Raw genomic sequence first — 45536 nt, 5'->3', positions numbered from 1 at the left:
GGGGGGGTGTCCGGGCCCCGCGCCCCCCCCCGCCGTGCCACCCGGGGGGGGCGCCGGGTTCCCCCCCGGGGGGGGGGGGGGGCGCCGCCCCCCCCCCCCCGGCCCCCCCCGGGGGGGGGGGGGCCCCCGCCGCCGGCTGTGGGACGTCCCCGGTCAGGACGCCGTGTCCGCCGACTTGTTGACGTCGATCGCCCGCTCCAGCAGCGCCGGGTCGGCCAGCGTCCCCGGGTGGGCGCGCATGTACGCCACCGCCTTGAAGGCGTCGGCGACGGTCTCGTCCGTCAGAGAGGCCTGCATCAGCTGCCCCATCGCCCACTGCTGCTGCGACGCCTCCTCGTCCTGCGCCGGCTCCGCGTCGCCCGCGCCGCTTCCGGCGGAGGGTCCCCACAGGGCGTCCGTGGCCACCTTCAGCAGGTCGAAGTACCAGGCCGCCGGGAGGCCCAGGTCGGGTTCACCGGTCAGGTAGGCGGAGAGACAGGACGCGTGCAGCGCGGCCGACGACATGCCCTGGCCGAACGTGGCGTTGAGCGAGGCCACCGCGTCGCCGACGCTGACCAGACGGGCCGGGTAGTGCGCCAGCCCCACGAAGTCACGGCGCCGGTTGTCCGCCTGCCGGAAGTTCAGGACCTCGCGGGTGACGGCTCCGCCGACGGCCTTGCCGAAGGCGGGCGGCAGTTCGTCGCACAGCGACCGGAACTCCTCCAGCGTCCTGGGCGGCTGATGCCCGCCGTGGACGACCAGGCCGACCATCCACTGGTTGTCCTCGATCGGGATGAGCAGGCCCGCGGTCAGGCCGCGCGGTCCCGGCTGTGCCGGGAACATGGTGCCGGTGAACGCCGGTGGCGCCGCGTCAGGTCCGGTGGCGCGCTCGAACATGGCGGTCGCGTAGTGGATGCCCGTCGGCACCCGGTGCAGGGGCGGCCTGCTGTAACCCGCCTGCTCGACCCAGTCCGGAAGCCTGCTGGCACGTCCCATCGCGTCGACCACGAAGTCGACACGCACGGCTTCTTCCTCGACGCCGTCCACCACGAAGCGCACCGCACTGACGGCACCGTTGTCGTACTCCAGCGCCGTCGCCTGCGCGGTGACCTTCCGCACGTTGGGCAGAGCGAGCACGCGGTTGCGGACGGCGAACTCCAGCAACGGCCGGCTGCAGTTGAGGGTGTGCACGTCGCGGCTGGGCAGCTGCTCAATGCCGTCGATGTACATGACCGACCGGTCCGGCGCGAGGGAGACGGCGCCCAGACCCTTCAGCTCTCCGGTGATGCCGGGCAGCCAGCGCTCCAGCTGGTCGACCCCGCCCGGAAGTATGCCGTGCACCTGGCGGTCCTGCGGCACTCCGTCGCGGGGCAGCCCCTGCGGGTCGGTGCGGTCACGCTCGATGATCACCACGCGGCGGGAGTGGTCCGCGAGCACCCTCGCGGCCAGCAGTCCGGCGATACTGCCACCCAGCACACATGCGGTGTCGAACAGGACGGGTGTGTGCTCGGGGGGCCGCACCTGGACAAGTCTGTCGAAGACGTCGACAGGCGACTCGGTCACAGATTCTCCTCGGGTATGTGGTGACCACGTCACCACCAGATGGTCCGCTGCTGCGTGAGCGGTTCCGGCCGCCGGCCGGCACGGAGAGGCACGGGGCGGCACACACCCATATTACTTGTCACGTAAAGCAAATTCCAGATACGTATCACTGTGTCATCGGTCGAGCAGGCCGGCCTCCCAGGCCCAGGCGGCGATCTCCACACGATTGCGGGTGGCGAGTTTGGACTGCACGTTGGCGAGATGCGTCTTGACCGTACCTACCGAGATGAACAACGCGGCGGCGATCTCCGCGTTGGTCAGCCCTCGGGCCACCAGACGGACGAGTTCCAGCTCGCGGGCCGACAGCACGCTCCGCGCCGACTCGGAACCGTTCCTGCGAGGCTTCAGGTCCTTGAGCAGCCGCACCGTGACGGAGGGGCTGACCAGCGCCTCACCCGAGGCGGCCGCCCGGATCGCCTCGACCAGCAGGGCGGGTCCGGAGTCCTTGACGAGGAATCCGCAGGCCCCGTCGCGCAGGGCCTGGTGCACGTATTCGTCGTCGTCGAACGTCGTGGCGATGACGACCTTCGGCGGATCGGCCGCCCCCGGGCGGGTCAGCCGGCGCAGCGCTTCCAGTCCGTCGAGTCGGGGCATGCGAATGTCCATCAGTACGACGTCGGGGCGCAGGCGTTCGGCGAGTTCCACTGCCTGCACCCCGTCCGCCGCTTCGGCGACGATCTCGATGTCGTCCTCGGCCGACAGCAGCATGGCGAATCCCGCACGCACCATCGCCTGGTCGTCGGCGATCAGCACACGGATGGTCATGAGACCGCCCGCACCCTGGCAGGGGCCGACGGAAGCGTGGCCTCGACACTCCAGCCTCCGCCCGGCCGGGGGCCGGCGTGGACGTGGCCGCCGATGAGGGCGACACGTTCGGTCAGGCCCTTCAGCCCGAAGCTGCTCCCGGAGTGGTGGCGCACGCCACGGGCCCGTCCGTCGTCACTGACACGGACAGTGAGGCCGCCATTGGCAGCGCGGGCCGCCTGGACGAGTACCTCCGTGGACCGGTGGGAGTGTTTGCGCACGTTGGTCAACGCCTCCATCACCACACGGTGGGCGGTGGTGGAAACCTGAAGAGGCAGGTCGTCGAAGGTGCCTTCCATCTCGAGCCGGGCCCGCGGACCGCCGACCGCGGCGAAGCCGTCCACGAGCGTGCGCACGTCGGCGATTCCCGCCAGCGGTGTGAGGGCCGGACCCCGCTCCCTCTCACCGGGGTCACGCAGCATTCCCACCATGTGCCGCATGGACGCCAACGCCTCGGCTCCCGCCTGCTCGATGCGCTTGAGCGAGGGACCGACGAGTTCGGGCCGCCGCTCCGCGATCGCCAGCGTTCCCTGAGCCTGGACGACGATGCCGGTCACATGGTGGGCGAGGAAGTCGTGCAGGTCCCGGGCGAACTCGGTGCGCTGTTCCTGACGCAGTGCCTGCGCCTGACGGCGCCGGTCCGCTCTCACCAGACGCCAGGCGGCACCGACGCCGGACACCGCCGTCGACCCCATGGCGAGGAAGAGCGCGACGGTGACGGTGAGTTCCTCCGCGCCGACCGCGACCGGGCGCAGCACGACCGCGGTCCACAGCAGCGGGGGAACGGCCCACGACACCCACCACCGCCGGGCGCGCACGGGTACGAGCAGCAACAGCCACAGCAGCGCCGCCGGTTCGGACAAACCCAGCGCCGTGCCCGGATCGGTGTCGCCGCCGGCTCCGGCGTACAACACGACCGAGACCGCCAGTGACGCGATCCCGATGAGGCCGGCGACCGACGGAAGTGTCCTGCCCCCCAGCCACGGGGAGGCGAGAACGGCGCACACCGCGAGCAGGGCCACACCGAGCTTCGCGAGGCGGGCTCCCTCGGGTGCGAGCAGATCGGCCTGCCAGTCGAACAGCAGCGCCCAGCCAAGTATCGCGGTCCATGCGGCCCAGGCCACCCACGGCAGTGCACGCTGCACACGTGTCGTCGCACGCCGCGGTGTGCTGTTCGCCGTTTCGGAACCCGGCGCCGGCCGCGGTCGGCCTGTGTGCCACGGAATCCGAATCACTCGGCGGACAAAGGCAGTCATGGCGCCCGATGGGCTTCTGCGGTCCATCACACCAGGAGCATGCCATGAACCCGCGAGCACGTGCCTCGGTCCGGTGGGCGCCCGCCGCGGTCGGCCGAAAGGAGTAGTGGCGGCCGTGGAACCGGCCGTTCGCCGGATCCGGCGGCGGGGACTGCTGCGGCAGGGTCATGGACACCGGAGAGGGTCCGCCGTCGCACTCGCGTGGATCCCCAACGGTCAGATGCGTTCAGGCCGACTTCACCACCCTGTCCCCACGCCCAGTACGGGCCGCCGGACACCAACCCGAGGAATTCACGTCATGGGCGATGTCAACTACCGGTTCGAGGCAATCCCGGTCCTCGGTCCCCTTCTCTGCCTGCTCTTCGCCTTCCTCGCTGTACAGGCGATCCGCGCAAGGGCCGGGGCGGGATGGGGGTGGAGATTCGTTCCCCTCCGGTTCGTGACCGCGTTGTACCTGGCCGGCGTCATCGGATTCACGTTCTTCCCCTTCCAGATCATGTACGGCAGATACGCCGACGACATCGACTGGACCAACCAGATCAACTGGTACCTGCTGGTGACACTCGACCCGAGCGCCGTACCCAACATCGTGATGACCGTTCCGCTGGGAATACTGCTCCCGCTGCTGTCGGGGCGCGTCACCTCCTGGCGGCGTGCCGCCGTCTACGGTGCCGTCTTCAGCATCACGATCGAGGTCTCGCAGGTGCTGGGCTGTGTGCTCTTCAACAACTACCGAGGGGCCGACGTCAATGACGTACTCGTCAACACCCTTGGCTGTGTGATCGGGTACGGCATCGTCCGGTGGGCCCTGACGACGCGCTTCCCCGGCGACCTGCTGCGGCGCCTGGCGCTGCCCGCCTCCGCCGCGGCAAGGGCAGGACAGCACACCGTGCCCCCGGCTGCCGACAGCGGGAGTGCCGCCAGGGTACGGTGAGGCAAACGTATGAGCAAGTTCGGCGGTGACTACACTCCGGCCATGGACCTTCACAACCCAACCCCTCTGGCCGTCACGGCAGTCGACACCATCGAGAGCGTCAGCGGCACCTACCCCGGGACATCGCCGCGTGCATGCCCGAGGTATGTGTTTCGATGCCACCTTCACTCCGTCCGGCGAGGCCGCTTCCCTCACGACGGCCACCCACCTCCAGGCGGATCCGGTTCCTGCCGTCGTACGTTTCTCGAACTCGAACACCAACCCGACCGTGCCCGACGGGATCAGGGCCGGCCGTGGGCTCGCCGTGCGCTTCCTGCTCCCGGACGGCACGGACACCGATCTCGTCTCCGTCCACATCCCGGTGTTCTTCGCGGCCACCCCCCAAGAGTTCCTGGAGCTGCTCGGCGCCCTGAAGAAGGACCCCGTCACGGGGGCACCCGACCCGGCGAAGGTCGCGGCGTACGTCGCGGCACACCCGACGGCGGCCCGCGGGCTGCAGGAGGCCGGCCGAATGCCCATTCCCGTCGGATACGGGACCGCCCGCTACTGGGCCATCCACGCCTTCTTCTGGGTCGACGCCCAGGGCGGGCGCCGCGCGGTCCGTTACCGCTGGGAGCCGGACGCGGGGCTGCGGGAGTTGTCGGAGGAGGCCGCGGCCGGCAAGGACGCCGAGTACCTGGCGCGGGAACTGGTCGAACGCCTTGCCGACGGCCCCGCGGGCTTCACGCTCCGCGTCCAGCTCGGCCAGGACGGCGACCCCACGGACGACCCGACCAAACCCTGGCCGGCCGACCGCCCGGAGATCGTCGCGGGGCACCTGCGGATCACCGGCCCGGTCGCGGACCAGGAGCACTGGGCGGAACAGGTCTACGACCCCACCCGGATCACGCCGGGTGTCGAACTCTCCGACGACCCGGTCCTGGCCTTCCGCAGCCAGGCCTACGCCGTCTCCCACGAGCGCCGGGCGGCCCACCGCTGAGTGCGCCGGGGCCGTGACCGGCGGCGGGATCCGGCAGTACGTCGGCCGCCCCTCGGTGGGAGTCGGTGGGGCACAGCGATGCCCCGCCACGGGGAGGGGCGACGCGCAGTGGCTCCGGGTCTCCACCGCGCACCTATCGTGCCCGGAATCATATGGAATGCCACCGTATGATGCCGATCATGGCCACATCTCTCCCCCTCAGGATCGTCCGGCGCTCACCGTCGTACTGGCGCGTGACGTTCGACAGCCCCCCGATCAACCTGGTGACCTACGAGGTCTTCGCGGCACTCGGCGACCTCGTCGACCGGATGGAGGCGGACGAAGACCTGAAGGTGGTGGTCTTCGACAGCGCGGATCCGGATTTCTTTCTGGCGCACTTCGACATGCTGCCGCCCGAGGTGCCCTACACCGGGCCCACCTGGCGCGACACCACCACCCGCATGGCCCGGTCCGCTGTCATCAGCATCGCCTCCGTCCGCGGCCGGGCACGCGGGGTGGGCTGTGAGTTCACGCTCGCCTGCGACATGCGCTTCGCCAGCCTGGAGAACGCCGTGCTGGGGCAGCCGGAGGTGGGCGCCGGTGTGACGCCCGGCGGCGGAGCCACGGAACGGCTGCCCCGGCTGGTCGGACGGGGGCGCGCGCTGGAGATCATCACCGGGGCCGACGACTTCGACGCCGCGACGGCGGAGCGGTACGGCTGGATCAACCGCGCACTGCCCGATGCCGAGCTGGACGCCTATGTGGACCGCCTCGCCACCCGCATCGCCTCGTTCGACCACAAGCCGCTGTCCGAGGTGAAGGCGCTGGTCAACCGGTCCACCCTGCCGTCCGACGCGGACCTGGAAGCCGGCCAGAACACCTTCCGCGCCTCGCAGACCTGGCCGGAGGCGCACACCAGGATCGGCCGGCTCATGGAGCGGGGCATGCAGCAGCGCGGTGAACTCGAACTCCGCCTGGGCGAGCACATCGCCGAACAGTAGGACCCGGCCACGGCGCCGTGGCCGGGGTCAGGACGAGAGGTGGCGCGCGAACCAGTCGACGGCCGCCGTGCCGGCCGTGGCGAACTCCTCCAGAAGGGCGAGAAGTGTCCGCCCGGCACGGCGCCAGTCGGCGATCTGCCGCCACGGGTCGACGTCCTGGCGTGGCGTGCCGCCGCTGGATCCGAAGGTGCGATGGTCGTGGGCCAGTGCCACGAAGCCCGCCTCCGAAGGCCCTGGCGAAGGGCTCCGGTCGCTGGTCCTTGATGCCGCCGAACCCGCTGGTCATGGTGATGGCCGGTCGTGGCGTCGGGGGTCCGTCCGGCACGAGGAGCCGGCCAGCGTGGCTCCTCGGCGGGTGTCTCCCCGTCGGTACGGGTGAACGTCATCGCATACGCCTTTCCCGGGCAGTCGAGGAAAACGGGGCCCTCGGCTCCGGTCCGAAGGCCCCGCGTCGGTTCCGGGCGGTGTCCGTGCCCGAGCGGCCGTCCGTGGCGGCTACTCGGCCAGCCGGCGCCCGAGGTCGAGTTCCACACCGTCGGGCTTCTGGAGCCCGCGCTCGAACAGGGAGCGCACGCGGTGGGCGTTCTCGGGACGCCCCGCGGACTTGAAGTAGGCCATGAGGCTGGCGCCGTGGGATTCCTCCGTCGGCAGGGACTCGGCGTCCACCAGGGCCTTGGTCTGGGCGACGGCCGACTTGTCGAAGCCGGCGATGCGGCGGGCGAAGGCGTCGACGAACCGCTCCAGCTCGCCTTCCGGGAGAACACGGTTCACGTAGCCGTACTCGGCCGCGAGGTCGGCGGGGAAGTCGTCGCCGCCCAGCAGGATCTCCAGGGCGCGGCCCCGGCCCACCAGGTGGGGCAGCCGGCCGCTGGGGTTTCCGCCGGGAACCGATCCGACACCCACCTCGAACTGACCGAGGACGGCGTTCGGGCCGGCGAACCGGATGTCCGTCGCCAGCACGAACTCGCTGCCGCCGCCCCGGGCACGGCCGTTGATCTCGCTGATGGTGACGGCGGGCACCTTGGCCAGGCGGTACATGTTGTCGGCGTACGGGTGCAGCCCCGAGGCCGCCGGCTTCATGGCGGCCACGCGGGAGCGGTCCGACAGGAAGTCCCAGTGCGCCATGAAGAAGTCCGGGTTGACACTGCGGAAGACGACGGCGGTCAGCTCCGGGGCCTGCTCGATGCGGGTGACCAGCTCCGCGAGCTGCTCGACGGTGTCGGGGTCGATCAGGTTGACCTCCCCGTTGGAGAAGGTGATCCGCCAGTAGGACGGGCTGACCTCTTCGACGGCGAACTGCTCATGGCTGCTCATGCGGGATTGCTCCTTGCGGTGACGAAGTGCGTTTCCGGTGCTGAGCGTCGACGACGTCCTCCGGACGGCACAGATGCTGAAACCTGTTTTCCAACTTAGCATCTGAATTGGAAAAACCGTCTCAGGGATAGGCTGGTCGTATGACGAACAGGAGCCCTCACCTCGGCGCGGAGGGGACACGTTGCTCGATCGGCCGCGCCCTGGAGGTGTTCGGCGACCGGTGGAGCCTGCTGATACTGCGCGAGGCGCTCCAGGGAGCCACCCGCTTCTCCGACTTCAGAGACCGCCTGCAGGTGGCGAGTGACGTCCTCACCCACCGGCTCGGCACCCTGGTCGAGGGCGGGGTGCTGGACAGACTCCCCTACCAGGAGGCGGGCAGCCGCACCCGGATGGCCTACCGCCTGACCCCTGCCGGACAGGACCTCATGGTGGTCTTCGGCGCCCTCCAGCAGTGGGGCGACCAGTACTGTCCCCACCCCGACGGGCCGCTCGTCGGCCGGGTCAGCCGCACCGACGGCCAAGCCCTGCACGTCGCCTTCGTCGACGAGCAGGGCCACGAGACTCCGCTGCGGGACGTCGACCTCGGCGGCCCGGTCGACGCCTCTGCCGCCCGCCGCGGAACCTGACGGGCCGGCAGCGGTCAGATCAGGCCGGCCCGGTAGACCAGCAGGGCGATCTGGACGCGGTTGTTCAGTTCGAGCTTGGCCAGGATGTGGGAGACATGCGCCTTGACCGTCGGGATGCTCAGATACATCTCGGCGGCGATCTGCGCGTTCGTCTTCCCCTCCGCGACGGCGAGGGACACCTCGTGCTCCCGGGCGCCCAGCCGTCCGAGCAGTTCCCGTGCGTCGTGGACGTCCTGGCCGCCCGGTCCGGTTGCCCCGCGGGTCCCGGTGGCGCCCGGTGCCGCCCGGTCCTCGTCGGGAGACACGGCGACGGTGTCGACGAGCTGGCGCAGGGCCTCCGGGGAGAACACCGGCTCCCCGGAGGCCGCCTTGCGCAGTGCGGCTACGAGGTCCTGCGGCTGGGTGTGCTTGAGGAGAAACCCTCCTGCGCCCGCCTGCAGGGCACGCAGGACGTAACCGTCGGTGGCGAGCGTGGTGAGTATGACGATCTCGGGGGGCTCCGCGCGGGCCCGCAGGACACGGGTGGCCTCGATGCCGTCCATGAGCGGCATGCGGATGTCCATGAGGACACGTCTTCGCCACGGCGTTCGCCGGACTCGCGCTCGCCACCAGCGGCACCCCCGCCCCACTGATCGCCTCGATGGCCGACGCTCTCGCCGCACAGCAGAACCCGGACGGCGGCTTCGGATACACCGTGGGGGTACGGCAGAGCGACGTCGACGACACCTCCTACGCCATCGAGTTCCTGCGTACGGCCGCGCCGCGGACGCACACGGCGACGATCGAGCGCGCCGAGGCCTATCTCCTCGCCCGGCGCAATCCCGACGGCGGATTCCCCACCTTCGCCGCGGGCGCTCCCTCCGAGGTGGCCATGACGGCGGCGGTGAACGCGCTGGCGGGCAATCCTGCCCACCGCGCGGTCGCGGAGCGGGGGGTCGCGTTCATCGTGAGCCAGGGTGGTCCCGCCGGCGTGCTGGAACGCGGCTGGAGCCGCAACCTCACCAACGCCGTCTTCCGCGCCACGCTGGCCTGCGCCACCGTCCGTGACGACGCGCCCGCCGCACTGCGCAAGGCGGCGTCCGCCTCATCGGAACCTGGCTTCTGGTCTCCTGCCAGGCCACCGCCGTGGACGACGGCGAGGTGGTGCGACCGTACGGTGAACACCCCTTGAGCCTGATCATGTACACCGCCGACGGGTACATGTCCGATCACGACCCCGGACCGGCCGCTGTTTGACGAGGAGCGACAGGAGTACGGACGGCCGGAGGAACTGGCCGAGGCGGCACGCCACTACCTGGCGTACACCGGCACGTTCCGGGTGCCGGACGGCGACACCGTTGTGCACGAGGCCGCCCTGTGCCTGTACCGGTACTGGATGAGCAACGGCCAGACGGCGGGCGACGCGGACCGCGCCCCGTCACCGAGCGGTCGGCCAGAGCCCGGCCAGACGCCACCGTCGGAACCGGTTCGACGTCCCCACCGCCGGATGCGGCCGGTGGGCCGTCACTCGGCGGTGTCGCGCAGCTGCCTCAGCAGGATCGCGAGTTCGAGTCGCTGCCGTCCGGCCGGAGGGCCGAACGAGAAGCCGAGCCGGGCCTCGGCCTGGGCGAGCCGGGCCGTCACGGTGCTGTGGTGCCGGTAGACCTGGGCGGCCGCCTTGCGGGCCGAGCCGGTCGCGCAGAAGGCGGCGAGTACGGTCAGGGTGTCCGCGCCGTGAGGGTCGGTGGCGAGTGCGTCCAGCACGCTCACGTCGGCGACCTTCGCGATGTCCTCCGCGCGCAGCCGTGCCGCGATGGCCGCCAGCGCGCCGAGTTGTCCGGCCTGGACCACGGCCGGACGCGGACCTTCCCGGGTCGCGAACCGCAGCGCCGTACGGGCCTGCCGCCAGGACTCAGGCGCGTCGATCGCGGGCAGCGCGTCCCCCACGCCGATCCGCACTCCCTCCCCCGCCGCTTCCCGCAGGTCTGCGGGCAACGAGCGGGTGAGCACCACGTGCACAGGCCCGATCGACGCGCTGCGCACACCCGGATCAGCGGCGGCCAGGGCGCGCAGGAGGTGTCTGAGGTCTCCGGGCGCGGCGGCCACGGCCAGGACGTGCACCCCGGCCGACGGGTCGAACCGCAGCAGGCGCACCGCCCGGGCCCGCTCGGCCTCTCCGGCACTGGCCGACAGCGCCAGCTCCACCAGGGCCTCGTCGCCCGGTTCGGGCAGCGGACCGCGCGTGCGGTCCAGTAGGAGCGCTGCGGCGAACGCGAACCGCTCCAGCAGGATGGTGTCCAGCGCGAACGGTTCGCCGACGCGTTCCAGCCACACCCGGCTGCTCGGGGAGATCTCCCGCACGGCGGGTCCGACCGGCTCAGGGGTGTGGGCGATGACCTGCCCCGCGGCATCGGAGCGCAGGCATACCCCCAGTTCGCAGTCCGCGACGCCGACCGCGCACTCGGCGAGGCGGGCCGTCTCGCGTACGAGAGTGCGCAGCGTGGCCCGGGTGGAGATCAGGGTGTCGAAGAACGCGATCACCCGCACGGCGTTCTCCGCATCGGCGTCGAGAGCTGACAGACGCAGGAGCAGGCCATTCACACGGCGAAGCCTACGGCATCCGCCAACCGGCGGATGCCGCCGCCGGATGACCGCCGGATGACGGCTGGTCGGCCACCCGGCGACTCACAGAGACTGGGGGTGCACCCCCCAGGAGGAACAGACAATGCCGTACTTGTTCGACCCCGAGCTCGCTCCGTGGGTGCCACTGCTCGCCGACGTGGACTACGCGAACGTGGCGAAGATGCGGGCACAGGCTGAACTCATGGAACCCGCGCCCTACGACCCGCCGGCCCCGGTCGACGTCCGGGACATCACGGTGCCGGGCTTCCAGGGCGCCCCGGAGGTCGGCGTGCGCATCTACACGCCCGCGAACCGCACCGGGAAGCTGCCCGGTCTGCTGTACATGCACGGGGGCGCCTTCGTCATCGGGCTCGCGGACTTCTTCCACACCGAGACGGTCCGCATCGCCGCCGAAGTGGGCGCGGTGGTGGTGTCGGTGGACTACCGCACCGCCCCGGAGCACCCCTTCCCGGCGCCTCTGGAAGACTGCTACGCCGCCCTGTGCTGGTTCGCGGAGCACGCCGACGAACTGGGCGTGGACCCCGACCGGATCGGTGTGGGCGGAGAGAGCGCGGGCGGCGGCCTGGCCGCGGCCGTCGCGCTGTTCGCTCGGGACCACGACGGGCCCGCTCTGAAGATGCAGTACCTCGGTGTCCCGGTGCTGGACGACCGGCTGGCCACGGCCTCCATGCACGCCCTCATCGACATCCCCGGCTGGAACCGCCGCAACGCGGAACTGTCTTGGGACTACTACCTCGGTGGCAGGGGGCTGCGCGGCGGCGACGACGTCAGCCCGTACGCGGCACCGGCCCGCGCCGAGGACCTGGCCGGCCTGCCGCCCGCGTACATCACGGCCTCCGAGTTCGACCCGCTGCGCGACGAGGATCTGGGCTACGCCCGGCGGCTGATCATCGCGGGCGTGCCGACCGAACTGCACCACTTCCCCGGCACTTTCCACGGCGCGGCCCAGCTGGTGCCGCAGGCAGCCGTGAGCCAGCGCATGATCGCCGAGGGGCTCGACGCGCTCCGTCGCGGCCTGTAGGCCGGGCAGACCGACGTCCCGGTGTGAGTGACGCGTACCCGGCCGCCTCTGTCGAGACGCGTCCTCTGGTGCACAAAGCACAAGCAGGCACCTTTACCCATTCCAGTAATACAAATAGGTGGGACTCTCATGACTTTTTCCCTGGACACCCTGCCGGCGGACGATCCGCTGTGGAAGAAGAGCGGCGCGCTCTACGTGCCGTCGGGCAAGGGCCCCACGGTGTGGGCGGTCGGTGACGTCTACACGATCAAGGCGACGGGCGCGCAGACCAACGGCGGCTTCGGCTTCATCGAGGGAACGATTCCAGCCGGCGGCGGACCTCTCGCCCACGCACATCCCGATCGCGAGGAGACCTTCTACATCCTCGACGGGGAACTGGAGTTCCTCGACGGGGAGAAGACGTTCACGGCGGTCGCGGGGGACTTCATCCACGTTCCCCGGGGCGTCCGGCACCGGTTCACGAACAAGGCGAACCATGCCGCACGCATGATCTTCATGTTCACTCCGGCGGGCCCCGAGCAGATCATCGCCGACTACGCAGCTCCGGCCCGGCCGGGCGAGCTGCCGCCGGCGATCATCGACGACGACCAGCTGGCGCGCTACCAGGCCATGAACGAGCTCGCGGGCACCATCATGCTCCCCGAGTAGTCCTGACTCGTCGTCACACCGTTCCGGAGTGGGGGAATTCGGAACGCCGAACGAAGCCGTGACGGGGCTCCCGGGTTTCCGGGAGCCCCGTCACGTGCTGTCCGTGCGGTCGTCCGCGGGGCGGCCCTGCGCGTACGCGCCCCCGGCCGCCTCGACCGAGCGCTACTCCCGATGATCTTCACTCGTCACCGCACGTCTGCTGGAGGACAACGGCTTCACCATCGAGTGGAGCTCCGCCGGCTTCCCGACCGCCTTCGTGGCCACCTACGGCAGCTCCGGGCCCGTCCTGGGCTTCAACGCGGAGTACGACGCGCTGCCCGGCCTGTCCCAGAAGCGCGGGGTCGTCACCCACGACCCGCTGGTCTACAACTACGACGCCTACGGTCCCACCTACGGTGCCGGGCACGGCGACGCCCACAACACCCTGGGCGCCGGCGGCACGGCCGCCGCCATCGCCGTGGCCCATGCGATCCGTCCCCAGGGCCTGAAGGCCACGGTCAAACTCTTCGGCAGCGCCGGCGAGGAGCAGCTGGTCGGCAAGGCGTACGCGGTCAAGGCCGATGTGTACGACGGTCTCGACGCCGTCCTCGACTGGCACCCCTTCAACATCACCGTGCCGTTCTGGAACACCACCAGCGCGCTGATATCGGCCACCTTCACCTTCCTCGGCGCCTCCGGACACGGCGGCACACCGCTCGGGAACAAGAGCGGCCTGGACGGCGCCCTGCTGATGGCGACGATGTCGGAGTACCTGCCTGCCCGCCGGGCATCCCGAACCACAACGGGGGCGTCACCGCGACGGCCGCCACCGGCATCGGCCATCAGGCGCTGCTCTCGCCGCACGCTCGCGGCCGCCGCCGTCGACCTCATCGAGCAGCCGACCGACTGGCCGCCATGCGGCAGGAGTTCAAGGAAAGGACGTCGGGCATCCAGTGGGCCTCGATGGTCCCCGACGGCACCCAGCCGCCGCTGTACGAACCCCCCGCGGACTTCCTGCGCGAGACCGGCCAGAGCTGGCCGCCCCCGGGTGTGACGTGGCACGTTCCGCAGGTCCTGGCGGCGGAGTGCTCGGCACCACCGGCCCGAACCTTCCGCCCGTCACCTGATCCGGCCGACCGTCACCGAGCACAGAGAGCAACCTGGCAAGTACCCACGGCGAAGCCTCTCTGAGGTGTCACCCGCTGGAGCTGCAGCCGCAGACCTAGGGTGACAAACTGCTGCAAAACGGGCTGCTTCGCGGCTCGGTGCGGTCCTGGGAAAGGAACGGCGAGACATGTCCAACGACCAGGTGATCTCCGAACTCCAGCTGTCGGCGTCCGTGGAATCGGCCGTCATCAACGCCCCCCTCGATGCCATCGACATCCCGGACTGGCTGCTGCACCTGCCCGACGCGGAATACCAGCGCTGCGCGCCGCCGGACCACAAGGCGTGCGGTGCCACCACCACGGACGACGGGCGCCCCATGTCGATCAACGTCGAGGAGATCGCCGGCGGCCTCATCATCCAGCACTACGTGGCCGAGGTGCAGGAGCCGCATCACTGCCGCATGGTCTCCCTGTCGGACGTGCAGACCCCGGGAGGGTGGAGCAAGGTGCAGGTGGTCTGGGACCTGAGCGTGGTGGAGCAGCCCGACGGCACCTGCCTCTACACCAATGACATCGGCAGCCGGCCCACCCAGGGGTTCCTGGACATGCTCGCCGAACAGGCCCTGGACTTCGCGGAAGTGGCCGCCAAACGTCAGGTCGGCGTCGTCGCGCACAACCAGCTCGAAACGCCGTTGTACGCCGCCAGTATGGAGCGCAAGGCGCTGGCCGCACGCTCCGCCTGACCTACTCCGGCGGCGTGGGGGTGTCGTGGGTGCGGTACATCGCCTGGACGTCCAGCTCCAGTTGGACCGTCGGGCCCACCACCGCGATGCCCCGGGCCAGCATGGACCGCCAGTTGAGGGTGAAGTCGTCGCGGTGCAGCTCCGCGGTCGCCTGGGCCGCACAACGGAGTTCCTCGCCGTAGCCGCCGTTGACCACGCCCAGGTACGTGGTGTCCAGAGCGACGGAGCGGCTCACACCGTGCATCGTCAGGGCACCCTGCACGGCCCACTTGGTGCCGCCGCGGTAGACGAAGCGCGTGCTCGCGAACTCGATGTGCGGGAAGTTCTCGACGTCGAGGAAGTCGGCGGAGCGCAGATGGTTGTCGCGGGTGGTGTTGCCGGTGTTGATGCTGGCGGCATCGATACGGAGGCGGACGTGCGACTGCGACATGTCCTGAGCGATCTCGATGCCGCCCTGGAAACGGTCGAACCTGCCGTGGACGTGGGCCATGCCGACGTGCTGGGCGATGAACCGGATCGCCGTGTGCGGCGGGTCGAAGAGCCAGGTACCCGGGTCCGGCAGCATCTGGTGTTCGGACGGCTCCAGCCAGATCCTCTCGGCGGGCGCCGCCGTTCCGGCGATGATGTCGATCATCTCGTGGTGCGGCTTCAGCCCGTCCGTCGTCGCCAGCAGTCCGTAGCGACCGGGAGGCAGTGCCGCGAGGAAGAGACCGTACGGGTCGGTCGTGCCCCGGGCGGTGACACGGTTCGTGTCCTGGGCGGTGATGACGATGTCCGTGAACGGCATCGGGGCGCCGGTCGGGTCGACGACCTCGCGGACCAGCGCGCCCGCCTGCGGAGGCAGCGGATGGGAGAGGCCCGCCGCCTGGTCCGCGGCGCCCTGGGACCACCAGCGCCGGAGCTGTGCGAGGACCATGTCGTTCACCTTTCTTCGCGCACGCGCCACGCCGCGAGCAGTATTCCGCGCTGTACCGGACGTCGGCGGCCGCATGCCGACCGAGTCCCGAGATACGTGTGCCAGACCGTGGGTTCACGGGGCGGCGTCGCAGGTCAGTGTATCCGCGCGTGGATCACGGACATGTGGACGGGCCCCACGGTACGCGTGTGGGGTGCCCCCGCCGGACAGACCGGCGGGGGCACCCCACATGTATCGCGAACCAGCGGGCTACGGCATCAGTCCACCGACAGGGTGAAATCGACCGTCGCCGTCCTGCCGGACCGTGCCGAGACCGCCTTGCTGCGCTTGGCGTATCCCTCCTCGGTGACCGTGACCGTCCGGGTACTCGCCTGCGACCACACCCCGTACACCCCGTGCCGGTCGGTGGTCACCGTGACGGGGCTTTCGCCCCGCCCCGACAGGGACACCGTCGCTCCGGCGAGCGTCTTGCCCGTCGCCGCGTCGGTGACCGTCCCGGTGATCTCCGCCCACGAGGCGGGGGCGCTCGCCTTCAGGCCAACCCGGACCGGCTGCGGCACGTACGGCGTGTCGGTGATCATGTTCAGGTCGGCGGCGTAGGCACCCGGAGCCGTGAGGACCCTGGCGTCGGCCGTGACCGTGATCTGCTTCGACTGACCGGGGGCCAGCTCCAGCGTCGTCCGGTTCTCCGACAGCCAGTCCACGTCCTCACCGGTGCAGCCTCCGAGGCCGGGGAGGACGGCACCCTGGACCGATCCCGAGAAGGACGCCGTCGCTGCTATCCCGCCGACCTGTAGGGCAGGCATGCGGTGCCCTGCCCCGCGAACTGGGTCGTGCCGGGCGCGTCGGGCAGCGCGGTCCAGATGTCCAGGGCGGGATCGTACTGGGCGACATGCCGGGTGTTGCCGAATCCCAGAACGTAGGAGTCCACAAAGCCGCCCACGACCTGGAGTTCGCGGCCCGCTTCCAGTTGCCGGTCCGCACGTGGCCTGACCCAGAACCTCGAGTATCCCGGGCGTCCGACGACCATGCCGGTGCTCTTCCTTGACGACGACGAGCACCAGGGCCAGCTCCGTCGATGCCTGACGGATGCCTCGCTGCCTCTGGAACTTCGGATCGTCGGTGCCTTGAGCCGGCTCTACGGCCTGTCCCTCATTCGCATCGTCCACCTGACAACCGACGGCTTCCACCAGGACGAGCGCGGGGCCCACTTCACCTTCGGCAAGAACCCCGTACTCCTGCCACCGACGCTGGCTCGCCTCATCGAACAGCAGATCACCACAGGCCGGTCGCGCGCCGCCCTGGGACCGCTTACCACCAGCGAGCATCCCGAACTCCTTCTACCCGGCCAGCCCGCCAGTCGCCCTCGCAGCCCAGAGGCGCTGTCGGCACAACTCGTGAAGCACGGCCTGCCCACCATCGCCGCCCGCAACACGGCCTTGTTCGGCATGGCTGGGGAACTACCGCCGATCATCATGAGCGATCTCTTCGGCGTTCACAGGAACACCGCGACTCAGTGGGCGGCGCTCGCCCAGGACAGCTGGGCCGGGTACCTCGCGGCTCTCGAAGCCACCGAATAGGCCGTGCTCGCCGGGCGCGGTCAGCCCTTGACGATCGTCCGCTCGACGTCGGGAAATCCCTTGTCCCACCAGTGTCCGTAGCGCCGGTAGACGGCTGGATCGCGGTCGGTGAGCAGCACTGACAGCTTTTCCGCCTCCTCGGTCAGACCTTGCCACGCAACCTTACCGAGCCTGCGGAAGGCGGTCAGTTCCAGCCCGCCGTCGGTTGCGCGCCAAACTCCAACGACCTGCCCGTCAACGAGCAGGCAGGGCAGCACATCGCCGTTACGCCGGACGACCAGGGGGCGGTACTCGGGGGGCATGAGTCGCCCGGGGACGGCGTGAGCCAGCAGTGTGCTGTCCCACATCGGCAGCAACCTCGGCGGCGCCGGGGTGTCATCGGCAGGCACGGTAGCGTCGGCCAGGTCGAACAGGGCGCCGGCGCCGGGGCCTGGCACCCGTACCACCTGGTCGCCGAGCTCATGCAGCGCTTTGGTTATTGCGGTGCGTGTCAGCAGGGTGAACCGGGCGAAGTCCTGGGCTGACGCGGGCCCGAACGCGCGCAGGTAGGCGAGCAGCAGGTGCTGGACCCCAGCGTCGGCGTCCTGCGGCGCGGCCGCAGGGACCGCCGGCGAGGCGCGGTAGGAGTTCGGCTGTGTGAACGACCACGGGCCGCCGGTCGGCGCATGATGCAGTGGCGCGAACGTGCGTAGCGCCCACCACATGCGGTGTGCGTGCTCGCCGTGCCTCCCGGTGACCTTGTCCTCTACCTGGGCGCCGGTGCGGGGCCGCTCCAGGAACCCCGCGAGTTCTGGGAGCAGTGCGTCGGCGTCGTTGGGGGTCAGCCCTGTTGCGGTGAAGCGGCGGTCGTAAATTCGTGACGCTCGCAGAGTGCTCAGCATGGCAGCGCGGTAGGGCTCGTAGTCCTCGGCATGGACGACGTGCAGCGTTATCCGCATGAGGGTTGCCTTCACGATCCGGCCGTGCGCGAACGCTGCGTCGAGATCCTTGGGCGCGAAGTCCTGCACACGGTTCCATAGCGCCAGGTACGGCGACGCTGGTGCCTGGGCCTGCAGAGCGCAGACCCGGCGAACCGCCTCCGCCACATCGAGGCGCTGGCGCTCGAGCAAGAGCTGACGGTCCAACATGGCCAGGGCGAGCTGTCGCGCGGTGAGGCTCATGACTGGATCATGTCACCCTCGGCTCCCGTATGAAGCAACCGCTGATACGGGGCTATCAGTTGAAGGCACCTGCTTATCGGTTTGAATGGTCGCTGCTGTGCAGGAGCCGGAATAGCGCTGGGTTGGAACACTGCCCCTTCACCAGTACGTCAGTGAGATCGTCTCCTTCCACACCGAGGAGCAGCTCACCCTGTCCGGCGTCGGTGTCGACGACCTCTCGGGAGTGGAGCAGAAGACCACCACCACGGTGGCCATGGACTTCGGCCGCATCACCATCCACAACGGGCTCGCACTGTTCCTGTTCGGCACTCCGGGACAGGACCGGTACTGGTTCATGTGGGACGAACTGGCCGCGGGCGCCCTGTGCGCGGTGATCCTGGCCGACACCCGTCGGCTGGACACGAGCTTCTCCGCCATCGACTACTTCGAACGCGCCGGACTTCCGTTCGTCATGGCCGTCAACTGCTTCGACGACGCACGCACCCACCCCGCCGAGACGGTATGCGCCGCACTGAGTCTCGGGCCCGACGTGCCCGTCCTGTTGTGCGACGCGCGCCACCGTGAGTCCGTCAAGGAGATCCACGTGCACGCCGTCGAACACGTCCTGGCCGTGCAGATGCGACGAAAAGGTATCACGGGCTTACGGTACCCGGACCCAACTCCGTTTCCGGGAAACGTGGTTGCTGGTTTGAAGCAAGGTATTCACTGGTAGACATCGCTCGCTTGTTGTCGCCGCCCCCACTCGCCCCATGAGACCCATGAATCGGCCGAGTCGAGGGTGGCCTGGCGAGAGGAACCCGTGAAGTCCGCATCCAAGAGACCGGTGTTCACCGCACTGGTGGGCCTCGGCATACTGCTGGCGGCCGGCACGCCGGCGACATCCCTGACCCTCACAGGCGCCACCACGTCCGCCCCGACGGCATCTTCCCGAGCACCCCTCGGATCCGCCCTCGGCACCGATGACACCCGGCCCGCCGCCGCCCAACAGCGGTGGATCCCGCTGATCACGGGCGACCGCGTCCTGACCGACGGCAAGGGCGACGTGCTCTCCCTGCGCCCCGCCAAGGGCCGGGAAAACATACCGGTTCAAGTGGAGACCATCGGCGGACACACCTACGCCATCCCGGACGATGCCCGAGTCCTGGTCGAATCCGGCCGTCTCGACCGACGCCTGTTCGACATGACGACGCAGAGCGCGCCCGCCTACGCCCAGCGCACGGACCTGCGACTCATCGTCATGTACGACACAGGCCGCCCGGCGGCCAGGACGGCGCTGCGCGCCACCGCGGGGGCGACCGTACGGCACACGCTGAGCAGCATCGACGCCGACGCCATCAGCGCCCCCGCGAACGGCACTTCGCAGCTGTGGACCGCCCTCACCACGGGCTCCGCCCAGGCCACGACCCGCACCGCCGCCCCCGGTATCGCCTCGGTGTGGCTCGACGCCGTCGTCCAGGCCTCGCTCGACAAGAGCGTGCCGCAGATCGGCGGGCCCGAGGCATGGGCGGCCGGCTACGACGGCACCGGTACCCGTATCGCCGTCCTGGACAGCGGCATCGACACCACCCACCCCGACCTGGCCGGGAAGGTCGTCGCCGAGCACAACTTCTCCGAGTCGCCGACCACGGACGACCTGTTCGGCCACGGCACGCACGTCGCGTCCATCGCTGCGGGCACCGGCGCCAAGTCCGGGGGGACGTACAAGGGTGTGGCGCCCGGCGCCGGCCTGCTGGACGGCAAGGTGCTCAACGACACCGGCCAGGGCGCCATGTCCGGGATCATCGCCGGTATGGAGTGGGCCGCGGCCGAGAAGGCGGACGTCGCCAACCTCAGCCTGGGTGCCTACGACTCCCCGGAGCTCGACCCGATGGAGGAGGCGGTCGACAAGCTGTCGGCCGAGAGCGGAACCCTCTTCGTGGTGGCGGCCGGCAACGACGGCGAGCAGGGAGCCGGCACTATCAGCACCCCGGGCAGCGCCGACGCGGCGCTGACGGTCGGCGCGGTCGACAAGCAGGACGTGCTGGCCCCGTTCTCCAGCACCGGCCCGCGCGCCGGCGACGACGCGATCAAGCCCGACCTCACGGCACCGGGCGTGGACATCGGGGCCGCGGCCGCACACGACAGCTACATGGCCTCCGTCGCCCCCTCGGTCGCGGACGGCTACATCTCCCTCAGCGGCACCTCCATGGCGACCCCGCACGTCGCGGGTGCCGCCGCCCTTCTCGCCGAGCAGCACCCCGACTGGACCGGCGACGACATCAAGCAGGCGCTCGTGGCGTCGACCACGCCCGGCGCGTACACGGCGTACCAGCAGGGCTCGGGCCGGGTCGACCTGCGCAAGGCGATCAAGCAGACGGTGTTCACCCGGGAGACCTCGCTCGCCTTCGGTCTCGCCCAGTGGCCGCACACCGATGACCAGCCGCTCACGAAGACCCTCACCTACCGCAACGTGGGTGACACCGCGGTCACCCTCAAGCTGGCCGTGGACGGCACCGCACCCGACGGAAGCCCCGCCCCCGGCGGGATGTTCACCGCCGACGGCCACCTCACCGTCCCCGCGCACGGCGAGGCCACCGCGCGGATCGTCGCCGACACCCGGCTCGGGGGCGACACCGCCGGCCGCTTCACCGGCCGGGTGACCGCCACGGGCGACGGGCAGACCGTCGCCACCGCGCTGGCCGTGGAACGCGAGTCGGAGATGTACACCGTCACGGTGAAGCCCTTGAGCCGTGCGGGCAAGCCTGTCCCCGACGCCTCCTGGAACGCCACGCTGGCGGGCCTCTCGGGTCCTCGTGAGGGACTCGCCTCGTATCTGTCCGGCGACACCTACTCGGTGCGCGTCCCCAAGGGCCGGTACTTCCTCAACGCCTCGCTGCGGGCGGATCCGTCCGGTTCGTACGACCAGGGTGAGGACTGGTTCAACCAGCCGAACCTCGACGTCACCAAGGACACCACGGTCACCCTGGACGCGCGCACCACCAAGCCGGTCGAGGTCACCGTGCCGGACCGTGCCGCCCGGCAGACCTTCGGCTACGTCCGCGCGGGCGTCGATCAGGCGGGTGAGCCGGGCCCGGCCTTCCTCGCCTTCTTCGGCACCTCCGAGGAACTCCGCACCGCGCACGTCGGCCCCGCCGTGAACTCCGCGGACACCTTGCACCAGCGCATCGAGGCCACCTTCTCCACCGGCGCCCAGGGCCACGACGAGTACGACGTGGCGTACGAGCCGAAGGGCGGCCGATACGTCACCGGTTTCTCCGCACACCCCCGTGCCCGCGACTTCGCCGACGTCCGCACGGAGGTGGGCGGACCCGGGCAGGGCAAGACCGGTTACCTCTCACTGGCCGCCCTGAACGGTGGCGGCACGACCGTCGAACGTGCCCTCCCCGCCATGCTCACCCTGCACCTGCTGTCGGCGGACGGCACGTGGTGGCTGAGCCTGCGCCAGAAGGGAGCCGACGGCCACGTCGACACCGTCTACGACGCGTCCGGCGCCACCTTCCAGCCGGGTCGCTCGTACCACCGCGTGCTGAACGTGGGCGTCTTCGGACCCGACCTGCCGGACGGCGCCGGGCTGATCCGCACCGGCGACACGATGGACGGGAGCCTGCCGCTGTTCTCGGACGGGGCCGGCGACTCCAGCAGCAACCAGACGCGGGTGGACAGCGCCGACACGAGTCTGTACCGCGACGGCCAACTGGTGCGCTGGAGCCCGTACCCGATGGACTTCTTCTACGCCGCGGACAACGACGACCGGGCCGACTACCGGCTGGACGTCTCGGTGCGGCGCGGCACGGAGGCGGACGTCTCCGACAGCCTGGACGTGGAATGGACCTTCTCCTCCGGACACACCTCACAGACGACCGAACTGCCCATCTCGGTCGTCCGCTTCACGCCCGAACTCTCCCTCGACAGCACCGGCAGGGCGGAGGCGAAGGTGTGGGTCCCGGTCACCGTGAAGGGCTCCGCCGCGGGCAGGAACCTCAAGTCCCTGAAGGTCTGGGTCTCCTATGACGAGGGCGGCCACTGGCAGACGGTGAAGGTGCGCGACGGACGGGTGCGGGTCACCAATCCCCGGGCGGGCGGCAGTGTCTCCTTCAGGACGGCGGCAGCCGACCGGCAGGGCAACACGGTCAGCGAGACGATCGTCAACGCCTATCTGACGAAGTAGGTACGCCCGCCGGCGGCATGAGGGCCGGAACGGGCCGGAACAAACATCACCGAGGGCTCCTGCCGCTGGCAGGAGCCCTCGCTCGCCGGGGCCAGGGCCTAGCGGCCCGTCACGGTGAGGGCCGCGGTCGCGGCGGCGCCCAGCGCCTCGTCGTCCGGCTCCGTGCCGGCCCAGGCCACATGACCGTCCGGCCGGACGAGTGCCGCTCGTACGCCCTGCCACTGCGCCCGTTCCTCGGCGAGCGTGTCGACGTGCACGACCGCCTGCCACCTGCCGGGCAGTTCCCCGACGGCGGCGACCGCCCTGCCGCCCGCCATGTCGATCAGGACGTGATGTCCGGGCTCCAGCAGCGAGAACAGCCCGGAGCCCCCGGAAAACCGGAGATCGGGCGCCCTGCGGCCCACGAGCGGATGGGCGGCGGTATCCCGCGGCGGATAGGCCACCGACAGTCCCGAGACGGCGTCGGCCAGGTACCGCGAGAAGCCGGGCTCCCGCGCGACCGCGCCGCCCAGGAACGACCGCAGGTTCTTGCCCTCCGGCGTCCAGGCCGTCATCAGCACACTCTGGGCGTCGGTGAGCTCCAGAAGCTCCGCGCCCACGGGGCGGCGCTCCGCCTCGTAGCTGTCCAGCAGTCCCTCGGGGGCCTGGCCCTGCACGACGGCGGCCAGCTTCCACGCCAGGTTCCACGCGTCCTGCACACCGACGTTCAGGCCGACGCCGCCGGCCGGCAGATGCCGGTGGGCGGCGTCGCCCACGAGCAGCACGCGGTCCTTGCGGTAGTGGTCCGCCAGTTTCGCGGCGTTGCCGGAGCGTGACACCCACAGCGGGTTGCGCAGGCCGAAGTCGGTCCCGGCGACGGCGGCCGTCTTGGCCCGCAGTTCCTCCACCGTGTACCCGTCCCACCGGGCGCTGCGGTCCTCCAGGTCGAGTCCGCCGACGCGGTACACGCCGGGCGACATCGGTACGACCATCAGAGTGCCCCGGGCGTTGACATGGGTGTAGGGCACCTGGGGCGGCGGGGCGTCGAGCGCGACGTCGGCCAGCCATCCGTACCAGGTGGAATCGGTACCGGAGAAGCCGATGCCCGCACTCTCACGCACGGCGCTGCGCGTGCCGTCGCAGCCGACCAGGTAGTCCGCCTCCAGGGCGTATCCCCCGTCGGGGCCCTCGACGCCGGCCACGACCGAGTGCGGCTTGTTCTCGAGGAACCCGGTGAAGACGTGACCGCGCCGGATGTCCGCACCCAGCTGCAGCGCGTACTCCTCCAGCAGTTCCTCCACCTTGGGCTGCGGCAGCATCAGGGTGTACGGGAACGGGGTGTCCAGGGCGCGGAAATCCATCCGCTCGGCGAGCAGGCCGAAATGGCCGCTGGGCACGCGGGTGCCGTGCTCGACGAAGCGGTCGGCGATCCCCCGCGACGCCCACATCTCCAGGGTGCGGGGATGAACGGTGAACCCCTTGGAGTAGGGGCTACGCGCGGGAAGCCGCTCGACGACGATGACGTCCACACCGCGAAGCCGCAGCTCCGCCGCCGTCCAAAGGCCGGTGGGACCGCCCCCGATGACAATGACACTGCCCATGGCGCCCTCTTGGTTCCTGGTTGCGAAAAGCGATTGTACTTGACTGATCAAGTATATGGGCATGGAAAACCCTGGACAACAGCAGTGCGGCCGGACCGAGGTCCGGCCGCACGGTGCGCCGCGCCCGCTCCGATCAGCCTACGCGGCGGTTTTCTGCAGGGTTTTCAGGAACTCGTCCGTGGTGAAGATCGCATGGGCGTACGCGGGACCATTGATGTCGAACGTGGCCTTCATCTCGTCCCACGAGAACGCGCCGATGGCGTCGCGGATGAGCGTCACGTGGTAGCCCAGCTCCTGCCCGAACCGGGCGGTGGTGTCAACACACGTGTTCGCCTTCATCCCGATGATCACGACCTTCTGGACACCGTGCTGCTTCAGCAGCATGTCCAGGTCCGTGTTGGCGAAGCCGCTCGACGCCCAGTGCTGGCGCATGACCAGCTCGTTGTCCCGCGGCACGAAGTCCGGGTGCCACTCGGCGCCCCAGCTGCCGAGCGCGAAGGTCTGCCGTTCGACGACACGTTGCTGAGTCGGGGACAGGTGATCCCACGTCTCGTAGTCGCCCGGCGCCGTCTGGTGATGCGGCACGATGAAGACGTGGAAACCCCGTTGGCGAGCGGCGGCCAGCACCGCCCGCATGTGGTCGAGAAGATCGATCTCCTCCGCGACCTCCTTGACCTGCGGCCATATCTTTCCGCCCTCCGACAGGAAGTCGTTGTACGGATCGATGATCAGCAGGGCGGTACTTTCGGGAGAATAGATCACATCCTGGGCGTTCATCGCACCTCGGTTCTTCCGCTGCGAACTCGCGGCGTATCGGCACATCTCACCGGAGCACCCCGTCACACCCCGACGTCCCGCCCGGGAGACCGGCTCCCTTCGGGAAAAGGCGCCGCTCCACCGTCTGCGTACCATTCGGTGTCGGCGGCCCCTCGCCCTCGTCGCCCGGCCCGCGGCCCGGCCGCCGAGAATGAGCACGGCTTCCGCAGCCGCCACCCATCACGCTCTCACGCTCCCGATGCGATTGCATCTCGGTCGTGACCTGGTTCTCCCCGCGACGGTACGTTCCCCGGAAGCGGCACGGGCCCGTCAGCCCAGGTCGGTGATGAACCGGGTGAGCAACTCCGCGAAGACCTCCGGCGCCTCAAGGTGCGGTGCGTGACCCGCCCCCGGCAGGATCTGCACGGCACCGCGCCAGAGTGTCGGCATGGTGAGTCCCGCCAAGTAGTCGAGGCTGACCAGTTGCTCGCCTTCGCCGTGCAGCACCGCGACGGGCCGTGTCAGCTCGGCGACCACGCGGACCTCGTCGGCGAAGGCACCGGATTCGATGCCCGCCAGGATGCCGCTGCGGGCCGCGCCGTCGGTGGCGAGTATGTCGGCGACGAGATCCTCCACGGGCCGGGTCGATCCGGGCGCCAGGAAACTCGTCGCGTACGCCTCGGCCGCAGCGGCGTCGACCTCGGCGGTGAAGCCCACGCCCATGGCGGGGTTCGGCAGGAAGGCCCCGCCGATGTCGGCTGGGCCGCCCACGGGCGGAGTGCCGAAGAGTACGAACCCGGCGGCTCGAGGCAGCCGTTGGGTCGCCTCGAGCGCGATGTGACCGCCGAGGCTCCACCCGACGATCACCGCGTCCTCGGCGTCCAGCTCCCTGACGAACCCAGCGAGAAGGGAGGCGTACCCGGGCAGCGAGTAGCCGTCCGGTGTCCGGGCCGCCGCCGAACGGCCGTGTCCCGGCAGATCGAGCGCCAGACAGCGGAACCGTGCCCCGAAGGAGCTCTCCATCAGCGGGCCCCACACCCTCGCGGACGAGGAGTTCCCGTGGATCAGGACCACGGTGCGGCCGGTGCCCTCCGATGCCCTGTAGGCGATGTCCTGACCAGAGATGTCGATATGTTCCTGCCTCACCGCGGATCCCTCCCGATACGGCGGCCCGGCCGCACGAACGTGCGACCGCTCGCGTTCAAGGTACTTGTGGATCTTGCCCGGGTGAACGGCGAGCCACCGGACATCACGGCGGTCACCAAGAGGCGGCAAGTGTGACGGCCGCCGCCACCGCCACGAGGAAGAGGAGAACCGGAACCGTGGCAGCGCCACGGGCGGCTCCGTCTCCGTAGTCGCCCCACTTCACGTGGTACCCGATCGCCACCAGGAGCAGGACGGCCATCCCGACAGCGGCCGCGATGCCCAGCGGCTCCCACCAGATGCCGGCCACCAGCCCCGCCGCCGCGGCCACCTCGAGGAGGCCGATGAAACGGATCAGCGCGGGACCGAGCCCTTTCGCGACGAGCCCGTCCACGACGTCACCCTTGAACTGCGCCTTCGGCGCGCCGGCGGCAACGGTGATCAGGGCGAGAAGAACACTGAGGATGACAGCTGCGATGTACACGACGGTCCTTGGGAAGGCGAGGGAAGGATGAAGGTGTGCACCGCACGAAAGGTGCACCGCACTCTGCGCCGGCCGATCCGGACGAGAGCGCGTAGGCACATGTGGCGCAGGCGCCGGACCCGAGGCCGGATCGGCCGTCAGGGTCCCGAGGAGCGCGCCCTCAGGTGGCGATGCCGCGCAGGGCCGCCGCGAGCCTGCCGAGGTCCAGCCCCGTCAGATGGTCCAGGAAATGACGGCGGACCGAGGCGAGGTTGGTCGGCCAGGCCTTGGCCAGCCGGTCGAAGCCCGCGTCCGTGAGGACGGCGTTCCAGCCCCGGGCGTCCTGCCGCGACCTGACCCGCCGGATGAGACCCTCTTTTTCCAGCCGGTCCGCCAGGCGCGACATGCCGCTGCCGCTCATCTCCACCGCGACGGCGAGATCGCCCATGCGCAGCTTCCGGCCCGGAGCCTCGGAGAGGTGCATGAGAGCCAGGTATTCGGTCAGGGAAAGCCTCTGCTCCCGCATCATGTCGGCATCGACGGCACGGGGCAGGGCGTAGATGATGCGGCCGAGCGACCTCACCACGGCTTCTTCGTCCTGGGTGAGGGGTTGCGGAACGCGATCCCGCCGCCGCGCGTCGCTCGACACGAGTTCATGGTAATTGCCTGCCAAAGCGGCCCGCCAAGCTTGCTGGGGTGAGAGTCGGACCGTGCTCCTGCGAGAGCGCCGTGATCTCACCGGCCACGGCACGCGCCGCGGCAGTCGGCTGTGTCACGTACGAACGGCGGCGGCCCGACCTCTCCGCCCGGCCGCCGCCGTTACCTCACGAACAGGTGCGCCCGTCAGGCGGCACGCAGCGGGGCGAGCGCCTTGCTCCAGGCCAGCACCTGGTCCAGCGTGGTGTTCAGGGCCTCGAGCTGGAAGTCGCCGGGCTTGAACACGCTGAAGTTCTCGAAGTCGTGGAACAGCGACAGCGCGACCTGGGAACGCACGTCCGCCATCTGCAGCTCGCCGGCGATGAGACGCAGGTGCTCCACCGCACGCGCACCGCCCGCGCCGCCGTAGCTGACGAACGCGACGGCCTTGTTGTTCCACTCGGCGTACAGGTAGTCGATGGCGTTCTTGAGCACACCGGACGTGGAGTGGTTGTACTCGGGCGTCACCATGATGAAGCCGTCGAACGAAGCGATCTTGTCCGCCCACTCCCGCGTGTGCGGCTGGGAGTACTGGCCGAGGGACGGCGGGAGCGCCTCGTCGAGGTGCGGGAGCTTGTAGTCGAGGAGGTCGACCAGCTCGAACTCCGCGTCGGTCCGCTTCGAGGCGATGTCGAGCACCCAACGAGCGACAGCCTCGCCGTTGCGGCCCGGACGGGTGCTGCCGAGGATGATTCCGATCTTGGTCACGCTGAACCCTTCGTGAAAATGACCCGCGTCCGTCCCGGGCGTAGATGTGGCCCTGGCGACCGGTTCGCGATATACTTGCTTCGACAAACACCATAGTAGGGAAGTGGTTGTTGCGTCAAATAATCACTCGACCCGGAGACGGAAACACGGGGCCGGATCGGCCGTCGACAGCGGCGCTCGACGCCGCACACATGTGAGGTATGCCCCCATGACATCGAAGTCCAGCCCGCGCAAGGACGGCCTGAAACCGCTTACCGCCGAAGAGGAGGCCGTTGTGCGCTCCCTCCCCTCGCTCCTCTACGCGCTGCCCCGCGCCATCGACGCCCAGATGCAGCGGGAGCAAGGGCTGTCGAACACGGAATACCTGACCTTGATGTACCTGTCGGAGGCACCCGACCGACAACTGCGCATGCACGAGCTCGCCAACACCATCGAGATGTCCCTCAGCGGCACGACCCGCATCGTGCAACGACTGGAGGGGGAGGGATTCATCGAGCGGCTGCGGTGCGAGACGGACGGCCGCAGCTGGCACGCCTCCTTGACCGCCGCCGGCCTGGCCCGCCTGGAGGAGGCCTATCCCACCAATCTGGACGCGATCCGACGGCACTTCCTCGACCACCTCAAGGAGCTGGACCTCAAGAAGCTCGCGGCGGCACTGCGCAACGTCGCCACCTGACCGCCGCACCTCCGCCAGAGCCGTGCCCCATCCCCTACCCCTCTGAGGTGTGATCCACAGAACAGGCTGCTCACACGTGTGCGCTTACGGAATCGCCTATATTTGCTGCGCGTAACAATTACCCGGGTGTGCTCACCCGGGTTTCGTGCGCCGTGCGGCCGTCCTGCGATTCGACGAGCCCGCAGACCAACGACCCTGGGGAAGGAAAGACATGACTCTCACCATCACCGACGTGCGGACCGGCCTCGCGCTGCCCGGCAGCGCCACCGACCCTGCGGGCACCGGGCGGCACCGTGGCACACGCGCCGACGAGGACGGCTGCGCACCCGAACGCGACTCCGCGGGGCACGGCCGTCACCGTAGGCCGGTTCGCGGTTCCGCTCGGAACGAGAACGCGGACCCCGGCTGGAGGCACCATGTCGCCGACGACCTGGCGGCCCTCGAAGAACTGATCCTCCGCGAGAAGACACTGCGGACGGACCGCCCGCTGGATCTCTGACCGCCTCCTCCGGCTCGTGTCTCAGCTGGTCGCCCAGCCCCTCAGCACGCCGAGAACTCCTCTGCCCCGCCGTCGGCGCAACCGCCGACGGCGCCACCGACACAACACACAGGACGTACAGGATGCAATTCGGAATCTTCGGCGTAGGAGACCTGGGACGCGACCCGTTGTCCGGACGGACACCCACGGAACGCGACCGGCTCAAGGCACTCGTGGAGTACGCGGAGCTCGCCGACGAGGTCGGCCTGGACGTCTTCGCCACCGGCGAGCACCACAACCCTCCGTTCGTCATCTCCTCGCCCACCACGCTGCTCGGACACATCGCGGCGCGGACGAAGAAGCTCCTGCTGTCCACGTCGACCACGCTGATCACCACGAACGATCCGGTGAAGATCGCCGAGGACTACGCGATGCTCCAGCATCTCGCCGACGGCCGGGTCGACCTGATGCTGGGCCGCGGCAACACCGGGCCGGTCTACCCGTGGTTCGGACAGGACATCCGCGACGGCATCGCCCTGGCGGTGGAGAACTACGCCCTGCTGCGCCGGCTGTGGCGCGAGGACGTGGTCGACTGGGAGGGCAGATTCCGCACACCGTTGCAGGGTTTCACCGCCACGCCGCGGCCGATGGACGACGTGCCGCCGTTCGTCTGGCACGCCTCCATCCGCAGCCCGGAGATCGCCGAACAGGCCGCTTACTACGGGGACGGCTTCTTCCACAACAACTTGTTCTGGCCCAAGGAGCACGTCCGGCAACTGGTCGACCTCTACCGCGGCCGCTTCGAGCACTACGGGCACGGACGTGCCGACCAGGCCTTCGTCGGCCTGGCCGCGCACGTTTTCGTGCGGAGGAACTCGCAGGACGCCGTCCGGGAGTTCCGCAGTTACTTCAACGCCTCATCGGCGTACGGGAACGGCCCGTCCCTGGAGGACACCATGGCCCGTACCGCGGTGGTGGTCGGCAGCCCGCAGGAGGTGATCGAGCGAGTGCTGGCGTACCGCGAGCACGCGGGCGGCGACTACCAGCGTCAGCTGTTCAACGTGGACGGCATCGGCGTTCCGCGTGAAACCGTTCTCGAACAGATCGAGTCGCTGGGCGAGATCGTGCCCGTCCTGCGCAAGGAGTTCGCGGTGGGCCGCCCGGCCCGCGTTCCGGACGCCCCGACGCACGCCTCTCTCGCCGCGGCGGCGCAGGAGAAGGCCGCGCTGCCGGAGGAGGACCCGCGATGAAGCGCACCGTCGCCGTCGTCTCGGCAGGACTGCGGCTGCCGTCCTCCACCCGTCTGCTCGCCGACCGGCTCTCGGACGCCGTCCGCGCCGAGCTGGAGCGGCTCGGCGAGCCGGTCGAGATCGTCGTCGTAGAGGTGAGGGACCATGCTCACGACCTGGTCGACCATCTGATGGCGGGCTACCCGTCGCCCGACCTGCGAGAGGTGTTCGACTCCGTCGCGAGGGCCGACGGCCTGATCGCCGTGACGCCGACCTTCAACGCCTCCTACAGCGGTCTGTTCAAGCTGTTCTTCGACTGTCTGGACGACACCGCCCTGACGGACAAACCCGTACTGATCGCGGCCACCGGCGGCACCGGGCGGCATTCGCTCGTGCTGGAACACGTGATGCGGCCGATGTTCACCTACCTGCACGCGACGGCCGTGCCCACCGCGGTGTACGCCGCGACCGAGGACTGGGGCGCCGAACGCGATTCCCAGGGAGCTCTGCTGGAGCGCGTGGCACGAGCGGCCAGGGAACTCGCCGTCGCGACAGCCCGCCGTGAGCGGCCCACGCCCCCGGACCCCTACCGCGATCCCGTGCCGTTCGAGCAGCTGCTGGGCGGCGGGTGAGCGGAGGCGGACGGCACCGGGGGCTCCCGCGACACACACGGCGACGGACCGCGCACACGGGGTCGGTGCGACACACCTCACGTCTTCCGGACTCGCGCCGAACAGACAGGTCTGTCTAGCATGGGAGTGTCCGCTTCGCCCTATTCGGAAAGTGACTGATGAGCCGCGCATCCTCCACGCGTCAGCCCGCCTCGCCGGGTGCCCCGGCCAAGTCGTCCGGCGCGCACGCAGCGCCGCGGCGCCGGGCCCTGAGCCTCGGGCCCAAGGCCTCCATCGGACTGCTGGCATCGATCCTCATATCGCTGCTGGCATCGTCCAGCGCCCCGACCCCCCTCTACGCGATCTACCAGCAGCACTGGGGCTTCTCCCCCATCACCATCACCATCGTCTTCGGCACCTACGCGGTGGCCGTCCTGGCCGCCCTCCTGGTCTTCGGCAGGGTCTCCGACCAGGTGGGCCGGCGCCCGGTGCTTCTGACGGCCCTGCTCGTGCAGGTCCTGGGGATGGTCGTGTTCATCACCGCCGGGGATGTGGCCACGTTGCTGGTCGGCCGAGTCCTGCAAGGACTGAGCACCGGTGCGGCGGTCGGCGCGCTCGGCGCCGGAATGCTGGACATCGACGCACGCAAGGGCAGCTTCCTGAACTCCTTCGCCCCCACCATGGGGACCGCGAGCGGCGCCTTCGCCTCCGGACTGATCGTCCAGTACCTGCCGGCCCCCACCCATCTCGTCTACGTGGTGCTCCTCGGTGTCTTCGTCGTGCAGGCGCTGGGCGTGCTCGCCCTGAACGAGACGGTGACCCGCAAGCCGGGCGCGCTGGCCAGCATGGTTCCCGAGTTCAAGCTGCCCAGGTCCGCCCGTGCGTCGGTGGCCATCGCCGCACCTGTGATCTTCGCGGTGTGGGCGCTGGCCGGCCTGTACGGCGCACTCGGCCCGGCCATCACCCGGACCCTGGTGCACTCCGACTCCGTCGTCTGGGGCGGACTGCCCCTGTTCGTCATCGCGGGCTGCGCCGGTCTGGCGGTCATGGCGCTGCGCAGCGCGGCGACCCGGACCATGATGCTCATCAGCGTCGCCACACTGGTCGTCGGCGTGACGATCACCCTGGTGTCCATCGGCTCGGGCACCGGTGGCACGCTCTCCGTGATCGGCTTCTTCGTGGGCGGCGCGATCTCCGGCGTCGGCTTCGGAAGCGGGTTCCAGGGCGGCATCCGGCTGGTCATTCCGCAGGTGGAGCCGCATGAGCGAGCCGGTGTCCTCTCCCTGCTGTACGTCGTGTGCTACGTGGGCCTGGGTGTGCCGGCCGTGATCGCCGGCGTCCTGGTCGTGCACGGCGGCGGACTGATCCAGACCTCCCGGGAGTACGGCATCGCCGTCATCGTGCTGGCTCTGGCGGCCCTGGCCGGGCTGCTGGCCCGCGGCCGCCAGGTCGAACCGGTGCAGCGGGTGTCGGTGGTGCGTTCGCAGGACGTCCCGTCCGAGGCAGCCCCGGTGGCCCAGGTCTCCGAGGTGTGACGGAAACCTCCGGCACTAGAATGAACAAGTCTGTCTGAAAGGGTGTGGCCATGGCGACCAGAACCGCGACAAAGCCGTCCGCACGCGAACGGCTGCTCGAAGCGGCCAACGAGCTCTTCTACGGTGAAGGCGTGCAGACCGTCGGCATCGACCGCGTCATCGAGCACGCCGGGGTTGCCAAGGCCTCCCTCTACAACACCTTCGGAAGCAAGGAGGGCCTCGTCTGCGCCTACCTCGAGCTGCGCTACGTGCGGATGAGGGACCGGATCACCACGGTCCTGACCCGCTTCCGCACCCCGCGCGAGCAGTTGCTCGGCGTCTTCGACGCCCTGGGCGAGGCGATCAACGCCCCCGAGTACAACGGCTGTGCCTTCGTACGGGCCACCGCCGAGACGGCCGAGGACAGCTCGATCCGCCAGGTCGCGGACAACTACCGTCTCTGGATCCGCGGCCTGTTCACCGAACTCGCCGCGGCGTCCGGCTACGCCACTCCCGAGGCGCTGGCCCGGCAGCTGCACCTGCTGTACGACGGCGCGGGGCAGTCGGCCCGGATGGACCGCGACCTATCCGCCGCCACGACCGCCCGGACCGCGGCGGCCGTCCTGCTCGACGCGGCACCGCTGACCGCGGACACGGACTCTGCGTGAGAACCCCTCCCCCGGCGCCAGGGACGCAGCCGGGGGCAGGAGCGCCTCAGTCGCCGTCCGCTCGGCTGACGATCACGGCCGGCGCTGTCCTGGTGGTCACTCCGTACTCGCGCATCGCCGACTTCAGCTGCGCGCCGACGGTACTCGGGGACCTCGACAACGCACCGGCTGTCTGACGGTTCGTCATACCCCGTAGGAGCAGCCGCACCACTTCGGACTGGCGGGGCGAAAGGCGGTTCCCGTATCCGCGGCGGCCGCCACGCCGGCGTTCGCCGCGGACCGCACGAGCGCGATCAGGCGCATACAGTCCTCGGTGAGGGCGGACCGCCTGTTCGGCGTCGGCCGCGGCCAGCCGCAGGCGGGCGTGCGCCGCCGCGGACTCCAGCCACACGGCGATGATGCCGCGGCGCTCACCCTCCTCGCGGATGTCCCGCAGCAGCTCCTCCAGACGTTCGTCGCCGCCCTCGGCCGCCGCGGTGAGCTGTGCGTACAGCAGGGACGCCGCCAGGTGGCAGACCGGCTCGTCGGCGCTCTCGGCCCACGCGCGCCTGTTCGGCCAGTCCCTGCCCCGATCCGGTGAGGGAGTCGAGACGCACGGCCTGCCGCACCGCGTCGACGACCGGGCCGAGCGTCAGCGCCGCACGGAACGGCGGGCCGGCCACCACCAGGGCTTGCGAGCCGGCCGTCGCGACCACCGCCAGTGCTTCCCGTACCAGGCGGCTCTTGCCGATGCCGGACTCGCCCTCGACGATCACCAGCGCGGGCCGCCGCCGAAGAGCGTCGGTGACACGCAGCAACTCGCGCTCGCGGCCGACGAAACGGGGGCTGTCCGCACTCGCACTCCGCCGCACTCGACCGCCTTCAGCGCTGCCCGTGCCTGCGAGGGGCCGCCAGGTGACCCGACGGGAGGGGCATCGGCCGGGAGGCCGCCGACACACCTCGCAAGCGATGGGAAAGCCAAGCAGGGAGTGACATACTCCTCGAACACAAATGATCAGCAGGTGAATTAGACCAACATACTCCATTGCATGGTCAAGCCGTCATATACGTTTGAGGCGAGGCCGCCAGGGCGGGCTCGCTCGCGGTGAGCGCCGACATGACCTTGCGTCACATATCGCCGCTCCGCTGCGGCCTGGACTGCCGCCTCCCGCACGACCCCCGCCGGTCTTCGCCACCACCCGCCACGTCGGCCGACCGAGCGGCCCTTCACGTCACCTGCTTGACCGGTTACGCATGTCGGTGTCATGATCTCACCGGTTCAACCGGTGACGCACGCATGGCGAAACCTCCCACCCGCGAACAGAAGAAGCGAACATGGATCTGAAACTCGAAGTTGTGGTGCTGCCCGTCTCCGACGTCGACCGGGCCAAGGCCTTCTACGAGCAGGCGGGCTTCCGTCTCGACGTCGACTACGTCGCCGACGACACCTACCGCGTGGTGCATCTGACGCCTCCCGGATCACAGTGCTCGATCCTCTTCGGCACCGGCGTCACCACCGCCGCACCCGGGTCCGTGCAGGGCCTGCACCTCGCCGTCTCGGACATCGAGGCTGCACACGCCGAACTCGTCGGCCGGGGCATCGAGATGAGCGAGGTATTCCACGATGCCGGCGGCGTGTTCCACCGCGGCACGGAAGAAGGACGCGTCAGCGGCCCGCACCCGGAGCGCGCCAGCTACAGCTCGTTCGCCGCGTTCAGCGACCCGGACGGCAACGGCTGGGTGCTGCAGGAGATCACCACCCGGCTCCCCGGCCGGTGACGGCGCGTCCGTCGATTCGGACGCGGCTGAGGAGAAACGGGCTCCGGCCGACGCCCTCGCGCGGAGGCCGGAGCCCTACTTGAACGACAGGAGCAATGATGAACGAGTCCGTCCGCACCTACGACGTGGTCGTCATAGGCGCGGGTCCGGTCGGCGAGAACGTGGCCGACCGGGCCCGTGCCGCCGGGCTCAGCACGGTGATCGTCGAAAGCGAACTGCTCGGCGGCGAATGCTCGTTCTGGGCCTGCGAACCCAGCAAGGCGCTGCTGCGGCCAGTGGTGGCCCGCGCCGACGCCCGCCGCGTCCCGGGCCTTGCCGCCGCCGTGCAGGGCCCGCTGGACGTGGACGCCGTCCTCGCGCACCGCGACCGGATGGCCGCCTACTGGAAGGACGAGGACCAGGTCGACTGGCTCGACTCCGTCTCGGTCGACCTCGTACGCGGTCACGGCCGGCTCACCGGCCCACGGCAGGTGTCGGTGCGGACCCCGGACGGGAGCACCGTCCGGCTGAGCGCACGGCATGCCGTAGCGGTGTGCACGGGCACCACCACGGCCCTGCCGGGCATACCCGGCCTCGACACCGTACGGCCGTGGACCAACCGCGAGGCCACCGGCGCCGACCGGGTCCCGGGCCGTCTCGCCGTGGTGGGCGCGGGCGTGGTCGCGGTCGAACTGGCCACCGCCTGGCAGGCACTGGGCTCCCGGGTGACCCTGCTGGTCCGCGGTGCCGGCCTGCTGACGAGGATGGAACCCTTCGCCGGTGAACTCGTCGCCGGCGGGCTTCGCGACGCGGGCGTCGACATCCGGCTGGGCACCGAGGTCGCCGCCGTGAGACGTGCGGGCGGCGCCGACGACGAGGTACGGATCACCCTGGCCGACGGCGAGGAACTGGCCGCCGACGAGATCCTGTTCGCCACCGGCCGTGCGCCGCGCACCGCCGATGTCGGCCTGGAGAGCGTCGGCCTCACCCCGGGCGACTGGCTCACGGTGGACGACACATGCCGGGTGACCGCCGTGTCGGACGGCTGGCTCTACGCCGTCGGCGACGTCAACCAGCGGGCCCTGATGACCCACCAGGGCAAGTACCAGGCCCGGATCGCCGGCGCGGCCATCGCCGCCCGCGCCCTGGGAACCCCGCTCGACGACGCCCGCTGGGGCGCCCATGCCGCGACGGCCGACCACACCGCCGTGCCGCAGGTCGTCTTCACCACCCCCGAAGTGGCGTCCGTCGGCCTCACCACCCACGAAGCACGGCGCACCGGACGCCGGGTCGAGGTGGTCGACTACGAGATCGGCCGACTGGCGGGCGCGCAGCAGTACGCCAAGGACTACCAAGGCCGGGCCCGGATGCTGGTCGACACCGACCGCGGCACCGTGGCCGGCGTCACCTTCGCCGGACCGGGAGTCGGCGAACTCCTCCACTCGGCCACGATCGCCGTCACCGGCGAGGTGCCCCTGGAACGGCTCTGGCACGCGGTCCCCGCATTCCCCACCATCAGCGAGGTCTGGCTCAGACTCCTGGAGACCTACCGGGACAGCGCGGCCGGCTGACACCTCACACGTGGGTGTGGCCTCGGGAACATGGGGCGGCTGCCCAAAAGGCGCACTGAAGGGCAGCCGACCCCATCCCGCCGCCGGGGGTGTGGCAGCGGGGGCTTGTCACTATCAACACGGATCCACCGGTAGAAGCGGTTCATGGTCATTCCGGAGCTTCTGCCCGCCGGGCACCGGGAAGCGCCGCATACCGCCCTGACCAGCAGACATCTCACACACGACGTTTAGGCTCGGGTGGCCAGAAATCATCGACCGAGCCTTCGGAGGCAGCACACGTGATCGCAGTGACCGGCGCGACCGGCAACGTCGGCCGAGCCCTCGTCGACCGTCTCCTCGCCGCCGGCGTGCCGGTACGGGCCCTGACCCGCGACCCCGAGCGGGCCGCCCTCCCGGAGGGCGCCGAGGTGGTGCGGTTCGGGCCGGAGGAGTCTCCGGCCCGGTTCGCGGGGGCGACGAGCCTCTTCCTCTACGCCCAGGCGACTTCCGTGGCCCTGCTGGAGGCGGCCCGCGCCCAGGGGGTCCGTCATGTCGTCCTGCTTTCCAGCGGCATCATCCACCGTGGCGTCGACGACACCCATCCCATCCACGTCCTGCACGCCACCGCCGAACGGCGGATCCGCGACAGCGGTCTCGCCTGGACGTTCCTGCGGCCCAACGCGTTCGCCACGAACGCTCTCCAGTGGGCGCCGCAGATCCGTACCGGGAACACCGTCCGGGGAGTCTTCGTGGACGCCCGCTTCGCGCCCATCCACGAGGACGACATCGCGGCGGTCGCCGAGCGGGCGCTGCTCGACGAGGGCCACGAGGCCGCGGTGCACCATCTGACGGGCCCCGAGGCGTACAGCAACGCCGAGCAGGTCGCGGCGATCGGTGCAGCCGTCGGCCGGGAGCTGACGTTCGTCGAGGTCGACCCGGCCGAGGCGGGGGCGGAACTCTTCGCGCACGTTCCGCCCCCGATGCTCGAACGGATGCTGGGCTCGTTCGCGCGGACCGTCGGCGTGCCGCCGGAGATCACCGCCACGGTCGAGGACGTCACCGGCGCCCCGGGCCGCACCTTCACCCGGTGGGCCCGGGACCACGCGGCGGACTTCACGGCGTAGCCCCGGAGGCTCAGCGCAGGACGACCGCGGTGACCCGGTCGGTGTCCGCGCGCTCGACGCAGCCACGCGGACGCATCACGTCGTGCGGGGGCAGGGCGGGCCGGAGCACACCGACGTAGACGCCTCCGCGCACCCGGGTGAGACCGGCGTCGTCGTTGTGGGCGGCGGTCGACCGGCGGCGGGTCGCCCACAGGTCGTCGGCGGCCAGCCGCAGGTCGCCGTCACGTGTCTGCGCGGTGAACACCGTCGTGGTGGCCTCGGCGGCGGATGCGGCTCCGGCCGGGTCCGGGTCGCGTCCGCCAGGGCGGACCACAGCAGCGGAACGAGCAGCAGACCTGCCGCGCCCACCGCCGCCCGGCCCGGCCGGCGTCCGCCAGGTGGCGTCATTGTCTGCGGCCCGGTCGGGATGCCGGGCACCCGCGCTGCGGGCACCGGGACGAATCCCGGCAGGACGGGCAGTCCCGCCACGGCGGCGCGAGCCAGATGGGCGGCCTTTCCACCGGTGACGGACGGTTCGTGGGCCAGGGGGATGTCCAGCGGCACCACGGCCCGGTCCGCGGCCTCGAATTGCCTGACTCATTTCTCCTGTGAGTGGGTCAAATCGCGTTGCGCGCCTCGCGCCGCGGTCCTCGCCGGCCCGCCCGAGGCCACAATCGCCGACGTGACGGGCCGGCGTCGGCGTCGGTGGGTGCAGACCTTCACGACGACGAGGACGAGTGCGGCGACGGCGGCGACCGCCAGGGCACCGGTCGGGCCGGGCGGGCGCAGGTAGTCGGCGGCGGCCGCTCCGGCGAAATAGCCGAGGGTCACCGTCGCGGCGCCCCAGACCAGTGACGCCAGGGCGCTGTAGCCCAGGAAGCGGCGGTAGGGCATGCCGGAGGAGCCGGCGGCATAGGGCACGAAGGTCCGGGCGAAACCGATGAACTTGCTGGTGAGGACCGTGGCCGCGCCGTGGTGGGCGAGGAAGGCGCGGGCGCGTGCGGTGCGTCGGGCCGCCAGGGGCCGTGGCCGGGCGGGGCGGCGCGCGCACCGGCGGCCCAGTGCGTAGCCGAGGCTGTCACCGGTGACGGCTCCGGCCACCACGACGGCCGCGAGGAGGAAGACGTTCAGTCCGCCCCGGCCGGCGACCGCGGCGCCGAGGAGGACGGCCGTCTCGCCGGGCACCAGCAGCCCGACGAAGGCACTGGTCTCACTGGCAGTCAGCACGAACACCACGACGTACGACCACCAGCCGGCGGCCTCGATCACACCGTTGAGGTGCACGGCCGTCAGCCCGCCCGCCCCAACCGTGCGGTACCGGGGGCTCGGACGCGGGCACGCGGCCGCGGCGCGACGGCCTGCCCCTCCGGCTCCCACGCGTCCGCGGTGCGCGGCCGTACCGGGTCCTTGTCTGTGAGGAGCCCCACGGCGAACCAGGTCAGGAGCGGTACGACCGCGGCCAGTACCCCGGCGGAGGCGGGGTGAGGGGATGACAGCACGGCTGTCGTCACTCCGCCCAGCGCGGCGACCATGACGGCGATGCGGGTGCGGACCGACGAGACGGCGGTGATCGCGGCCAGGGCCGTCATCAGATACCAGCCCGTGAGCGCACCGGGCATCGCCAGGTATTCACGAAAAAGCGAACTCTCGTGCGCCGGCAGGTGTTCCAGCGGTACCGACCAGGTGTACAGCAGCCCGGCAGCGCTGGACAGCAGCAGCGCGAGGGCGGCGCGGGCGTAGACCGCCGGCCGCTGCTGTGCCAGCCAGAGCAGGACCAGTGCCGTCAGGGGCCAGGGTGTCAGGATGTAGACGGATGACATCACGTGCGGGGTGTCGGTCCAGGCGAGGTCGGGGTAGGGGTCGGCGCCGGTAGAGGCGCCGACCAGCGCCGCGTGGAGCATCGCGAGCGCCGCCGCGCCCGTGGCCGTGTGCCGCAAGGCGGTGCGGACGATCGTCTGCCGCGTGCGCCTGTCGGACGCCGGGACGGCGGCGTGCGGCATCTGCGTGGCGTGGGCCACGACGGTCACCTCACTTAGTTGATGAATCAAATACATGATCTATGATCGATGCGCCAACGGGGGCGGATGCATGGCCATCGCCGGGCTACGGCGCACGTCACCGCCGCTCGCAACCCATCAATTGACACATCAAGCATGTCTCAAGATACTTGTTGCGTCAATCAATAACTTCGAGACCAGGCGCCCTGTGGAATCAGCGGTGGAGGAGACCATGACCTTCGAAATTGGCCTCAACTCGTTCGGCGAGGTCGCCACGGACGACGGCCGCACGCTCGGGGACGCCGAGACCGTCCGGCTGCTCGTCGAGGAGGCCGTCCTCGCCGAGTCCAGCGGCCTGGACGTCTTCAGCATCGGCGAGCACTACCGGCCCGGCCATGTCGACAGTGCCGCTCCCGTGCTGCTCTCGGCCATCGCCACCGCCACCCGCCGCATTCGCCTCGGAACGTCGGTGACCGTCCTGAGCACCAACGACCCCGTGCGGCTCTACCACGACTTCTCCACCCTGGACGCCGTGTCGAACGGCCGGGCCCAGCTCGTCCTCGGCCGGGCCTCGGCCACCGAGTCCTTCCCGCTGTTCGGCTACGACCTCGCCGACTACGAGGAACTGTTCGAGGAGAAGCTCGAACTCTTCATGCGCCTCCAGCGGGAGGAGTCGGTGACGTGGTCCGGGGCGTTCCGGGCACCGCTCACCGAACAGCAACCGCGTCCCCGGATGCGCGACGGGGGGATCCCCACCTGGATCGGCGTGGGCGGCAGCCCGCACTCCGTGATCCGTGCCGCCGGCTACGGACTGCCCATGATGATGGCCATCATCGGCGGTCGCCCGCAGCGCTTCGCCGGTCTCGTCACCCTCTACCGTGAGGCCCTGCAACAGGCCGGGCACGAGCCGCAGCCGATCGGCCAGCACTCTCTGGGCCTGGTCGCCGACACCGACGAGGAGGCGGCTGAGACCTGGTGGGAGTACTGGCAGCCGGTCGTGGCCCGGGCCGCCGAGGAGCGCGGCTTCTACAAGCCGACCCGAGAACGCTACAAGGCGGAGCTCGACCACGGCGCGCTGTTCGTCGGTTCGCCGGAGACCGTCGCCCAGAAGATCGCGCGGACCGCCCGCGACCTGCACCTGAGCCGCTTCGACCTCAAGTACGACATCATGCACCTGCCTCGCCGGGCCCGGGCCCGCACGATCGAGCTGCTGGGCCGCGAAGTCGCCCCGCGGGTCAGGGAACTGCTCGCCAAGGAGACCACCCATGCATGACATCGTTTTCGGCCTGGACACCTTCGGCGACGTGCCCCAGGACGACTCGGGCGCCCCGGTCTCCCACGCGAGGGCGATACGGCAGGTCGTCGCCGAGGCCGTCCTCGCGGACGAGACCGGCGTCGACGTCATCGCGCTGGGCGAGCACCACCGTTCCGAGTACTCGGTGTCGTCCCCGGAGACCGTTCTCGCCGGCATCGCCACACGCACCGACCGCATCCGCCTGTCCTCCGGTGTGACCGTACTCAGCTCCGACGACCCCGTGCGGGTGTTCCAGCGCTTCGCGACGGTCGACGCGCTCTCCGGCGGGCGGGCCGAGGTCATCCTCGGACGTGGCTCGTTCACCGAGTCCTTCCCGCTGTTCGGGTACGAGCTGAGCGACTACGACACCTTGTTCGAGGAGAAGATCGAGCTGTTCGCGAGGCTGCTGGAGGAGAAGCCCGTCACCTGGTCGGGCACCCTGCGCGCGCCTCTGGAGAACACCGAGGTCTTCCCGACCACCGAATCGGGGCGGCTGACCACCTGGGTGGGAGTCGGCGGCTCACCGCAGTCGGTCATCCGCACCGCCCGCTACGGCCTCCCGCTCATGCTCGCCGTCATCGGCGGCTCCTACGAACGCTTCCTGCCGTACACGGACCTCTACCGGCGCGCGGCGGAGAAGTTCGGCACCACCGCGCATCCGGTGGGCATGCACTCCCCCGGGTTCGTCGCCGACACCGACGAAGAGGCCCGGGAGGTGTTCTGGCCCGGCTACCGGCTCATGCGTGACCGCATCGGTGCACAGCGTGGCTGGGCACCGGTACGCCGGGAGGAATTCGAGGCCGAGATCGAGCACGGCTCCCTGTACATCGGCTCGCCCGAGACGGTGGCACGCAGAATCGCCGGCGCGGTGAAGGGACTCGGTGTCGGCAGGTTCGACCTTCTGTACACCGCCGGCCCGCAGCCGGTCGGCGCCCGCCTGCGCGCGGTCGAGCTCTACGGCACGAAGGTGATCCCCATGGTCCGGGACATCCTGGCCGGCTGACGACGTGAAGGGAAACGTAATGGAAGCACACGGCATCCGCACCATAGGCATCCTGGGTGCCGGGAAAGTGGGCACCGTACTGGCGCGGCTGGCCCTGTCGGCAGGCCTTCGCGTGCTGATCGCCGGGTCGGGGGCGCCAGAGAACATCTCCCTCACCGTCGAGGTCCTCGCACCCGGCGCGGTCCCGGTCGCCGCCGCCGAGGCGGCGTCCTTGGCCGACCTGGTGATCCTGGCGCTTCCCCTGGGCAAGTACCGCGGGATCCCGGTCGAGGAACTGCACGGCGAACTGGTCGTCGACGCCATGAACTACTGGTGGGAGGTCGACGGGGTACGCGACGACCTCACCGATCCGCACACCTCCAGCAGCGAGATCGTCCAGGCGTTCCTCCCGAGGTCCCGGGTGGTCAAGGCCTTCAACCACATGGGCTACCACGACCTCGAGGACGAGGCCCGGCCCGCCGGTGCCCCCGACCGCAAGGCGATAGCCATCGCCGGGGACGACCCGTTCGACCGGGCCGCGGTCGCTCACCTGGTGAACACCCTCGGCTTCGATCCGGTCATCGTCGGCCGGCTTGCCGAAGGCGTGACCCTCGAACCGGGCACCGAGCCCTTCGGAGCGAACGTCGGCGCCCGCGAACTACGGTCCATGGTCGGCCGCTTCCCCGCTTCCCAACGCGGCCGAGCAGTCGGGCGGGCCCGCGCCGCAGCGGTGACCCCGCCGGCGGACGCGGCCTAGGGAAGGCCAGGGGGACCGTTCCGCCCACGGGTTCTCCAGGGCCCGCGGCCCCGTGGCGCGGGGCCCCGTGGCGCGGGGCCGCGGGGCGCGGGGCCGCGCCACGGGCGTCTATTCGGGGCTGGTCAGCTGTCCGTCGATCAGACGCCACAGCCCGTCCGCCCCGACCACGAAGTCGTCGGGGACCTCGGACACAGTCATGCCGGACCCGGAGGCCAGCGGCCCTCTTGCAGGACCGCGGAAAACATAACGGGGAGGCGCGCACATCGCCCGCCGCCCGGAAGGCTTCGATGGCCATCCGCGCCGCCAACTGGTGCCCGCCGTGCTGATCGAACGGCCGGGGATCCATGGTGATGTGGGCAGCCGCTCCTGGTCCGGGGGCCGTCCCGTCCGCGCGCCGGTCCTACCGGCCGGTGCCCGCGGTGACAGCCATGTCGGCCGTGCCGGGCGTGTCGGCCCAGTCGGGCGCGCCCGGTGTATCGACCGCGTCGGACGTCTCGGCCGTATCTTCGGCCTTGCCGACCGAGGTTCGGCCGCCGCTGACGGCGGACCAGACGAGAGCGATGCCCGCGAGCAGCACGAAGCCCAGTCCTGTGGCCACCACGCCCGCCCACCCGTGCGCGGTGAACATCGCGCCGGCGACGGCGGATCCGACGGCGCCGCCCGCGAACACCGCGAAGATGTAGACGGTGTTCAGACTGGCCTTGTTCGCGGACCGGGCGGCGAAGATGCGTGCCTGGTTGGCGATCTGGCCGCTGGTGGTTCCGTAGCCGAGCAGGTTGCAGCCGACGGCGAGGGCGACCAACGACTGGCCGGCGAACCCGAACAGGACGAAGGCGAGCAGCACCGATCCCAGGGACAGGGCGTTGACCTTCGGCGTACCCCAGCGGTCGGCAAGCCGCCCCGAGTAGCGGGCGGCCAGCGCTCCGGGCACGCTGAACAGGCCGAAGAGGCCGATCACCGAGGGCCCCAGCGAGATCGGGGCAGCCGTGAGGTGGAAGGCGAGCGAGGACCAGAAGGCGGAGAAGGCGGCGAAGACCGTCGCTCCCAGCGCGGCCGAGAGCCGCAGCGGCGCGTGCTCGGTGATGAGCTTGGGGAGCGAGGCCAGCAGACGGAAGTAGCTTCGCTGTGCCGCGGCCGGTGCGGGAGCGTCGGCGGGCATGAACCGCGGCAGCACCAGGAGCAGCCCACCGGTGACCACGGCGGCGACGGCGTATCCGGCCCGCCAGGTTCCGGCGGCCTCGGTGATCAGGCCGGCGGCGGTGCGCGAGAGGAGGGCTCCCATGGTCAGGCCGGTTCCCACCGCTCCGAGGACCCGGCCGGCGTTGCCGGGGGCCGCCATGGAGACGACGGTCGGCATGATGACCTGCGGAAGCACGGTGGTGGCGGAGAGGATGAGGGTGGCGATGCTCAGCAGCGCCACGGAGGGGGCGGCGGCTCCCGCGAGCAGCGCCACGGCGGTGATCACCAGCAGCACACCGGCCAGCCGCCGAAGCCGGGCGCCGTCGGCGAGCGGCACGATGGCGACGATGCCCAGCGCGTAGCCGATCTGGCCCGTCGTGGCGACCAGTCCGGCGGTCGACGCCGAGGTGTGGAAGCCCCGGGCGATCTCGTCGAGGAGCGGCTGGGTGAAGTAGATGTTGGACACGGTGATCGCAGTAGCCGTGGCGAAGACGGGGATGGTCCCCCGTTTCACGCCCGGGCGGGTGGTGGCTTCGCGGGTCATGGATTCCTCGTGTGCATGGGTCACAGGCGCGGCGGGCGATGAGGCCGCCGGATGCTCGGGCACCGCGGCAGCGGTCCACGCGAAGCGCCGTCTCGCGCGGCCCCTGGCCGGATCCGGCGCGTGCCCGGCGACATCGCCGGGCACGCGGCTGGTGGGTGCGCCCGTGGCTCGGTCGGCTCGGTGGGCTGCAACTTGTCGCAGGTCTTACCGGCGGGACGGACGTCGCGTCCTCTGGCTGCCGGTTCCGCGAGGGTGCAGGCGGACTCGGCCGCGTTCGCCGCGTCCGCCTGCGGGTGTCATGCGCGGGCTCCCTCGAATGCGGTGGTGAGTTCGGTGGTGGTGGTGATGGTGTGGGCGTAGGTGGGGCCGTTGAGGTCGTGGGCCGCGTGCATCATCTCGGGGAGGAAGGCGGCGGTGGCGTCGCGGACCAGGGTGACGTGGTAGCCCAGTTCCATGGCGTAACGCCCGGTGGACTCGATGCACGTGTTGGCGAGCAGACCGACCGGCACGACATGGCTGATGCCATGCTGCTTGAGCTGGAAGTCCAGGTCGGTGTTGGCGAAACCGCTCTGCGCCCAGTGCTCCTGAACGACGATCTCACCCGGCTGCGGCTGGAAGTCGGGGTGGAACTCGCCGCCCCAGGTACCACGGGCGAAGCTGTGACGCTCCATGATGCTCAGCTGCGTGGGGTTGGCGTGGTCCCAGCCCTCGTAGTCCCCCTCCTCCCAGCGGCGGTGCGGGACGAAGACCACACGGACACCCGCCTCACGGGCCGAGCCCACGACGGCACGCAGATGCTCCAGGAGACCGACCTCCTCGGCCACCGGAGCCAGCCGCGGCCAGATCTTCCCGCCCTCCGACAGGAAGTCGTTGAACGGATCGACCAGCAGAACAGCCGTACGACGAGGGTCAAAGATGGGGGGCATGGGTTCCACTCCGAATCTGAATGTCCAATCTGGATGACTACCGCCATCCACATCGAAGATTACGCCCATCATCCTGAGAGTCAAACCCAAGTGGCTTTCCTCCCATTTCAGACAAGGGTGTATGATGAAAGTCATCCAGTTGCGCGGTGCTCCCACGGCGCCGCCCCGCGGAAGGCAGGCACGGACATGGGCCACTCGCAGGTGGAGAAGGCGGCGACCCGCGCACGCGTCCTGCAGCTCGCATCACGCAAGGTCCGCACCGAAGGCGTCACGCGTCTCGGCATCGCGGAGCTCATGAACGAGGCCGGGCTCACCCACGGCGGCTTCTACAAGCACTTCGCCTCACGCGACGACCTGATCGCACAGGCCGCGGCCGTCGCACTCGCCGAAGGCACCGCCAAGATGGAGCGCGCCGCGAACAAGAACGAGCAGGATGCGCGCGCGGGTCTCATCGACGCCTACCTCACCAAACGGCACCGGGACGCACCGGCCACCGGATGCGCGCTCGTCTCCCTCGGCGCCTCCGCG

At 70.4% G+C, this 45536-nt stretch carries 49 protein-coding genes and 1 pseudogene (1 of these 50 cut by a window edge); 26 read left to right on the top strand and 24 right to left on the bottom strand.

Going from position 1 to position 45536, the window contains the following annotated elements; genetic code table 11:
• Positions 1-153: 153 nt before the first annotated feature.
• From ACGFZQ_RS36605 to ACGFZQ_RS36595, 3 genes are all read right to left on the bottom strand, one after another.
• The gene (locus tag ACGFZQ_RS36605; RefSeq protein ID WP_393843985.1) at positions 154-1542 is read right to left on the bottom strand and encodes an NAD(P)/FAD-dependent oxidoreductase; all 1389 of its coding nucleotides are present in this window, start codon (positions 1540-1542) and stop codon (positions 154-156) included.
• Between the two features lie 153 nt (positions 1543-1695).
• Positions 1696-2346: a response regulator gene (locus ACGFZQ_RS36600; protein ID WP_393843984.1), complete on the bottom strand. Its 651-nt coding sequence runs from the start codon at positions 2344-2346 to the stop codon at positions 1696-1698.
• On the bottom strand, positions 2343-3509 hold the full coding sequence (locus ACGFZQ_RS36595; protein WP_393843983.1) for a sensor histidine kinase: 1167 nt from the start codon (positions 3507-3509) through the stop codon (positions 2343-2345). The genes ACGFZQ_RS36600 and ACGFZQ_RS36595 overlap by 4 nt, the downstream gene beginning before the upstream one ends.
• 571 nt (positions 3510-4080) lie before the next feature.
• Between ACGFZQ_RS36595 and ACGFZQ_RS36590 the strand changes: the two genes are divergently transcribed.
• From ACGFZQ_RS36590 to ACGFZQ_RS36580, 3 genes are all read left to right on the top strand, one after another.
• Positions 4081-4575, top strand: a complete 495-nt coding sequence (locus ACGFZQ_RS36590; protein ID WP_393843982.1) for a VanZ family protein — start codon at positions 4081-4083, stop codon at positions 4573-4575.
• A 25-nt stretch (positions 4576-4600) separates the two neighbouring features.
• Complete coding sequence (locus ACGFZQ_RS36585) at positions 4601-5554, top strand: catalase family peroxidase (RefSeq protein WP_393843981.1); 954 nt, start codon at positions 4601-4603, stop codon at positions 5552-5554.
• A gap of 179 nt (positions 5555-5733) precedes the next feature.
• Entirely contained in the window at positions 5734-6534 is an 801-nt protein-coding gene (locus ACGFZQ_RS36580; RefSeq protein WP_393843980.1) for an enoyl-CoA hydratase/isomerase family protein, read from the top strand.
• A gap of 27 nt (positions 6535-6561) precedes the next feature.
• Here the strand turns inward: ACGFZQ_RS36580 and ACGFZQ_RS36575 are convergent, their stop codons facing one another.
• Entirely contained in the window at positions 6562-6747 is a 186-nt protein-coding gene (locus tag ACGFZQ_RS36575) for a hypothetical protein (RefSeq protein ID WP_393843979.1), read from the bottom strand.
• A 282-nt stretch (positions 6748-7029) separates the two neighbouring features.
• Entirely contained in the window at positions 7030-7848 is an 819-nt protein-coding gene (locus ACGFZQ_RS36570) for an enoyl-CoA hydratase/isomerase family protein (protein ID WP_393843978.1), read from the bottom strand.
• A 140-nt stretch (positions 7849-7988) separates the two neighbouring features.
• Here ACGFZQ_RS36570 and ACGFZQ_RS36565 point away from each other — a divergent pair, with 140 nt between their 5' ends.
• Positions 7989-8474: a winged helix-turn-helix transcriptional regulator gene (locus tag ACGFZQ_RS36565; RefSeq protein ID WP_393843977.1), complete on the top strand. Its 486-nt coding sequence runs from the start codon at positions 7989-7991 to the stop codon at positions 8472-8474.
• 14 nt (positions 8475-8488) lie between these two features.
• Here ACGFZQ_RS36565 and ACGFZQ_RS36560 read toward each other — a convergent pair whose 3' ends face one another.
• Positions 8489-9037, bottom strand: a complete 549-nt coding sequence (locus tag ACGFZQ_RS36560) for a LuxR C-terminal-related transcriptional regulator (protein ID WP_393843976.1) — start codon at positions 9035-9037, stop codon at positions 8489-8491.
• 77 nt (positions 9038-9114) lie between these two features.
• On the opposite strand from ACGFZQ_RS36560, the gene ACGFZQ_RS36555 reads away from it, so the two are divergent.
• Entirely contained in the window at positions 9115-9645 is a 531-nt protein-coding gene (locus tag ACGFZQ_RS36555; protein WP_393843975.1) for a prenyltransferase/squalene oxidase repeat-containing protein, read from the top strand.
• Positions 9600-9804: pseudogene (locus ACGFZQ_RS36550) on the top strand (lipocalin-like domain-containing protein); the annotation flags it as partial. The gene ACGFZQ_RS36555 and the pseudogene ACGFZQ_RS36550, both read left to right, overlap by 46 nt.
• Before the next feature lie 173 nt (positions 9805-9977).
• Here ACGFZQ_RS36550 and ACGFZQ_RS36545 read toward each other — a convergent pair.
• A complete protein-coding gene (locus ACGFZQ_RS36545) occupies positions 9978-11054 on the bottom strand; it encodes a helix-turn-helix domain-containing protein (protein ID WP_393843974.1) in 1077 nt (358 codons plus the stop codon).
• A gap of 124 nt (positions 11055-11178) precedes the next feature.
• Between ACGFZQ_RS36545 and ACGFZQ_RS36540 the strand changes: the two genes are divergently transcribed.
• From ACGFZQ_RS36540 to ACGFZQ_RS36525, 4 genes are all read left to right on the top strand, one after another.
• Positions 11179-12117 (top strand): alpha/beta hydrolase, encoded by a 939-nt coding sequence (locus ACGFZQ_RS36540; RefSeq protein WP_393843973.1) that lies wholly within the window; start codon positions 11179-11181, stop codon positions 12115-12117.
• 129 nt (positions 12118-12246) lie between these two features.
• A complete protein-coding gene (locus ACGFZQ_RS36535; protein ID WP_393843972.1) occupies positions 12247-12765 on the top strand; it encodes a cupin domain-containing protein in 519 nt (172 codons plus the stop codon).
• A gap of 256 nt (positions 12766-13021) precedes the next feature.
• On the top strand, positions 13022-13798 hold the full coding sequence (locus ACGFZQ_RS36530) for a hypothetical protein (protein ID WP_393843971.1): 777 nt from the start codon (positions 13022-13024) through the stop codon (positions 13796-13798).
• Between the two features lie 240 nt (positions 13799-14038).
• On the top strand, positions 14039-14593 hold the full coding sequence (locus tag ACGFZQ_RS36525; protein WP_393843970.1) for a hypothetical protein: 555 nt from the start codon (positions 14039-14041) through the stop codon (positions 14591-14593).
• A 1-nt stretch (position 14594) separates the two neighbouring features.
• Here the strand turns inward: ACGFZQ_RS36525 and ACGFZQ_RS36520 are convergent, their stop codons facing one another.
• The 3 genes from ACGFZQ_RS36520 to ACGFZQ_RS36510 all read right to left on the bottom strand — a co-directional run bounded on the left by ACGFZQ_RS36520 (position 14595) and on the right by ACGFZQ_RS36510 (position 16539).
• Positions 14595-15509 (bottom strand): YceI family protein, encoded by a 915-nt coding sequence (locus ACGFZQ_RS36520; RefSeq protein ID WP_393843969.1) that lies wholly within the window; start codon positions 15507-15509, stop codon positions 14595-14597.
• Positions 15510-15766: 257 nt separating this feature from the next.
• Positions 15767-16315, bottom strand: a complete 549-nt coding sequence (locus tag ACGFZQ_RS36515; RefSeq protein ID WP_393843968.1) for a carboxypeptidase regulatory-like domain-containing protein — start codon at positions 16313-16315, stop codon at positions 15767-15769.
• A complete protein-coding gene (locus tag ACGFZQ_RS36510) occupies positions 16288-16539 on the bottom strand; it encodes a hypothetical protein (RefSeq protein WP_393843967.1) in 252 nt (83 codons plus the stop codon). The genes ACGFZQ_RS36515 and ACGFZQ_RS36510 overlap by 28 nt, the downstream gene beginning before the upstream one ends.
• Between ACGFZQ_RS36510 and ACGFZQ_RS36505 the strand changes: the two genes are divergently transcribed.
• Positions 16538-17089: a hypothetical protein gene (locus ACGFZQ_RS36505; protein ID WP_393843966.1), complete on the top strand. Its 552-nt coding sequence runs from the start codon at positions 16538-16540 to the stop codon at positions 17087-17089. The genes ACGFZQ_RS36510 and ACGFZQ_RS36505 overlap by 2 nt on opposite strands.
• A 20-nt stretch (positions 17090-17109) precedes the next feature.
• On the opposite strand, the gene ACGFZQ_RS36500 is transcribed toward ACGFZQ_RS36505, so the two are convergent.
• Positions 17110-18249 carry a winged helix DNA-binding domain-containing protein gene (locus ACGFZQ_RS36500; protein ID WP_393843965.1) on the bottom strand — a complete coding sequence of 380 codons (1140 nt, stop codon included), beginning with the start codon at positions 18247-18249 and terminating at the stop codon, positions 17110-17112.
• Positions 18250-18379: 130 nt separating this feature from the next.
• Here ACGFZQ_RS36500 and ACGFZQ_RS36495 point away from each other — a divergent pair, with 130 nt between their 5' ends.
• Both ACGFZQ_RS36495 and ACGFZQ_RS36490 read left to right on the top strand, forming a co-directional pair.
• A complete protein-coding gene (locus tag ACGFZQ_RS36495) occupies positions 18380-18961 on the top strand; it encodes an ATP/GTP-binding protein (protein ID WP_393844068.1) in 582 nt (193 codons plus the stop codon).
• Between the two features lie 87 nt (positions 18962-19048).
• Positions 19049-22417: a S8 family serine peptidase gene (locus ACGFZQ_RS36490; RefSeq protein ID WP_393843964.1), complete on the top strand. Its 3369-nt coding sequence runs from the start codon at positions 19049-19051 to the stop codon at positions 22415-22417.
• A gap of 98 nt (positions 22418-22515) precedes the next feature.
• Here ACGFZQ_RS36490 and ACGFZQ_RS36485 read toward each other — a convergent pair whose 3' ends face one another.
• The 6 genes from ACGFZQ_RS36485 to ACGFZQ_RS36460 form a co-directional block, all read right to left on the bottom strand.
• Positions 22516-23997: an FAD-dependent oxidoreductase gene (locus ACGFZQ_RS36485; protein ID WP_393843963.1), complete on the bottom strand. Its 1482-nt coding sequence runs from the start codon at positions 23995-23997 to the stop codon at positions 22516-22518.
• 138 nt (positions 23998-24135) lie between these two features.
• Positions 24136-24774 carry an isochorismatase family cysteine hydrolase gene (locus ACGFZQ_RS36480; protein WP_393843962.1) on the bottom strand — a complete coding sequence of 213 codons (639 nt, stop codon included), beginning with the start codon at positions 24772-24774 and terminating at the stop codon, positions 24136-24138.
• 309 nt (positions 24775-25083) lie between these two features.
• Positions 25084-25899: an alpha/beta fold hydrolase gene (locus tag ACGFZQ_RS36475; protein WP_393843961.1), complete on the bottom strand. Its 816-nt coding sequence runs from the start codon at positions 25897-25899 to the stop codon at positions 25084-25086.
• 112 nt (positions 25900-26011) lie between these two features.
• Complete coding sequence (locus ACGFZQ_RS36470) at positions 26012-26380, bottom strand: DoxX family protein (RefSeq protein WP_393843960.1); 369 nt, start codon at positions 26378-26380, stop codon at positions 26012-26014.
• Positions 26381-26540: 160 nt separating this feature from the next.
• Positions 26541-27008 (bottom strand): MarR family winged helix-turn-helix transcriptional regulator, encoded by a 468-nt coding sequence (locus ACGFZQ_RS36465; protein ID WP_294013695.1) that lies wholly within the window; start codon positions 27006-27008, stop codon positions 26541-26543.
• Between the two features lie 194 nt (positions 27009-27202).
• The gene (locus tag ACGFZQ_RS36460) at positions 27203-27763 is read right to left on the bottom strand and encodes an NADPH-dependent FMN reductase (protein ID WP_097228051.1); all 561 of its coding nucleotides are present in this window, start codon (positions 27761-27763) and stop codon (positions 27203-27205) included.
• A 208-nt stretch (positions 27764-27971) separates the two neighbouring features.
• On the opposite strand from ACGFZQ_RS36460, the gene ACGFZQ_RS36455 reads away from it, so the two are divergent.
• From ACGFZQ_RS36455 to ACGFZQ_RS36430, 6 genes are all read left to right on the top strand, one after another.
• Positions 27972-28439, top strand: a complete 468-nt coding sequence (locus ACGFZQ_RS36455) for a MarR family winged helix-turn-helix transcriptional regulator (RefSeq protein ID WP_393843959.1) — start codon at positions 27972-27974, stop codon at positions 28437-28439.
• A 211-nt stretch (positions 28440-28650) separates the two neighbouring features.
• Positions 28651-28938, top strand: a complete 288-nt coding sequence (locus ACGFZQ_RS36450; protein WP_393843958.1) for a hypothetical protein — start codon at positions 28651-28653, stop codon at positions 28936-28938.
• 122 nt (positions 28939-29060) lie between these two features.
• Positions 29061-30167, top strand: a complete 1107-nt coding sequence (locus tag ACGFZQ_RS36445) for a CE1758 family FMN-dependent luciferase-like monooxygenase (RefSeq protein WP_393843957.1) — start codon at positions 29061-29063, stop codon at positions 30165-30167.
• Entirely contained in the window at positions 30164-30778 is a 615-nt protein-coding gene (locus ACGFZQ_RS36440) for an FMN reductase (RefSeq protein WP_393843956.1), read from the top strand. The genes ACGFZQ_RS36445 and ACGFZQ_RS36440 overlap by 4 nt, the downstream gene beginning before the upstream one ends.
• A gap of 158 nt (positions 30779-30936) precedes the next feature.
• Positions 30937-32292 (top strand): MFS transporter, encoded by a 1356-nt coding sequence (locus ACGFZQ_RS36435; protein ID WP_393843955.1) that lies wholly within the window; start codon positions 30937-30939, stop codon positions 32290-32292.
• Positions 32293-32342: 50 nt separating this feature from the next.
• A complete protein-coding gene (locus ACGFZQ_RS36430; protein ID WP_393843954.1) occupies positions 32343-32939 on the top strand; it encodes a TetR/AcrR family transcriptional regulator in 597 nt (198 codons plus the stop codon).
• Between the two features lie 46 nt (positions 32940-32985).
• Here ACGFZQ_RS36430 and ACGFZQ_RS36425 read toward each other — a convergent pair whose 3' ends face one another.
• Together ACGFZQ_RS36425 and ACGFZQ_RS36420 are read right to left on the bottom strand one after the other, a co-directional pair.
• A complete protein-coding gene (locus ACGFZQ_RS36425; protein ID WP_393843953.1) occupies positions 32986-33330 on the bottom strand; it encodes a response regulator transcription factor in 345 nt (114 codons plus the stop codon).
• Positions 33331-33349: 19 nt separating this feature from the next.
• Entirely contained in the window at positions 33350-33790 is a 441-nt protein-coding gene (locus ACGFZQ_RS36420) for an AAA family ATPase (protein ID WP_393843952.1), read from the bottom strand.
• Positions 33791-34253: 463 nt separating this feature from the next.
• On the opposite strand from ACGFZQ_RS36420, the gene ACGFZQ_RS36415 reads away from it, so the two are divergent.
• The 3 genes from ACGFZQ_RS36415 to ACGFZQ_RS36405 all read left to right on the top strand — a co-directional run bounded on the left by ACGFZQ_RS36415 (position 34254) and on the right by ACGFZQ_RS36405 (position 37350).
• A complete protein-coding gene (locus tag ACGFZQ_RS36415; protein WP_097228059.1) occupies positions 34254-34697 on the top strand; it encodes a VOC family protein in 444 nt (147 codons plus the stop codon).
• Positions 34698-34795: 98 nt separating this feature from the next.
• Positions 34796-36247, top strand: coding sequence for a dihydrolipoyl dehydrogenase family protein (locus ACGFZQ_RS36410; protein ID WP_393843951.1), 1452 nt, complete (start codon positions 34796-34798; stop codon positions 36245-36247).
• Positions 36248-36525: 278 nt separating this feature from the next.
• Entirely contained in the window at positions 36526-37350 is an 825-nt protein-coding gene (locus ACGFZQ_RS36405) for an NAD(P)H-binding protein (protein ID WP_393843950.1), read from the top strand.
• Between the two features lie 10 nt (positions 37351-37360).
• On the opposite strand, the gene ACGFZQ_RS36400 is transcribed toward ACGFZQ_RS36405, so the two are convergent.
• The 3 genes from ACGFZQ_RS36400 to ACGFZQ_RS36390 all read right to left on the bottom strand — a co-directional run bounded on the left by ACGFZQ_RS36400 (position 37361) and on the right by ACGFZQ_RS36390 (position 39347).
• Positions 37361-37663 carry a hypothetical protein gene (locus ACGFZQ_RS36400; RefSeq protein ID WP_393843949.1) on the bottom strand — a complete coding sequence of 101 codons (303 nt, stop codon included), beginning with the start codon at positions 37661-37663 and terminating at the stop codon, positions 37361-37363.
• Between the two features lie 263 nt (positions 37664-37926).
• A complete protein-coding gene (locus tag ACGFZQ_RS36395) occupies positions 37927-38613 on the bottom strand; it encodes a DedA family protein (protein ID WP_393843948.1) in 687 nt (228 codons plus the stop codon).
• A 5-nt stretch (positions 38614-38618) separates the two neighbouring features.
• Positions 38619-39347, bottom strand: a complete 729-nt coding sequence (locus ACGFZQ_RS36390) for a hypothetical protein (RefSeq protein WP_393843947.1) — start codon at positions 39345-39347, stop codon at positions 38619-38621.
• 211 nt (positions 39348-39558) lie between these two features.
• On the opposite strand from ACGFZQ_RS36390, the gene ACGFZQ_RS36385 reads away from it, so the two are divergent.
• From ACGFZQ_RS36385 to ACGFZQ_RS36375, 3 genes are read left to right on the top strand one after another with little or no spacing between them, the layout of a single operon-like run.
• Complete coding sequence (locus ACGFZQ_RS36385; RefSeq protein WP_393843946.1) at positions 39559-40599, top strand: LLM class flavin-dependent oxidoreductase; 1041 nt, start codon at positions 39559-39561, stop codon at positions 40597-40599.
• Complete coding sequence (locus ACGFZQ_RS36380; protein ID WP_294011654.1) at positions 40592-41623, top strand: LLM class flavin-dependent oxidoreductase; 1032 nt, start codon at positions 40592-40594, stop codon at positions 41621-41623. Before ACGFZQ_RS36385 ends, ACGFZQ_RS36380 begins: the two co-directional genes overlap by 8 nt.
• A gap of 19 nt (positions 41624-41642) precedes the next feature.
• On the top strand, positions 41643-42359 hold the full coding sequence (locus ACGFZQ_RS36375) for an NADPH-dependent F420 reductase (RefSeq protein ID WP_393843945.1): 717 nt from the start codon (positions 41643-41645) through the stop codon (positions 42357-42359).
• Between the two features lie 400 nt (positions 42360-42759).
• Here ACGFZQ_RS36375 and ACGFZQ_RS36370 read toward each other — a convergent pair whose 3' ends face one another.
• The gene (locus ACGFZQ_RS36370) at positions 42760-44082 is read right to left on the bottom strand and encodes an MFS transporter (protein ID WP_393843944.1); all 1323 of its coding nucleotides are present in this window, start codon (positions 44080-44082) and stop codon (positions 42760-42762) included.
• A 296-nt stretch (positions 44083-44378) separates the two neighbouring features.
• Positions 44379-45008, bottom strand: a complete 630-nt coding sequence (locus tag ACGFZQ_RS36365; RefSeq protein ID WP_393843943.1) for an isochorismatase family cysteine hydrolase — start codon at positions 45006-45008, stop codon at positions 44379-44381.
• 186 nt (positions 45009-45194) lie between these two features.
• On the opposite strand from ACGFZQ_RS36365, the gene ACGFZQ_RS36360 reads away from it, so the two are divergent.
• A protein-coding gene (locus tag ACGFZQ_RS36360) for a TetR/AcrR family transcriptional regulator (protein ID WP_393843942.1) crosses the window boundary here: on the top strand, positions 45195-45536 show its 5' portion. 246 nt of this gene lie beyond the right edge of the window; the window shows 342 of its 588 coding nt (coding positions 1-342); its start codon is at positions 45195-45197; its stop codon lies beyond the right edge, outside the window.

The organism is Streptomyces sp. NPDC048254, from assembly GCF_043201895.1.
Classification (GTDB): Bacteria; Actinomycetota; Actinomycetes; order Streptomycetales; family Streptomycetaceae; genus Streptomyces.
This window is presented reverse-complemented; position numbering and strand designations above follow the sequence as displayed.

What these genes read in the sequence shown, in the direction of transcription:
- ACGFZQ_RS36500 (WP_393843965.1), bottom strand. Translation starts at nt 18,249, where the DNA reads ATGAGCCTCACCGCGCGACAGCTCGCCCTGGCCATGTTGGACCGTCAG.
- ACGFZQ_RS36450 (WP_393843958.1), top strand. Translation starts at nt 28,651, where the DNA reads ATGACTCTCACCATCACCGACGTGCGGACCGGCCTCGCGCTGCCCGGC.
- ACGFZQ_RS36565 (WP_393843977.1), top strand. Translation starts at nt 7,989, where the DNA reads ATGACGAACAGGAGCCCTCACCTCGGCGCGGAGGGGACACGTTGCTCG.
- ACGFZQ_RS36445 (WP_393843957.1), top strand. Translation starts at nt 29,061, where the DNA reads ATGCAATTCGGAATCTTCGGCGTAGGAGACCTGGGACGCGACCCGTTG.
- ACGFZQ_RS36570 (WP_393843978.1), bottom strand. Translation starts at nt 7,848, where the DNA reads ATGAGCAGCCATGAGCAGTTCGCCGTCGAAGAGGTCAGCCCGTCCTAC.
- ACGFZQ_RS36520 (WP_393843969.1), bottom strand. Translation starts at nt 15,509, where the DNA reads ATGGTCCTCGCACAGCTCCGGCGCTGGTGGTCCCAGGGCGCCGCGGAC.
- ACGFZQ_RS36410 (WP_393843951.1), top strand. Translation starts at nt 34,796, where the DNA reads ATGAACGAGTCCGTCCGCACCTACGACGTGGTCGTCATAGGCGCGGGT.
- ACGFZQ_RS36430 (WP_393843954.1), top strand. Translation starts at nt 32,343, where the DNA reads ATGGCGACCAGAACCGCGACAAAGCCGTCCGCACGCGAACGGCTGCTC.
- ACGFZQ_RS36525 (WP_393843970.1), top strand. Translation starts at nt 14,039, where the DNA reads ATGTCCAACGACCAGGTGATCTCCGAACTCCAGCTGTCGGCGTCCGTG.
- ACGFZQ_RS36375 (WP_393843945.1), top strand. Translation starts at nt 41,643, where the DNA reads ATGGAAGCACACGGCATCCGCACCATAGGCATCCTGGGTGCCGGGAAA.
- ACGFZQ_RS36435 (WP_393843955.1), top strand. Translation starts at nt 30,937, where the DNA reads ATGAGCCGCGCATCCTCCACGCGTCAGCCCGCCTCGCCGGGTGCCCCG.
- ACGFZQ_RS36510 (WP_393843967.1), bottom strand. Translation starts at nt 16,539, where the DNA reads ATGGTCGTCGGACGCCCGGGATACTCGAGGTTCTGGGTCAGGCCACGT.
- ACGFZQ_RS36415 (WP_097228059.1), top strand. Translation starts at nt 34,254, where the DNA reads ATGGATCTGAAACTCGAAGTTGTGGTGCTGCCCGTCTCCGACGTCGAC.
- ACGFZQ_RS36580 (WP_393843980.1), top strand. Translation starts at nt 5,734, where the DNA reads ATGGCCACATCTCTCCCCCTCAGGATCGTCCGGCGCTCACCGTCGTAC.
- ACGFZQ_RS36480 (WP_393843962.1), bottom strand. Translation starts at nt 24,774, where the DNA reads ATGAACGCCCAGGATGTGATCTATTCTCCCGAAAGTACCGCCCTGCTG.
- ACGFZQ_RS36505 (WP_393843966.1), top strand. Translation starts at nt 16,538, where the DNA reads ATGCCGGTGCTCTTCCTTGACGACGACGAGCACCAGGGCCAGCTCCGT.
- ACGFZQ_RS36385 (WP_393843946.1), top strand. Translation starts at nt 39,559, where the DNA reads ATGACCTTCGAAATTGGCCTCAACTCGTTCGGCGAGGTCGCCACGGAC.
- ACGFZQ_RS36440 (WP_393843956.1), top strand. Translation starts at nt 30,164, where the DNA reads ATGAAGCGCACCGTCGCCGTCGTCTCGGCAGGACTGCGGCTGCCGTCC.
- ACGFZQ_RS36535 (WP_393843972.1), top strand. Translation starts at nt 12,247, where the DNA reads ATGACTTTTTCCCTGGACACCCTGCCGGCGGACGATCCGCTGTGGAAG.
- ACGFZQ_RS36555 (WP_393843975.1), top strand. Translation starts at nt 9,115, where the DNA reads ATGGCCGACGCTCTCGCCGCACAGCAGAACCCGGACGGCGGCTTCGGA.
- ACGFZQ_RS36370 (WP_393843944.1), bottom strand. Translation starts at nt 44,082, where the DNA reads ATGACCCGCGAAGCCACCACCCGCCCGGGCGTGAAACGGGGGACCATC.
- ACGFZQ_RS36560 (WP_393843976.1), bottom strand. Translation starts at nt 9,037, where the DNA reads ATGGACATCCGCATGCCGCTCATGGACGGCATCGAGGCCACCCGTGTC.
- ACGFZQ_RS36455 (WP_393843959.1), top strand. Translation starts at nt 27,972, where the DNA reads ATGACATCGAAGTCCAGCCCGCGCAAGGACGGCCTGAAACCGCTTACC.
- ACGFZQ_RS36380 (WP_294011654.1), top strand. Translation starts at nt 40,592, where the DNA reads ATGCATGACATCGTTTTCGGCCTGGACACCTTCGGCGACGTGCCCCAG.
- ACGFZQ_RS36515 (WP_393843968.1), bottom strand. Translation starts at nt 16,315, where the DNA reads ATGCCTGCCCTACAGGTCGGCGGGATAGCAGCGACGGCGTCCTTCTCG.
- ACGFZQ_RS36365 (WP_393843943.1), bottom strand. Translation starts at nt 45,008, where the DNA reads ATGCCCCCCATCTTTGACCCTCGTCGTACGGCTGTTCTGCTGGTCGAT.
- ACGFZQ_RS36540 (WP_393843973.1), top strand. Translation starts at nt 11,179, where the DNA reads ATGCCGTACTTGTTCGACCCCGAGCTCGCTCCGTGGGTGCCACTGCTC.
- ACGFZQ_RS36485 (WP_393843963.1), bottom strand. Translation starts at nt 23,997, where the DNA reads ATGGGCAGTGTCATTGTCATCGGGGGCGGTCCCACCGGCCTTTGGACG.
- ACGFZQ_RS36600 (WP_393843984.1), bottom strand. Translation starts at nt 2,346, where the DNA reads ATGACCATCCGTGTGCTGATCGCCGACGACCAGGCGATGGTGCGTGCG.